Source organism: Pseudomonas sp. CJQ_9 (assembly GCF_043106615.1).
GTDB lineage: Bacteria > Pseudomonadota > Gammaproteobacteria > Pseudomonadales > Pseudomonadaceae > Aquipseudomonas > Aquipseudomonas juntendi.
Genome location: NZ_JBICMS010000092.1, coordinates 1 through 56586, shown reverse-complemented (window position 1 = coordinate 56586; position 56586 = coordinate 1). Strand labels below are relative to the sequence as shown.

The 56586-nt window shown below is 61.5% G+C and carries 50 protein-coding genes, 2 tRNA genes and 3 pseudogenes (1 of these 55 only partly in view); 26 read left to right on the top strand and 29 right to left on the bottom strand.

Annotation, left to right across the window (positions count from 1 at the left end):
- The 11 genes from ACF8SD_RS19435 to ACF8SD_RS19385 form a co-directional block, all read left to right on the top strand.
- Positions 1–128 carry the final stretch of a copper chaperone PCu(A)C gene (locus tag ACF8SD_RS19435; RefSeq protein ID WP_392484253.1) on the top strand. The gene continues 358 nt to the left of window position 1, outside the view, so only the last 128 of its 486 coding nucleotides appear in the window; the start codon falls outside the window, past its left edge; the stop codon is at positions 126–128.
- A gap of 22 nt (positions 129–150) precedes the next feature.
- Positions 151–582, top strand: coding sequence for a DUF2946 domain-containing protein (locus tag ACF8SD_RS19430; RefSeq protein ID WP_009683278.1), 432 nt, complete (start codon positions 151–153; stop codon positions 580–582).
- A gap of 66 nt (positions 583–648) precedes the next feature.
- Positions 649–2679: a TonB-dependent copper receptor gene (locus ACF8SD_RS19425; protein ID WP_173891230.1), complete on the top strand. Its 2031-nt coding sequence runs from the start codon at positions 649–651 to the stop codon at positions 2677–2679.
- A gap of 57 nt (positions 2680–2736) precedes the next feature.
- Positions 2737–4104, top strand: a complete 1368-nt coding sequence (locus ACF8SD_RS19420; protein WP_392484254.1) for a PepSY-associated TM helix domain-containing protein — start codon at positions 2737–2739, stop codon at positions 4102–4104.
- A gap of 528 nt (positions 4105–4632) precedes the next feature.
- Complete coding sequence (gene cycA / locus ACF8SD_RS19415) at positions 4633–6039, top strand: D-serine/D-alanine/glycine transporter (protein ID WP_173891232.1); 1407 nt, start codon at positions 4633–4635, stop codon at positions 6037–6039.
- Positions 6040–6223: 184 nt separating this feature from the next.
- Positions 6224–7489, top strand: a complete 1266-nt coding sequence (urtA, locus tag ACF8SD_RS19410; protein ID WP_161892017.1) for an urea ABC transporter substrate-binding protein — start codon at positions 6224–6226, stop codon at positions 7487–7489.
- 138 nt (positions 7490–7627) lie between these two features.
- Positions 7628–9115, top strand: a complete 1488-nt coding sequence (urtB, locus tag ACF8SD_RS19405) for an urea ABC transporter permease subunit UrtB (protein WP_392484255.1) — start codon at positions 7628–7630, stop codon at positions 9113–9115.
- Positions 9115–10194, top strand: coding sequence for an urea ABC transporter permease subunit UrtC (gene urtC, locus ACF8SD_RS19400; RefSeq protein WP_009683284.1), 1080 nt, complete (start codon positions 9115–9117; stop codon positions 10192–10194). Before urtB ends, urtC begins: the two co-directional genes overlap by 1 nt.
- A complete protein-coding gene (gene urtD, locus ACF8SD_RS19395) occupies positions 10191–11048 on the top strand; it encodes an urea ABC transporter ATP-binding protein UrtD (protein WP_029885711.1) in 858 nt (285 codons plus the stop codon). Before urtC ends, urtD begins: the two co-directional genes overlap by 4 nt.
- A gap of 146 nt (positions 11049–11194) precedes the next feature.
- Entirely contained in the window at positions 11195–11893 is a 699-nt protein-coding gene (urtE, locus tag ACF8SD_RS19390) for an urea ABC transporter ATP-binding subunit UrtE (protein ID WP_054904943.1), read from the top strand.
- Positions 11894–11924: 31 nt separating this feature from the next.
- Positions 11925–12440: a GNAT family N-acetyltransferase gene (locus tag ACF8SD_RS19385; protein ID WP_392484257.1), complete on the top strand. Its 516-nt coding sequence runs from the start codon at positions 11925–11927 to the stop codon at positions 12438–12440.
- A 66-nt stretch (positions 12441–12506) separates the two neighbouring features.
- Here the strand turns inward: ACF8SD_RS19385 and ACF8SD_RS19380 are convergent, their stop codons facing one another.
- On the bottom strand, positions 12507–12812 hold the full coding sequence (locus tag ACF8SD_RS19380; RefSeq protein WP_009683288.1) for a chaperone modulator CbpM: 306 nt from the start codon (positions 12810–12812) through the stop codon (positions 12507–12509).
- A gap of 2 nt (positions 12813–12814) precedes the next feature.
- On the bottom strand, positions 12815–13768 hold the full coding sequence (cbpA, locus tag ACF8SD_RS19375; protein WP_009683289.1) for a curved DNA-binding protein: 954 nt from the start codon (positions 13766–13768) through the stop codon (positions 12815–12817).
- A gap of 175 nt (positions 13769–13943) precedes the next feature.
- Here cbpA and ACF8SD_RS19370 point away from each other — a divergent pair, with 175 nt between their 5' ends.
- A complete protein-coding gene (locus tag ACF8SD_RS19370) occupies positions 13944–15209 on the top strand; it encodes an Hsp70 family protein (RefSeq protein WP_110676661.1) in 1266 nt (421 codons plus the stop codon).
- Positions 15210–15413: 204 nt separating this feature from the next.
- Here ACF8SD_RS19370 and ACF8SD_RS19365 read toward each other — a convergent pair whose 3' ends face one another.
- From ACF8SD_RS19365 to ACF8SD_RS19355, 3 genes are all read right to left on the bottom strand, one after another.
- A complete protein-coding gene (locus tag ACF8SD_RS19365) occupies positions 15414–16421 on the bottom strand; it encodes an AI-2E family transporter (RefSeq protein WP_009683291.1) in 1008 nt (335 codons plus the stop codon).
- 70 nt (positions 16422–16491) lie between these two features.
- On the bottom strand, positions 16492–16779 hold the full coding sequence (locus ACF8SD_RS19360) for a PsiF family protein (protein ID WP_173891238.1): 288 nt from the start codon (positions 16777–16779) through the stop codon (positions 16492–16494).
- A gap of 92 nt (positions 16780–16871) precedes the next feature.
- Positions 16872–17762, bottom strand: coding sequence for a triacylglycerol lipase (locus tag ACF8SD_RS19355; protein ID WP_173891239.1), 891 nt, complete (start codon positions 17760–17762; stop codon positions 16872–16874).
- 123 nt (positions 17763–17885) lie between these two features.
- Between ACF8SD_RS19355 and osmE the strand changes: the two genes are divergently transcribed.
- Together osmE and ACF8SD_RS19345 are read left to right on the top strand one after the other, a co-directional pair.
- On the top strand, positions 17886–18227 hold the full coding sequence (gene osmE / locus ACF8SD_RS19350; protein ID WP_173891240.1) for an osmotically-inducible lipoprotein OsmE: 342 nt from the start codon (positions 17886–17888) through the stop codon (positions 18225–18227).
- 47 nt (positions 18228–18274) lie between these two features.
- Positions 18275–18805, top strand: a complete 531-nt coding sequence (locus ACF8SD_RS19345; protein WP_009683295.1) for a bacterioferritin — start codon at positions 18275–18277, stop codon at positions 18803–18805.
- 336 nt (positions 18806–19141) lie between these two features.
- On the opposite strand, the gene ACF8SD_RS19340 is transcribed toward ACF8SD_RS19345, so the two are convergent.
- The gene (locus ACF8SD_RS19340) at positions 19142–21208 is read right to left on the bottom strand and encodes an AsmA family protein (protein ID WP_173891241.1); all 2067 of its coding nucleotides are present in this window, start codon (positions 21206–21208) and stop codon (positions 19142–19144) included.
- Between the two features lie 337 nt (positions 21209–21545).
- Here ACF8SD_RS19340 and ACF8SD_RS19335 point away from each other — a divergent pair, with 337 nt between their 5' ends.
- The 3 genes from ACF8SD_RS19335 to ACF8SD_RS19325 all read left to right on the top strand — a co-directional run bounded on the left by ACF8SD_RS19335 (position 21546) and on the right by ACF8SD_RS19325 (position 24003).
- Complete coding sequence (locus ACF8SD_RS19335) at positions 21546–22043, top strand: phage infection protein (protein ID WP_392484408.1); 498 nt, start codon at positions 21546–21548, stop codon at positions 22041–22043.
- Positions 22044–22164: 121 nt separating this feature from the next.
- Entirely contained in the window at positions 22165–22797 is a 633-nt protein-coding gene (locus ACF8SD_RS19330; protein WP_173891243.1) for a TetR family transcriptional regulator, read from the top strand.
- A gap of 108 nt (positions 22798–22905) precedes the next feature.
- Entirely contained in the window at positions 22906–24003 is a 1098-nt protein-coding gene (locus tag ACF8SD_RS19325; protein ID WP_173891244.1) for an AGE family epimerase/isomerase, read from the top strand.
- 35 nt (positions 24004–24038) lie between these two features.
- On the opposite strand, the gene ACF8SD_RS19320 is transcribed toward ACF8SD_RS19325, so the two are convergent.
- The 6 genes from ACF8SD_RS19320 to ACF8SD_RS19295 form a co-directional block, all read right to left on the bottom strand.
- On the bottom strand, positions 24039–24806 hold the full coding sequence (locus ACF8SD_RS19320; protein WP_173891245.1) for an SDR family oxidoreductase: 768 nt from the start codon (positions 24804–24806) through the stop codon (positions 24039–24041).
- Between the two features lie 613 nt (positions 24807–25419).
- Entirely contained in the window at positions 25420–26136 is a 717-nt protein-coding gene (locus tag ACF8SD_RS19315; protein WP_392484407.1) for an ABC transporter ATP-binding protein, read from the bottom strand.
- Positions 26133–27008, bottom strand: coding sequence for an ATP-binding cassette domain-containing protein (locus ACF8SD_RS19310; RefSeq protein ID WP_392484406.1), 876 nt, complete (start codon positions 27006–27008; stop codon positions 26133–26135). The genes ACF8SD_RS19315 and ACF8SD_RS19310 overlap by 4 nt, the downstream gene beginning before the upstream one ends.
- Positions 27005–28306, bottom strand: coding sequence for a high-affinity branched-chain amino acid ABC transporter permease LivM (livM, locus tag ACF8SD_RS19305; RefSeq protein WP_009683305.1), 1302 nt, complete (start codon positions 28304–28306; stop codon positions 27005–27007). Before livM ends, ACF8SD_RS19310 begins: the two co-directional genes overlap by 4 nt.
- Before the next feature lie 2 nt (positions 28307–28308).
- A complete protein-coding gene (locus ACF8SD_RS19300; RefSeq protein ID WP_029885723.1) occupies positions 28309–29223 on the bottom strand; it encodes a branched-chain amino acid ABC transporter permease in 915 nt (304 codons plus the stop codon).
- A gap of 158 nt (positions 29224–29381) precedes the next feature.
- Positions 29382–30518 carry a branched-chain amino acid ABC transporter substrate-binding protein gene (locus tag ACF8SD_RS19295; protein WP_173891247.1) on the bottom strand — a complete coding sequence of 379 codons (1137 nt, stop codon included), beginning with the start codon at positions 30516–30518 and terminating at the stop codon, positions 29382–29384.
- Positions 30519–30984: 466 nt separating this feature from the next.
- On the opposite strand from ACF8SD_RS19295, the gene pncB reads away from it, so the two are divergent.
- Together pncB and nadE are read left to right on the top strand one after the other, a co-directional pair.
- Positions 30985–32190 (top strand): nicotinate phosphoribosyltransferase, encoded by a 1206-nt coding sequence (gene pncB / locus ACF8SD_RS19290; RefSeq protein WP_173891248.1) that lies wholly within the window; start codon positions 30985–30987, stop codon positions 32188–32190.
- 3 nt (positions 32191–32193) lie between these two features.
- The gene (gene nadE, locus ACF8SD_RS19285; protein ID WP_392484405.1) at positions 32194–33021 is read left to right on the top strand and encodes an ammonia-dependent NAD(+) synthetase; all 828 of its coding nucleotides are present in this window, start codon (positions 32194–32196) and stop codon (positions 33019–33021) included.
- A 107-nt stretch (positions 33022–33128) separates the two neighbouring features.
- On the opposite strand, the gene azu is transcribed toward nadE, so the two are convergent.
- Positions 33129–33578 carry an azurin gene (gene azu, locus ACF8SD_RS19280; RefSeq protein WP_029885725.1) on the bottom strand — a complete coding sequence of 150 codons (450 nt, stop codon included), beginning with the start codon at positions 33576–33578 and terminating at the stop codon, positions 33129–33131.
- A 349-nt stretch (positions 33579–33927) separates the two neighbouring features.
- On the opposite strand from azu, the gene ACF8SD_RS19275 reads away from it, so the two are divergent.
- The gene (locus ACF8SD_RS19275) at positions 33928–34515 is read left to right on the top strand and encodes a TIGR00730 family Rossman fold protein (RefSeq protein ID WP_173891262.1); all 588 of its coding nucleotides are present in this window, start codon (positions 33928–33930) and stop codon (positions 34513–34515) included.
- Between the two features lie 135 nt (positions 34516–34650).
- On the opposite strand, the gene ACF8SD_RS19270 is transcribed toward ACF8SD_RS19275, so the two are convergent.
- Both ACF8SD_RS19270 and ACF8SD_RS19265 read right to left on the bottom strand, forming a co-directional pair.
- Complete coding sequence (locus ACF8SD_RS19270) at positions 34651–36951, bottom strand: YgiQ family radical SAM protein (RefSeq protein ID WP_173891263.1); 2301 nt, start codon at positions 36949–36951, stop codon at positions 34651–34653.
- 126 nt (positions 36952–37077) lie between these two features.
- Positions 37078–37245, bottom strand: a pseudogene (locus ACF8SD_RS19265) (DUF3077 domain-containing protein); the annotation flags it as partial.
- A gap of 781 nt (positions 37246–38026) precedes the next feature.
- Between ACF8SD_RS19265 and ACF8SD_RS19260 the strand changes: the two are divergent.
- Positions 38027–38887, top strand: a complete 861-nt coding sequence (locus ACF8SD_RS19260; RefSeq protein WP_392484987.1) for a YcaO-like family protein — start codon at positions 38027–38029, stop codon at positions 38885–38887.
- A 1-nt stretch (position 38888) separates the two neighbouring features.
- Positions 38889–40544: an ATP-binding cassette domain-containing protein gene (locus ACF8SD_RS19255; protein WP_392484986.1), complete on the top strand. Its 1656-nt coding sequence runs from the start codon at positions 38889–38891 to the stop codon at positions 40542–40544.
- A 114-nt stretch (positions 40545–40658) separates the two neighbouring features.
- On the opposite strand, the gene dnaB is transcribed toward ACF8SD_RS19255, so the two are convergent.
- The 7 genes from dnaB to rnr form a co-directional block, all read right to left on the bottom strand.
- The gene (gene dnaB / locus ACF8SD_RS19250) at positions 40659–42056 is read right to left on the bottom strand and encodes a replicative DNA helicase (protein ID WP_009681285.1); all 1398 of its coding nucleotides are present in this window, start codon (positions 42054–42056) and stop codon (positions 40659–40661) included.
- Positions 42057–42169: 113 nt separating this feature from the next.
- Positions 42170–42616 carry a 50S ribosomal protein L9 gene (rplI, locus tag ACF8SD_RS19245; protein ID WP_003249568.1) on the bottom strand — a complete coding sequence of 149 codons (447 nt, stop codon included), beginning with the start codon at positions 42614–42616 and terminating at the stop codon, positions 42170–42172.
- 20 nt (positions 42617–42636) lie between these two features.
- Complete coding sequence (locus ACF8SD_RS19240) at positions 42637–43500, bottom strand: hypothetical protein (protein WP_173891265.1); 864 nt, start codon at positions 43498–43500, stop codon at positions 42637–42639.
- 33 nt (positions 43501–43533) lie between these two features.
- Positions 43534–43764 (bottom strand): 30S ribosomal protein S18, encoded by a 231-nt coding sequence (gene rpsR, locus ACF8SD_RS19235; protein WP_003249563.1) that lies wholly within the window; start codon positions 43762–43764, stop codon positions 43534–43536.
- A 28-nt stretch (positions 43765–43792) separates the two neighbouring features.
- Positions 43793–44218, bottom strand: a complete 426-nt coding sequence (gene rpsF / locus ACF8SD_RS19230; RefSeq protein ID WP_003249557.1) for a 30S ribosomal protein S6 — start codon at positions 44216–44218, stop codon at positions 43793–43795.
- A 308-nt stretch (positions 44219–44526) separates the two neighbouring features.
- Positions 44527–45273 carry a 23S rRNA (guanosine(2251)-2'-O)-methyltransferase RlmB gene (rlmB, locus tag ACF8SD_RS19225; protein WP_029887883.1) on the bottom strand — a complete coding sequence of 249 codons (747 nt, stop codon included), beginning with the start codon at positions 45271–45273 and terminating at the stop codon, positions 44527–44529.
- A complete protein-coding gene (rnr, locus tag ACF8SD_RS19220) occupies positions 45270–47849 on the bottom strand; it encodes a ribonuclease R (protein ID WP_392484985.1) in 2580 nt (859 codons plus the stop codon). Before rnr ends, rlmB begins: the two co-directional genes overlap by 4 nt.
- 272 nt (positions 47850–48121) lie before the next feature.
- On the opposite strand from rnr, the gene ACF8SD_RS19215 reads away from it, so the two are divergent.
- From ACF8SD_RS19215 to ACF8SD_RS19200, 4 genes are all read left to right on the top strand, one after another.
- Positions 48122–48208 (top strand) — tRNA-Leu (locus tag ACF8SD_RS19215).
- A gap of 87 nt (positions 48209–48295) precedes the next feature.
- Positions 48296–48382: transfer RNA gene (locus ACF8SD_RS19210), tRNA-Leu, on the top strand.
- Between the two features lie 171 nt (positions 48383–48553).
- Complete coding sequence (locus tag ACF8SD_RS19205) at positions 48554–49567, top strand: extracellular solute-binding protein (RefSeq protein WP_009681291.1); 1014 nt, start codon at positions 48554–48556, stop codon at positions 49565–49567.
- Positions 49567–51132, top strand: coding sequence for an iron ABC transporter permease (locus tag ACF8SD_RS19200; protein ID WP_173891267.1), 1566 nt, complete (start codon positions 49567–49569; stop codon positions 51130–51132). Before ACF8SD_RS19205 ends, ACF8SD_RS19200 begins: the two co-directional genes overlap by 1 nt.
- Before the next feature lie 64 nt (positions 51133–51196).
- Here the strand turns inward: ACF8SD_RS19200 and ACF8SD_RS19195 are convergent, their stop codons facing one another.
- The 7 genes and pseudogenes from ACF8SD_RS19195 to ACF8SD_RS19165 form a co-directional block, all read right to left on the bottom strand.
- Positions 51197–51571: a hypothetical protein gene (locus ACF8SD_RS19195; RefSeq protein ID WP_156326626.1), complete on the bottom strand. Its 375-nt coding sequence runs from the start codon at positions 51569–51571 to the stop codon at positions 51197–51199.
- A gap of 155 nt (positions 51572–51726) precedes the next feature.
- Positions 51727–52104 carry a hypothetical protein gene (locus ACF8SD_RS19190; RefSeq protein ID WP_033690021.1) on the bottom strand — a complete coding sequence of 126 codons (378 nt, stop codon included), beginning with the start codon at positions 52102–52104 and terminating at the stop codon, positions 51727–51729.
- Positions 52101–53075 (bottom strand): annotated as a pseudogene (locus ACF8SD_RS19185) (hypothetical protein). The gene ACF8SD_RS19190 and the pseudogene ACF8SD_RS19185 overlap by 4 nt, the downstream one beginning before the upstream one ends.
- Before the next feature lie 9 nt (positions 53076–53084).
- Positions 53085–53573: a type VI secretion system tube protein Hcp gene (locus ACF8SD_RS19180; RefSeq protein ID WP_173891752.1), complete on the bottom strand. Its 489-nt coding sequence runs from the start codon at positions 53571–53573 to the stop codon at positions 53085–53087.
- Positions 53574–53822: 249 nt separating this feature from the next.
- The gene (locus ACF8SD_RS19175) at positions 53823–54275 is read right to left on the bottom strand and encodes a DUF2867 domain-containing protein (RefSeq protein WP_392484984.1); all 453 of its coding nucleotides are present in this window, start codon (positions 54273–54275) and stop codon (positions 53823–53825) included.
- Positions 54276–54461: 186 nt separating this feature from the next.
- Positions 54462–55250: a methyl-accepting chemotaxis protein gene (locus tag ACF8SD_RS19170; protein ID WP_370649526.1), complete on the bottom strand. Its 789-nt coding sequence runs from the start codon at positions 55248–55250 to the stop codon at positions 54462–54464.
- A gap of 69 nt (positions 55251–55319) precedes the next feature.
- Positions 55320–55580 (bottom strand): annotated as a pseudogene (locus ACF8SD_RS19165) (HAMP domain-containing protein); the annotation flags it as partial.
- Between the last annotated feature and the right edge of the window lie 1006 nt (positions 55581–56586).

Here is a 56586-nt window from a genome sequence, read left to right as displayed (position 1 = left end):
TGCTGGTCGATGGCAAGCGCTTCCCGTTGACCTTGCACTTCGAGAAGGCCGGCGATGTCACCGTCGAAGTGGCCGTGCAGAAGCAAGCGCCAGCGAACCAGCCGCAAACGCACGAACACGCACACTGACCGCAGCTGACAGGCGCTGGCCATGAGCCTGCCCTACCCCCGCATGCGCCGTACCACCCGCCCTGACCGCAGGCGCGCCGGTGGCGGATGGCTGAGCCTGTTCGCCATGTGGATGATCTTCATCGGCCCGCTGATTTCCCAGGCGATGCCGATGAACCACCACGCCGGCATGGCCATGCCGATGGACATGCCCATGCCGGCTGCCCATCAGCACGCTGGCGACAGCCATCACGGCCACGGCAGCGACGGCCAGCTGCATGTGATGTGGGAAAAGTGCGGCTACTGCAGCCTGTTGTTCAACTGCCCGGCCCTGCCCCAGGCCCTAAGCCCACTCAGCGCCGGCAGCGTCGTACCCACCAGCCACCTGATTGCACCCACGCACCAGGGCCATGCCCGGCAGGCTGTATTCCCCGGTGCGCGCAGCCGTGCACCGCCTTCCTCGATCAGCACCTGAACCGACATTTTGTGCACGAAGCCAGCGGGCTTCGCGCTACCTCATGACTGATCGACTGGAATCATTATGTCTGGCTGCACCCCTGTTTTTGCCTTGTCCCTGCGTGGGACCATCGCCGCACTGTGCGGCTCGCTGCTTGCGCCGGTAGCCCTGGCCGCCGAGCTGAGCCCGACGGTCGTCACCGCCGTGGCACCGAGTTCGCCGTTGACCGTGGTCACCAACCCGAAAGACCCGCGCCAGCCGGTACCGGCCAGCGATGGCGCCGACTACCTGAAAACCATTCCCGGTTTCTCGGCGATCCGCGCCGGCGGTACCAACGGCGACCCGGTCCTGCGCGGCATGTTCGGCTCGCGCCTGAACATCCTCACCAATGGCGGGCTGATGCTCGGCGCCTGCCCCAACCGCATGGACGCGCCGACCTCCTACATTTCCCCCGAAACCTATGACCGGCTGACCGTTATCAAGGGCCCGCAGAGCGTGATCTGGGGGCCAGGCGGTTCGGCGGGCACGATACTGTTCGAACGCGAACCCGAGCAGTTCGGCAGCCTCGGCAGCCGGGTCAATGCCAGCCTGCTGGCCGGCTCCAACGGCCGTTTCGACAAAGTGCTGGATGCCGCTGCCGGGAACAGCCAGGCCTATGCACGGTTCGTCGGCAACCAGTCGCGCTCGGACGACTATCACGACGGTAACAACGACACCGTGCCGTCACGCTGGGACAAGTGGAACGGCGATGTCGCCCTGGGCTGGACGCCCGACCAGGACACCCTGCTGGAGCTGACCGCCGGCAAGGGCGATGGCGAAGCCCGCTACGCCGGGCGTGGCATGGACGGCTCGCAGTTCAAGCGCGAAAGCCTGGGCCTGCGCTTTGAAAAGTCCAACCTCGGCGAGGTGCTGGACACGCTTGAAGCGCAGGTCTACTACAACTACGCCGACCACGTGATGGACAACTACAGCCTGCGCACGCCCTCGGGCAGCGGCATGATGGGCATGCCCATGGTCAGCAACGTAGACCGCCGCACCCTGGGCGCACGCATCAAGGCCACCTGGCGCTGGGCCGACGTACAACTGATCAGCGGCCTCGACGCGCAAACCAACGAGCACCGCCAGCGTGGCGGCATGGGCGTGGACGCGCACAAGGGCCAGGCCTGGACCAAGGACGCCGACTTCCACAACTACGGTGCCTTCAGCGAACTGACCTGGTACGCCACGGGTGAGGACCGCCTGGTCAGCGGTGCCCGCCTGGACCGCGCCTCGGCCCGCGACTTCCGCCAAGGCAGCGCCACCCAGGGCGACACCCGCGCGGCCACCCTGCCCAGCGGCTTCGTGCGCTACGAACATGACCTGGCAGGCCTGCCAGCCACCACTTACATTGGCCTGGGCCATGCCCAGCGCTTCCCCGACTACTGGGAGCTGTTTTCGCCCAAGCTGGCACCGCCCGGTGCGGCCAACGCTTTCGACGGCATCAAGCCCGAGAAGACCACCCAGCTGGACTTCGGCATCCAGTACCGTAGCGAACGCCTGGAAGCCTGGGCCTCGGGTTATGTCGGGCAGATCCGTGACTACATCCTGTTCGACTACCGCCCCGGCATGATGGGCATGAGCACCTCGCAGGCCCAGAATGTCGATGCGCGTATCATGGGTGGCGAACTGGGCGCGGCCTACCAGCTGACCGAGCACTGGAAGGCCGATGCCAGCCTGGCGTACGCGTGGGGCAAGAACAGCAGTGACGGCAAGGCGCTGCCGCAGATGCCCCCGCTGGAAAGCCGCCTGGGCCTGACCTACAGCCGTGATGTGTGGAGCGTCGGTGCGTTGTGGCGGCTGGTGGCGGCGCAGAACCGCATCGCCGAGAACCAGGGCAACGTGGTCGGCAAGGACTACGAAAAAAGCGCCGGCTTCGGCGTGTTCTCGCTCAACGGCGCCTACAAGGTCAACACCAACCTCAAGCTCAGCGCCGGGGTCGACAACCTGTTCGGCAAGGCGTACGCCGAGCACCTGAACCTGGCCGGCAACGCCGGGTTCGGCTACCCGGCAAGCGACCCACAGCCGGTCAACGAGCCAGGCAGGACGTTCTGGACCAAAGTCGATTTCAGCTTCTGACACTAACCACGGGCGCAGCTTCGGTTGCGCCCATCTGCGGGTCAAAAGGAGGTTCCCATGAGAGGAACACGCATCAGTTTCTATAACCTGGCCTGGCGTTGGCACTTTTATGCGGGGCTGTTCGTGGCCCCCTTCATGATCCTGCTGGCCATCACCGGGATCATCTACCTGTTCAAGCCGCAACTCGACCCAGTGCTGTACCGCGACCTGATGGTGGTCGAAGCCGGCCATCATCGCCAGGCCGCCGATACGTTGCTGGCCGAGGTGCACCAGGCCTACCCCAATGGCCACGTGGGCCAATACCTGCCGCCGTTGAATGCCGAGCGCAGCGCGCAGTTCGTGGTGCATGACGGCGGGCGGGAATTGAACGTCTTCGTTGACCCTTACAGCGGTAAGGTCCTCGGCGAACAGGACGGCAAGCTGAACCTGCAGGCCATCGCCCGTGCCCTGCATGGCGAACTGATGGTCGGCACCGTCGGTGACCGCCTGGTGGAACTGGCTGCCGGCTGGGGCATCGTGTTGGTGGTGTCGGGCCTGTACCTGTGGTGGCCACGCGGGCGCACCGGCGCCGGGGTAGTGTGGCCCCGGCTGTCGGCACGTGGCCGCCTGCTGTGGCGCGACCTGCATGCGGTAACCGGGTTCTGGGGTTCGGCCTTGCTGCTGTTGATGCTGCTCAGCGGCATGACCTGGACCGGCCTGTGGGGCAAGCAGTACGCCGAACTGTGGAACCGCTTCCCGGCGGCCATGTGGACCAACGTGCCCAAGTCCGACCAGCAGGCAGGCGAACTGAACGACGCGCACCGCCAGACCGTGCCGTGGGCCATGGAAAATACGCCCATGCCGCAGTCTGGCGCGCATGCCGAACACGCCGGGCACCACATGATGTCAGCCAAACCCGCAGCCCCGCAGGTAAGCCTGCAGCAGGTCGAAGACATTGCCACCGCGCGGCAGGTCGAGCCGGGCTACAGCATTACCCTGCCCACCACCGCCGATGGGGTGTTCACCGTCGCCGTGTTCGCCGATGACCCGCGCAATGACGCCACCCTGCATGTCGACCAGTACACCGGCAAGGTGTTGGCCGACGTGCGCTGGCAGGACTACAGCCCGGTCGCCCGCGCCACCGAACTGGGGGTGATGCTGCATGAAGGCAGGATGTTTGGCGTGGTCAACCAGGTCATCATCCTGCTGGTGTGCCTGATGATCCTGCTGGGCTCGGTGAGCGGGCTGGTGATGTGGTGGAAGCGCCGGCCCGAGGGCGGCCTGGGCGTACCGCCGCTGCGCCATGACCTGCCGCGCTGGAAGGCGGCGGTGGCGGTGATGCTGGTGCTGGGGGTGATGTTCCCGCAGGTGGGGGTGTCGATGATAGTGATGTGGGCGGTGGACAGCCTGGTGGTGAGGCGCCGCCGGGTGTTGGCCAGCGCCTAATTGTGCATGAGCGGTGAATGACAAGCTGAATGCCGTAGGTGCCTAGAGCACGAGTGGGAGCAGAAGCTGTCATTCACCGCTCCCACAATCCCCCGCAGCGAACACCCCTGTGCGGGTTTTCCTGGTGCGACTCAATGCGATGCTCAGGGCTGGCGAGCCTTGGCTGGATCTGGTGTTGCCTCAGCCGAAGAGGGTGTAGATCAACAGACAAAATGCAGGACTCGAAGATCACACGGTTCCTGTGGGAGCGGGCGTGCCCGCGAACACCGGCGCAGCCGGTGCCAGAGACCGCGTCGCCTGCTTCGCGGGCTCGCCCGCTCCCACAATGAATCGCGCAGGCTTTTCAAATTTTGGGAAAGACCGTTGCTCCTACAACGAACTGCGTTGGCTTTGTAGAGAGGGCGGGACAGGCATCACACTGCTACCCAAATGCAGAGTCGATCTGTCACGCCCCGAATTGGGACGCCCGTGTTAGCCTAGCCGGCTACCTCTGACAAGAAGACTGACCTTTACAAGGGAATGCTGCCTATGACGCAAACCTCACCCACAGCGCCAGATGAACCGCATCTGCAGCGCAACCTGACCAACCGCCATATCCAGCTCATCGCCATCGGCGGCGCGATCGGCACCGGCCTGTTCATGGGCTCGGGCAAGACCATCAGCCTGGCCGGCCCATCGATCATCTTCGTCTACATGATCATCGGCTTCATGCTGTTCTTCGTCATGCGCGCCATGGGCGAGTTGCTGCTGTCGAACCTCAACTACAAGTCGTTCATCGATTTTTCCGCCGACCTGCTCGGGCCCTGGGCTGGCTACTTCACCGGCTGGACCTACTGGTTCTGCTGGGTGGTCACCGGCATCGCCGATGTTGTCGCCATCGCCGCCTATACACAGTTCTGGTTCCCCGACCTGCCACAGTGGATACCCGCGCTGACCTGCGTGGCGCTGCTGCTGTCGCTGAACCTGGTAACGGTGAAAATGTTCGGCGAGCTGGAGTTCTGGTTCGCTCTGGTCAAGATCGTCGCCATCCTCGGCCTGGTCGCCACAGGCCTGTATATGGTCATCACCGGCTTCACCTCGCCCAGCGGGCGCACGGCGCAGCTGGCCAACCTGTGGAATGACGGCGGCATGTTCCCCAACGGGGTGATGGGCTTCTTCGCCGGCTTCCAGATCGCCGTGTTCGCCTTCGTTGGCATCGAGCTGGTCGGCACCACCGCTGCCGAAGCGAAAAACCCCGAGCGCACCCTGCCGCGGGCGATCAACTCGATCCCAGTACGCATCATCGTGTTCTATGTGCTGGCACTGATCGCGATCATGGCGGTGACCCCGTGGCGCGACGTGGTACCGGGCAAGAGCCCGTTCGTCGAGCTGTTCGTGCTGGCCGGCCTGCCGGCCGCGGCGAGCATCATCAATTTCGTGGTGCTGACGTCGGCCGCTTCGTCGGCCAACAGCGGCGTGTTCTCCACCAGCCGCATGCTGTACGGCCTGTCGCAGGAAGGTGATGCGCCCAGGGCATTCGAGAAACTGTCCAGCCGCTCGGTACCTGCCAACGGCCTGTACTTCTCCTGCACCTGCCTGCTGCTGGGGGCGGTGCTGATTTACCTGGTGCCGAACGTGGTCGAGGCATTCACCCTGGTGACCACGGTGTCGGCAGTGCTGTTCATGTTCGTCTGGACGCTGATCCTGCTGTCGTACCTGAAGTACCGCAAGCAACGGGCGGCGCTGCACCAGGCGTCGAAGTACAAGATGCCGGGCGGGCGCTTCATGTGCTACGTGTGCCTGGTGTTCTTTGCCTTCATCCTGGTGTTGCTGAGCCTGGAAGCCGACACCCGCTCGGCGCTGGTGGTAACGCCGATCTGGTTCCTGTTGCTGGCATCCACTTATCAGGGCGTGCGCAGCCGCCGTCAGCCGCGTTCCGCAGTGCGCAACGGTTAATGGCCTGGGGGCCGCACCGCGGCCCCAATCCTGTGCACGCAAAGGCCGCAGGCACCAAGCTGGCCCGCGCAAACGCCCCAACACCTCGCACCACCGCTCTATCCCGCCCGTTTCGCCGTTAGGCACACCCCTTGCAAAGCTCCTCCCCGCTTGCCCAACACATAAAAACCAGCGGAGAGAGCACATGAAGCGTCGCAGTCTGATCAAGGCCTTTACCCTCAGCGCATCGATTGCGGCAATGGGCCTGAGCTGGAGTATCCAGGCCGCCGAAACCATCAAGGTCGGCATCCTGCATTCGCTGTCGGGGACCATGGCCATTTCCGAGACGTCGCTCAAGGACATGGCGCTGATGACCATCGAGGAAATCAACGCCAAAGGCGGGGTCAACGGCAAGATGCTCGAACCGGTGGTGGTCGACCCTGCCTCCAACTGGCCGCTGTTCGCAGAAAAGAGCCGCCAACTGCTGACCCAGGACAAGGTCGCGGTGGTGTTCGGCTGCTGGACCTCGGTGTCGCGCAAGTCGGTGCTGCCGGTGTTCGAGGAACTCAACGGCCTGCTGTTCTACCCCGTGCAGTACGAGGGTGAAGAGATGTCGCCAAACGTGTTCTACACCGGCGCCGCCCCCAACCAGCAAGCCATCCCTGCGGTGCAATACCTGATGAGCGAAGACGGCGGCAGCGCCAAGCGCTTCTTCCTGCTGGGCACCGACTACGTCTACCCTCGCACCACCAACAAGATCCTGCGGGCCTTCCTGCACAGCAAGGGCGTGGCCGACAAGGACATCGAAGAGGTGTACACGCCTTTCGGCCACGCCGACTACCAGACCATCGTCGCCAACATCAAGAAGTTCTCCGCAGGCGGCAAGACGGCGGTCATCTCCACGGTCAACGGCGACTCCAACGTGCCGTTCTACAAAGAACTGGCCAACCAGGGCCTGAAAGCCACCGACGTGCCGGTGGTGGCGTTCTCGGTGGGCGAAGAAGAGCTACGCGGTATCGATACCAAGCCGCTGGTGGGCCACCTGGCGGCGTGGAACTACTTCGAGTCGGTGGATAACCCGGTCAACCAGAAGTTCGTCGCCGACTGGAAAGCCTACGCCAAGGCCAAGGGCCTGCCCGGTGCCGACAAGGCGGTAACCAACGACCCGATGGAGGCCACCTACGTAGGCATCCACATGTGGGCCCAGGCGGTCGAGAAAGCCAAGTCCACCGACGTGGACAAAGTCCGCGAAGCCCTGGCCGGCCAGACCTTCAAGGCACCGTCAGGCTTCACCCTGACCATGGACAAGACCAACCACCACCTGCACAAGCCGGTGATGATCGGCGAGATCCAGGATGACGGGCAGTTCAGCGTGGTCTGGGAAACCGAGCAGCCGCTGCGGGCGCAGCCATGGAGCCCGTTCATTCCAGGCAATGACAAGCGGCCAGATTACGCCGTGAAAGGTAACTGAGTGCAGGGGGCTGCTTTGCAGCCCATTCGCGGGCTTGCCCGCTCCCACAGGATCCCCACTGCCCTCTGGACCGGTGAAATCCCTGTAGGAGCGGGTTTACCCGCGAAGAATCCAACACCGATTTCCAGGATTGCCCGCATGCTCAGACTCCTGCTCACACTTCTCCTGCTAATGCCCTTGGCAACCCACGCCAGCGAGGGCGAATTCTTCCTCACCGCCAAGCCCGCCGAGCAGGCCCAACTGCTCGAAAACTGGGCAGCGCAACCCGATGCTGCACGCCTGCCGCTGTTGGAAAACCTGCGCCAGGGCCGCATCGCCCCCGACGACACCCGCAAGCTGCGCCTGAACAACCGCCTGCGCGGCTTGATCGACAATGCCCTGGCCAGCCACCAGTTGCTCAGCGACGACAGCGACGCCCGCCTGGCTGCCGCCCAGCAACTGCAAAAAAGCGCACAACCGGCGCAAATGGCGTTCCTCGACCGGCGCTTCGCCAGCGAGCCGGACGCTGCCGTACACGCAGCCCTGGGCCTGGCCCTGGCCAATTTGCAACTGGGCGCCAGCGACCCCGCCGTACGCCTGGCCGCCGTGCGCCTGCTGGGGGAAACCGGCGACCCGCTGGCCCGCACCCGCCTTGAAGCGCTGCTGCAACCCGACGCGGAAAGCGACCCGGGCGTGCGCACCGCTGCCGAAACCAGCCTGGCCCAGGTGCAGCGCAAGCTGCTGTTCGGCGAGCTGCTCGGCCAGGCCTTCAGCGGCCTGTCGCTGGGGTCGATCCTGCTGCTGGCGGCGCTCGGCCTGGCGATCACCTTCGGCCTGCTTGGCGTGATCAACATGGCCCATGGCGAGATGCTGATGCTCGGCGCCTACAGCACCTATATGGTCCAGGTGCTGGTGCAGCGTTATGCCCCGGGTGCCATCGAGTTCTACCCGCTGATCGCCCTGCCAGTGGCCTTCGCCATCAGCGCCGGGGTCGGCATGGCGCTGGAGCGCACGGTCATCCGCCACCTGTATGGCCGCCCACTGGAAACCCTGCTGGCCACCTGGGGGATCAGCCTGATCCTGATCCAGGCCATCCGCCTGCTGTTCGGCGCGCAGAACGTCGAAGTCAGCAACCCGGCATGGTTGTCGGGCGGCATCCAGCTGCTGCCCAACCTGGTGCTGCCCTACAACCGCCTGGTGATCATCGGCTTCGCCCTGGCGGTGGTGCTGCTGACCTGGCTGCTGCTCAACCGCACGCGGCTGGGCCTGAACGTGCGGGCGGTGACCCAGAACCGCAACATGGCGGCATGCTGCGGTGTGTCTACCGGGCGCGTCGACATGCTGGCCTTCGGCCTTGGCTCGGGCATTGCCGGGCTGGGCGGCGTAGCCCTGAGCCAGGTGGGCAACGTCGGCCCGGACCTGGGCCAGAGCTACATCATCGACTCGTTCCTGGTGGTGGTGCTCGGCGGGGTCGGGCAACTGGCCGGTAGCCTGTGGGCGGCGTTTGGCCTTGGCATTGCCAACAAGCTGCTGGAACCCCAGATCGGCGCCGTACTCGGCAAGATTCTCATCCTTGCGTTGATCATTCTGTTCATCCAGAAGCGCCCGCAAGGCCTGTTCGCCCTCAAGGGACGGGTAATCGACTGATGAACCAGCCACTGCTAGTCACTGCTACGCAAAAGGCCGGGCCGCGCCTGTCGCTGGCCATCGGCGCCGTCGTCACCCTGCTGCTGGTCGCCCTGCCGCTGTTGTCGCTGCTCCCGGCGGACCACGCCTTGCAAGTGTCGGCCTATACCCTGACCTTGGTCGGCAAGATTCTCTGCTACGCCATCGTCGCCCTGGCCCTGGACCTGGTCTGGGGCTACGCCGGCCTGCTGTCACTGGGCCACGGCCTGTTCTTCGCCCTGGGCGGGTATGCCATGGGCATGTACCTGATGCGCCAGGCGGCCGGGGACGGCCTGCCCGGGTTCATGGCTTTTCTGTCGTGGACCGAGCTGCCATGGTACTGGGCCGGAACCCAGCATTTTGCCTGGGCACTGTGCCTGGTGGTGCTGGCCCCCGGGCTGCTGGCGCTGGTGTTTGGCTGGTTCGCCTTCCGCTCGCGGATCAAGGGGGTGTACTTCTCGATCATGACCCAGGCCCTGACATTCGCCGGCATGTTGTTGTTCTTCCGCAACGAAACCGGCTTCGGCGGCAACAACGGCTTCACCAACTTCCGCACCATTCTGGGCTTCGACATCACCGCGCAAGGGACCCGCGCCGTGTTGTTCCTGCTGACGGTCGGCCTGCTGCTGGCCAGCCTGTACCTGTGCTGGCGGCTGACCCGCAGCAAGTTCGGCCGCCTGCTGACCGCAGTGCGCGACGCCGAGAACCGCCTGATGTTCTGCGGCTACGACCCGCGCGGTTTCAAGCTGCTGGTATGGGTGCTCAGCGCCGTGCTGTGCGGCCTGGCCGGGGCGCTGTACGTGCCCCAGGTGGGCATCATCAACCCCAGCGAGATGTCACCGACCAACTCCATCGAAGCCGCCGTGTGGGTAGCCCTTGGTGGCCGTGGCACGCTGATCGGGCCGTTGCTCGGCGCCGGCCTGGTCAACGGCATGAAAAGCTGGTTCACCGTGGCCTTCCCGGAGTTCTGGCTGTTTTTCCTCGGTGCGCTGTTCATTCTCGTCACCCTGTACCTGCCCAAGGGCGTGGTCGGCCTGTTGAAAAAAAGGAGCCAGCCATGAGAGGCGTGCCCCCGGTGCATCCCGAATTCATGCTCGAACCGGTATTCGACCCGCTCGGCGCCGGCCGCGACGCCATTGGCCTGGGCCACACCCGCAAGGCGGGCCTGGATACCCGCCACGGCACGGTGCTGAGCCTGGAAGACATCAGTGTCAGCTTTGACGGTTTCAAGGCGCTGAACGCGCTCAACCTGTACATCGGGGTGGGTGAGTTGCGCTGCATCATCGGCCCCAATGGCGCCGGCAAGACCACCCTGATGGACGTGATCACCGGCAAGACCCGACCAGACAGCGGCACGGCCTACTTTGGCGACACCCTCGACCTGACCCGCCTGGGCGAGTACCAGATCGCCCAGGCCGGGATTGGCCGCAAGTTCCAGAAACCCACGGTGTTTGAGGCGCTGACGGTGTACGAGAACCTGGAGCTGGCGCTGAAGACCGACAAATCGGTATGGGCCAGCCTGGCTGCACGGCTGAGCGGCGAGCAGCGCCAGCGCATCGAAGAGGTGCTGACCACCTTGCGCCTGCTGCCGCTGGCCCAGCGCCAGGCGGGCCTGCTGTCGCACGGGCAGAAGCAGTTCCTCGAAATCGGCATGCTGCTGGTACAAGAGCCGCAGTTGCTGTTGCTGGATGAACCCGTGGCGGGCATGACCGATGCCGAGACCGAGTTCACCGCCGAGCTGTTCAAGGGCTTGGCCGGCAAGCATTCGCTGATGGTGGTCGAGCACGACATGGGGTTTGTCGGCAGCATCGCTGACCACGTGACTGTACTGCACCAGGGCAGTGTGCTGGCAGAAGGGTCGCTGGAGCAGGTGCAGGCGGATGAGCGGGTGGTCGAGGTGTACCTGGGCCGCTAGACAGGGATACCTGTGCCGGCCTATTCGCGGGTAAACCCGCTCCCACAGGTAATGCACAAGTCTTGAAATCTGTGCGGTCCCTGTAGGAGCGGGTTCACCCGCAAATAGGCCGGCACAGGCACAGCAACACTTTCAGGAACACCAACATGCTCAAGATCGACACCCTGCACCAGTACTACGGCGGCAGCCACATTCTGCGCGGCCTCTCCTTCGAAGCCAAAGTCGGCGAAGTGACCTGCCTGCTGGGCCGCAACGGGGTCGGCAAGACCACCCTGCTGCGCTGCCTGATGGGCCTGGTGCCCGCCCGGGATGGCAGCATCGAATGGGAAGGCAAGCCGATTACCGCGCTCAAACCCCAGCAACGCGTACACGCCGGCATTGCCTACGTGCCCCAGGGCCGTGAGATTTTCCCGCGCCTGACCGTCGAGGAGAACCTGCTGATGGGCCTGTCGCGTTTCCCCGCGCGAGAGGCCCGCGAAGTGCCTGCCTTCATCTACGAGCTGTTCCCGGTGCTTGAGCAAATGAAGCAGCGCCGGGGCGGCGACCTGTCTGGCGGGCAGCAGCAACAGCTGGCCATTGGCCGCGCCCTGGCCAGCCGGCCGCGCCTGCTGATCCTCGACGAACCGACCGAAGGCATCCAGCCGTCGGTCATCAAGGAAATCGGCGCCGTCATCCGTCGCCTTGCCGCACGGGGGGACATGGCGATCCTGCTGGTGGAGCAGTTCTACGATTTTGCCGAAGAGCTGGCCGACCAGTACCTGGTCATGGCCCGTGGCGAGATCGTGCAGCGCGGGCGCGGCGAAAACATGCAAGCCGAGGGTGTGCGCGGCCTGGTAACCATTTAACCTGCAAGCACCGTACTTGCGAGACCCTGTCATGAGTTACCAGCTGCGCGATGCCCTGCCCGCCGACGTGCCGGGCATCCTCGATATCTACAACGACGCCGTGCGCACTACCACGGCGATCTGGAACGAAACCCCGGTAGACCTGGCCAACCGCCAGGCCTGGTTCGAAGCACGTGCGCAGCAGGGCTACCCGATACTGGTGGCTGTGGATGACACGGGCGTGCTGGGCTATGCCTCGTTTGGCGACTGGCGGCCGTTCGAGGGTTTCCGCCTGACCGTGGAGCACTCGGTGTACATCCGCGGCGACCAGCGGGGCAAGGGGCTGGGGCCGGTGTTGATGGCGGCGCTGATCGAGCGTGCACAAGGCTGCGGCAAGCATGTGATGGTCGCGGCCATCGAAAGTGGCAATGCGGCGTCGGTCCGCCTGCATGAGCGGCTGGGTTTCGTGGTGACCGGGCAGATGCCCCAGGTTGGCGTGAAGTTCGACCGCTGGCTGGATTTGACCTTCATGCAGCTGGTGCTGAACCCGGGAGCTGAACCAGGCTGAAACGGGGCCGCTTGTGGGAGGGCCCTTTCGCGACCCTGCCACTCCCACAAAACCCGGCGCGCAAGCCTACATCTGGGTAAACCTGCCCAGCCGCTGCTTCAACATGCTGTTCTCGCTGCGCAGCTGCTGCACTTCCTGCAACAGCTCCAGCGCCAGCGCCACCCCTTCCCACTCCAGCTCCAGTTCCCGGTGCAGCTTGGCCGCGCGCTTGGCCAATAACGGCGCCTGATCGTCAAACAGCCAGTCCTCTGGCGTTCGGCCAGAAGGCTCGACAATGCCGTGTTCGACAATTTCGATCACGCAGTCCGCCGTGACATCGGCTTCCTGACACAGGGTACGCATGTCCAGTTGAACGATCAGGGTGCTGCTCATGATCACTTACTCCATTGTGTCCTCGGGTTGAACGCCGCTTTCTCGGCGAGCTTCGCCCACAGTTCGCGGGCAGACTCGTCGGATGCCGGCGGCATCACCACCTTCAGCTGTGCATACAGGTTACCGCGCTCACCGTGCTTGCTCGCCAGGCCTTTGCCCGGTACACGCAGGCGCTGGCCGCTCTGGCTGTCCGGGCGGATGGTCAGGTTGATCTTGCCGTCCAGGGTGGGTACCGCAACCTTGGTGCCCAGCGCAGCCTCCCATGGCGCCAGCGGCACGGTGATGATCAGGTCATGGCCTTCAACATCGAACAGCGGGTGCGGTGCCATGCGAATGGTCAGGAACAGGTCGCCATTGGCGCCGCCGCCACTGCCCGGCGCGCCCTGGCCCTTGAGGCGGATACGCTCGCCATCGGTGACCCCGGCCGGAATCTTCACGTTCAGGGTTTTGGTGGTGAAACCGGTGCGCTGGCCCATGGCATTGGTTTGCGGCACCTGGAAGCTGATCTGCTTGGACTCCTTGCTCAGGGTTTCTTCAAGGAATACGGCCAATTCAAGTTCCACGTCCTGCCCCCGCCTGCCGGCACTGCGTTGCTGCTGCCGGCCACCACCGAAGGGGTTGCCACCACGGTTGCCGAATATCGAGCTGAAGAAGTCGGAGAAATCGCCGCCTTCGAAGCCGCCACCGCCACCGCGGTTTTCCCAGCCCGGTGGCGCCTGGAATGGCCGGCCGTGCTGGCCGCCATACTTGCGGATCTCATCGAACTCGGCACGTTTCTGCGCGTCGCCCAGAACCTCGTAGGCCTCGTTGGCCTCTTTGAATTTGTCCTCGGCGTCGCGTTCCTTGCTGACATCGGGGTGGTACTTGCGTGCCAGCTTGCGGTACGCGGCCTTGATCGCCTTCTCGTCCGCCGTGGGCTCTACGCCAAGTATCTTGTAATAGTCTTTGAAGTCCATCTGTGGATCACCAATGTGAAAGTGCGTGTTGCAACTGAAGATGCTACTGAAGATAGGGGTCAAGCATAGCCTTTCAAGACCGCCTTGGCTTTGCTCCATCGCAGACGACTGGTCTTGATTCTGTAGCCAACTGGCATAAACTGCGCGGCCGTTTTGCCTCCGGAAGCCTTTTCCCATGTCTGACGTAACCCCGGCCCGTGCCCTGGGCATCGACTTTGGCACCTCCAACTCCACGGTTGGCTGGCACCGCCCTGGGGTCGAGTCGCTGATTGCCCTGGAAGACGGCAAGATCACCTTGCCCTCGGTGGTGTTCTTCAACATTGAAGAGCGGCGCCCGGTCTATGGCCGCCTGGCCCTGCACGAGTACCTGGAAGGCTACGAAGGCCGCCTGATGCGCTCGCTGAAAAGCCTGCTGGGCTCCAAGCTGATCAAGCACGACACCAGCGTGCTGGGCAGTGCCTTGCCGTTCAAGGACCTGCTGGGCATGTTCATCGGCGAGCTGAAAAAGCGTGCCGAGGCGGCCGCGGGCCGCGAGTTCGACCAGGTCGTGCTGGGGCGCCCGGTATTTTTCGTCGACGAAGACCCGGCCGCCGACCAGGAGGCCGAAGACACTCTGGCCGAGGTGGCACGCAAGCTCGGCTTCAAGGACGTGTCGTTCCAGTACGAACCGATTGCCGCCGCGTTCGACTACGAGTCGACCATCAGCCGCGAAGAGCTGGTACTGATTGTCGACATTGGCGGTGGTACCTCGGACTTCACCCTGATCCGCCTGTCGCCAGAGCGCCACCTGCTGGCCGAGCGCCAGAGCGACATCCTGGCCACGGGCGGCGTGCACATCGGCGGTACCGACTTCGACAAGCAGCTGAGCCTGCAGGGCGTGATGCCGCTGTTCGGCTACGGTAGCCGCATGAAAAGCGGCGCCCTGATGCCGACCAGCTACCACCTCAACCTGGCCACCTGGCACACCATCAACGCGCTGTACTCGCAGAAGTCGCAGCTGGCGCTGGGCAGCATGCGCTACGACATCGAGGACAGCTTCGGTATCGACCGGCTGTTCAAGCTGATCGAGCAGCGTGCCGGGCACTGGCTGGCGATGGAAGTGGAAGCCAGCAAGATCGAACTGACCGAGCGCGACAGCCGCCGCATCGACCTGCACCGGGTCGAGCCTGAACTGTCTGCCGAACTGACCCGGGTGCTGTTCGAAGAGGCCATTGAGGGGTTGCTGGAGCGTGTGCGCGGCAGCGTGAGCGAGCTGCTGGCCAAGGCCGGGGTGAGCGAAGGCCAGGTCGACACGGTGTTCTTCACCGGTGGTTCCAGCGGTATTCCGGCATTGCGCAACAGCGTGTCGGCGATGTTGCCCAATGCGCGCCATGTGGAGGGCAATATCTTTGGCAGTATTGGTAGTGGGCTGGCGATCGAAGCGCGCAAGCGGTACGGATAAGCTACAAGCTACAAGCTACAAGCTACAAGCTACAAGCTACAAGCTACAAGCTACAAGCTACAAGCTACAAGCTACAAGCTACAAGCTGAGAGGTGTTAGTGCATCTATAGGTGCTCAGCTTGCAACTTGCAACTTGTAGCTTGCCGCTTGCAACTTGTAGCTTGCCGCTTGCCGCTTGCCGCTTGCCGCTTGCCGCTTGCCGCTTCAGACCAGCTCGGCCCGCTTCAGCTCACTTTTCAGGTAGGCATAGTAGATCGGCCCCGCCACCACCCCAGGCAGCCCGAACGCCGCCTCGAACACCAACATCGCCAGCAGCAGCTCCCACGCCTTGGCGCTGATCTGCCCACCCACGATACGGGCGTTGAGGAAGTACTCGACCTTGTGGATGACGATCAGGTAGCCCAGCGCCGCCGCCGCCACCCAGATCGACAGCGACAAGCCGACGATGGTGATCAGGGTGTTGGACATCAGGTTGCCGATCACCGGCAGCAACCCCAGCAGGAAGGTCAGTACGATCAGCGTCTTGGTCAGCGGCAGGTGCACCCCGAACAGCGGCATCACCACTGCCAGGAATATGCCGGTAAAGGCCGTGTTCAGCAGCGAAATCTTGATCTGGGCGAAGACGATGTTGCGAAACGCCTGTACCAGCAAGGCCAGGCGCTCGAACAATGCCGCCGCCAACGGTTTGCGCCGGGACACATCGGGAATGCGCTGCAAGGCAATGATGGCGCCGAGGATCATGCCGATCAACAGCGTGACGAACATGTGCGCCATGCCCTTGCCGACCAGTTGCAGGTCGCTGAGGTGGCTTTTGATCCAGTCGCCGATGGCGACCTTGAATTCGGCAGCACTGGCGGGCAGGTAGGCTTCGATGAACGGCGGCAGCTGGCTGCGGGCCTGTTCGACCAAGGCCATGAACTTGTCCAACGAGGCGCCGGGGTTTTCCGCCTCGTGCAGCAGGAAGCTGAACGCGCCGGCAATCAGCAGGCTCAGGCTGAGCACCACCAGCGTGCCAAGCAGCGCCACCGCCAGCCAGCGCGCGCGTTGCCCGGCCAGCAGGGGTTGCAGGCGCGGGGTCAGCATGTTGACCAGTTCAAATACCAGCAAGCCGGCCAGCAGGCTGGGCAATAACTTCAGCGGCAAAGCCAGCAACAGGCCGGCCATGACGATGATCAGGCTGGCCAAGGTAATCTGACGCGGGGTAAAGGTCATACAGCCTCGAAGGCAGACAGCGGGAATGCCCGCAGTCTGCCAGCCTTGGCGGCGCAGGCATAGGCGCAGGTCATTTGTTCTTCAGGCAGTCACTCATGAACGCTTTGCGCTCGTCCCCCTTCAGGGCTTTGCTGGTGGCGTCGGCGTTGCAGGTTTTCATCTTTTCCTGTTGGGTTTGCGGGGCGCTCTTCTTCAGGCAGGTGCTCATGAAGGCCTTGCGCTCATCACCCTTGAGGGCCTTGGCGGTGGCGTCGGCATTGCAGGTTTTCATTTTTTCCTGCTGCGCGGTGTTGGCAGCGAAGCCTTGGGCGCTGAACATCAACGCCAGGGCCAGTAACGGGATGTGCAGCACTTTCATGGAGTGGTCTCCTGGGCTCCGTGCCCGATGCACGGGTGTCGAGGTGAGAGTGTAGCCAAGAATTTCAGCCCCCCAGCCCCCCACATCCGCCGTTAAAGGCCTGCCGCCTTGAGCCGCGCGGCGTGTTCGGTGAACAGCCGCACCGGCTCGGCACCCCGCCCTACGGCGCCGAACTGCTGGTTGACGATATCGAGGTGGTCGAGCGGGTAATCGTCACCGATCACCTGCCCCAAGTGCGAGCTGAAGCGCCCCACCATACCGTCGCACTGGCCCTTTTCCCTGACGAAGCTGCGGGCGAACAGGCGGCAGAAACGGTTGCTGCCATCGAAGCGGTTGCGCCCCCGGTCGGTCAGCCCGGGCTGCAAGGTGCCGGACCATGAGTAATAGCGTACTCCGTTGACTTCATGGGCGCCTTCCCCGCCCCAGGTGGCCGGCAAGCCCTGTGGGTAAGCCTGGTTGAACAGCGCCACCCCGGCGCTGGTCAGCGACTGATGCGAGGCATGCACATCCACCGGCAACGGCTCGCGCCGCCAACCGGTTTCCAGCCACCCCAGCACCACGGCAAGGGCATGCAGCATCGCTCTCAGAATGCGCCCCTGGGGCGAATCCCCCGGCGCCGTGCGTTGCAGATGGTCGGCCAGCTCCGAGCCATGGTTGGGCCCGGCCACCGAGGTGACCGATGCCACCCTGGCTGGCCGCCTGGCGGCCGCGTAACGCGCGCTCAGGGCGCCTTGGCTATGGCCGATGAGGTTGACCCTGGCGGCGCCCGTGCGCCTGCAGATGTCTTCGATGATGGTTAGCAGTTGCTCGCCGCGCACCTCACTGCTGTGCAGCGGCGAAACCTGTACCGGGAACACCTGCGCGCCCCCTTTGCGCAAGGCCGGGACAATGCCGAACCAGTAAGGATAGAACCCCGCCCGCACGAACCCGAGCATCCCTGGCACCAGTACCAAGGGGTATTGCGTGGCCAAATCCTGCTGCATTGCCCCTGACCCTTTGCGTGGAGGTTTGGCCAACACTACAGTGGCTTTCGTGGGCATCGCAATCGAACTCCTGGCGCGCGCTGTTGTTCAAAACCACACAGACCCTTTGCAAGGAGCGGGACCATGTACAAGCAGACCCTGGCAATCCTTCTGGCAAGCGCCACCCTCGCCGCCTGCGGCAGCCGCCCGGAAAACCCGGTCGACTACGTCACCTACCGTGACGAACCGCTGGTCAAGCAGGTGGAGCACGGCATGACCATGCAGAAGGTCATCGCCATTGGCGGTAGCCCATCGAACGTGATCGACCTGCCGCACGGGGGCACCTGCAACGACTACATTCTTAATCACGAAGGCAAGCAACAACCGTATTACGTGCGTTTCGACGCCACCGGCCATGTTGATGCCAAAGGCTTCAAAACCTGTAAACAACGCGAAGAAGACAGCGAGGCCGTTCACGGCGCGTAAGTCTCACCCTGCATGCCACGACCACCCTGATGCTTTCGGAGATAAACATGAGTGCTACTGAACTGACCGATGTAAAAACCCTGCGCGAACGTGCCCGCCAGCATGTTGAGCAAGGGGCCGTAACCGAGGGTTACCATGCCGACCGCGAGCAGATCCTGCGCCTGCTGAACGAGTCGCTGGCGACCGAGCTGGTGTGTGTACTGCGCTACAAGCGCCACTACTTCATGGCCAGCGGTATCAAGGCAAGCGTTGCCGCGAGCGAATTCCTGGAGCATGCCAACCAGGAAGCCGAGCACGCCGACAAGCTGGCTGAGCGCATCGTGCAGTTGGGCGGCGAACCGGATTTCAACCCCGACAACCTGACCAAGAACTCGCATGCTCAGTATGTGGCCGGTAATTCCCTGAAGGAGATGGTGCTGGAAGACCTGGTCGCTGAGCGCATCGCGATCGACAGCTACCGCGAAATCATCCAGTACATCGGCGACAAAGACCCGACCACCCGCCGCATCTTCGAAGACATCCTGGCGCAGGAAGAAGAGCACGCAGACGACATGTCCGACTTGCTGCAAGGCTTGTAAGCACCAGGGGCCAGTCAGTTAAGCGTTACTGGGGCTGCTTTGCAGCCCTTCGCGGGCGCGCCCGCTCCCACACGTTCGGCGCTGAACTCAAGAAATGCGCGATCCCTGTGGGAGCGGGCGTGCCCGCGAAGGGCCGCAAAGCGGCCCCAAATTACTTAACTGAATGGCATTAGGCGCTTAGCGCCCCTCGTAAGAGCGGGTTCACCCGCGAAGAGGCCGGGCCTGCCGACGGCTATCTCCTGGCCATTTACCGTCGCATCCGCCACCGCATTCGCGGGTAAACCCGCACCTCAAACAGAGCCCGTGCGTGGTAATGGCCAGCAACACAACTACCCGCTATTTACGCCCGTTCACCGCAGCGGGTGCCTTGCCCGCCTTCATCTGCTGCAACAACGGTGTGCACTGGTTCGGATCATCGCCACTGCTGGGTGCAATCAGCGCCAGCAAACCGGCTGCAGGCCCTGCCACAACCCCCAACGCCACCATGCCCGCACCGCGCAACGCCAAGGGCACCGCCTGTACACCCGCACTGGGTTTGGCAAATGGCCCGCGTACATACAGCGGCGAACGCAGCGAGAACAGCCGTAGCCCCTTCGATTCAGGGGTGATCTTCAGGTCCAACTGCTCACTGGCAAAATTCGCCGTGCCATTGATATAGATAATCGCGTTCTCGGTGTCGAAGATGAACAGCCGGGTCGAGGCCAAGCCGTCCTTGATGCCAACATCGGCCGCCGCGCAGTTGATTTGCACGTCCTCATCGCCAAACAGCTTGCCGACCACATAGTTGCCCACGTTCAAACCCGCAATCTCCATCAGGCTGCGGCTGATGGCGCCATCGTTGACCAACATGCGCAGGTCACCATTGGCCGTGCCTAACAGGGCAGCTACAGAATTGCCACGGCCACTGATATCGGCATCGCCATTGAGCTCACCAAAGCTGGTCTGCATGGGCGCGAAACCGGGGAACAATTGCTTGAGCTTGAAGCCACGCGCAGTCAACTGCGCCCGCCCTTGCAGCGGCACGCTGCGCCCGTCCAGGCGAATGTTGGAGGCCAGGTTGCCACCGGCTACGCCAAACCGCAGCGGCTCCAGGCGTAGCAGCCCGTCATCGAGGATCACATGTGCCGCCAGGTCGTTGAACGGCAGTTGCGCACTGTGCACGATGCGCTTGCCGGCAAAGGTGACGTCGGCGTCCATGGCGCGCCAGCGATCGGTGCGGAACTCTTCCACCGGCAGCACCTTGCCGGCCGGTTGCTTGCTGGCCCCGCCACGGGCCTTCTGCTCGGCATTGGAGTCAGCGCCGATCAGCGGCGCCAGGTCCTTGAACAGCAGCTGGTTGGACACCAGCTTGCCCGTCAGCTTGGGCCGTGGCTGGCTGGCGACGAAGGCCAGGTCGCCGTGGATGTCGCTGTCGCCGATCTTGCCGTTGAAACCCTCGTACTTGAAACGCGCACCTTCGGCTGCATGCAGGTTGGCGCTGAGCCGGCCGTCTGTGGAATAGGCCGGGGTGTCGGGCAAGGTAACCCCCGTCAAGGGGTAGAGGTTGCCCAGGCTGGCGCCCGACAGGCGCAGGCGCAGGTCAAGGGCACCCAGGTTGCGTGGGTCGGTCAGGGTGCCGGCAAGTACCACGTGCGTATCGGCAATGCGCACGTCGGCCTGCAACGGGAACGGCTGGGTGGCGTCCTGCAGCGCCAGCAGGCCACCGATCTTGCCGGCGCCAGACACCGGCTGCCCCTTGTAGCGGCCCTGGGCCTTGAAAGCAAAGGCGTAATCCTGGGCTCCACCGACTTTTTCAGCGCTGGCCTTGCCCACGATTTCGCTGAAGGGGATTGGCTTGCCCAATGGGTCAACCTGCACCTTCATGCTGGTTTTCAAGGGCTGGTCGTCGAAGCTGACATTGCCTTGGTCAAAGCCGATGGCACCAATGTCCAGCTGCCATTTGGAAGGTGCCTCGTTTTCGTCCTTCGGCCCGAAGTCGAATGTCCAGTTGGCCCGGCCATCTGCCAACCGGGTCAGGCTGGCCGTGGGCTTGGTCAGGTTGATGCGCGGGATGCTGATCTTCTGCACCAATAGCGCAAGTGGCGCCAGGCGGAACTCTACGCGCTCCAGGCCCACCATCTTCGGCTCCTGCAACCACTCAGGGTTGCCCAGGGTGAGGTCTTCGGCGGTGAAGTGCGGCCATGGCACCCAGGCACGCCAACCGCCTTCTTCTGGCTCGGTACGCCAATGCACGGCGAGGTTGCCATTGATTGCGAACGGCCGATGCAAGGCCTCGGACACCTTCTCGTTGAGCAACGGCTTGACGCGGTTCCAGTCGAAGGTGGCGATCACCACTACCAGTATTGCCAGCAGCGTCAGCAGGGTGGCGAGGGTCCAGACGAGGATTCTGGCGGGTCGCGTCATTGCGTGATTCTCCTTGCGGGGCTCGAAACAGGCGCGGCGGTGGCACTTAGTATCTGGGACTGATGAAAACCCGTGGGGTTTTATCGGTAGCGTCATCTTAGCGAAGTTTTTCCTGGCCATTCGCTCAGCAAATCGTGGCGCGGCCGCGCGCATGTTACCCCACGACAACCTCGGCATTTTGCCATCAACCAGCCTGGAAGGTGCTTAATAGACTGGTCGCCGAGCTCTATCAATATGGTCGATTGTTACCATTATCCGTATGAACTTCTCTCTGGCGTTACCCGGCGTAGCATTGGCTTCGTACCCACTTTCCAGCCCCCGAAAGGAGCACCGAATCATGAAACGCCAACTGCTGACCCTGACCCTGTCCATTCTGGCCGCCAACGCCTTTGCCCTGCCAGCCGCTGAACAACACCTCACTGCGGAATCGCGTTCGAGCGCTGTCGAGATTGCGCAACCGCTGAAAACAGTCGCCGAAGGTGGTTCGGACCGCCTCATCGAACAATCCGGCCGCGTGGCCGAAGGTGGCTCGGACCGACTGATCGAACAGTCCGGCCGCGTTGCCGAAGGTGGCTCGGATCGCCTCATCGAACAATCCGGCCGCGTTGCCGAAGGTGGCTCGGACCGACTGATCGAACAACCCGGCCGCGTTGCCGAGGGTGGTTCGGACCGACTGATCGAACAGTCCGGCCGCGTTGCCGAAGGTGGCTCGGACCGACTGATCGAACAATCCGGCCGCGTTGCCGAGGGTGGTTCGGACCGACTGATCGAACAGTCCGGCCGCGTTGCCGAGGGTGGTTCGGATCGCCTGGTTGCAATCAGCCACGTGAGCTGATTGCCATGGCTGAAAAGAACAACCTGTGTCACAGCGCTTGCTCCCCTCCCAGCCCGGTCATTGACCGGGCTTCGTTTTTTTAACTAGAGTGCCCAGCCTCACCGTCACAGAAGCCCGCACCATGCTGCCGCGCGCCGAACAGAAGCTACAGACTCGCCAGGCCCTTCTCGATGCGGCCTGCCAGCTCATGGAAAGTGGCCGTGGCTTTGGCAGCATCAGCCTGCGCGAAGTGGCGAAGACAGCCGGCATCGTGCCAACCGGCTTTTACCGGCATTTCCCGGATATGGACGCCCTGGGCCTGGCCCTGGTGGCCGAGATCGATACCACCTTCCGCCAGACCATTCGCCTGGTCCGCCACAACGAATTCGAGCTGGGCGGCATCACCGACGCCTCGGTGCGCATCTTTCTCGATGTAGTCGCCGCCCACCGCGCGCTGTTTCTGTTCCTGGCGCGGGAACAGTATGGTGGGTCACAGCCGGTGCGCCAGGCCATTGCCCGCCTGCGTCAGAACATCAGCGACGACTTGGCCACCGACCTTGCGCGCATGAAACGCTGGCAGCACCTGGACAGCGCGGCGCTGGCAGTAATGGCCGACCTGGTGGTGAAGACCGTGTTCGCCACCCTGCCCGAGCTGATCGACAGCCCAGAAGCGGGTTACCCACAGGCGCTTTCGCCGCAGGAAAAGATTACCCAGCAGTTGCGCTTCATCTTCGTCGGAGCGCGGCATTGGCAAGGGTTAGGCAACCCGGGCTGAGCGCCCTGCGCTCAACGCCGCCCCGACAGCCGGGCAAGCGCACCACCGGCTACCGAAAACCCCACATCTGCTACCATGGCGCCCTGCCCGACAGCCACGAGCGCCGACATGTCCGACCCCCGCCCTACCCTGCCCGCACTGGCCCGTTTCAACCAGCACTTCGCCGAGCGCATCGTGCCAATGTGGCAAGGCCCTGGCTGGAATGCCGACATGGCACTGCCCTACGAAGCCCTGGACGCCCAGCACCGGCCGTTACCGGTACAGCGCTACCGGGCCATGGCCTGCGCCCGCCAGCTGTACCTGTTCAGCAGCCGCATCGAACAACCGGGCGCCGCCGAGCGTGCAGCCGCGCTGTTCCGCTCGCTGCAGAAGCACTTTCATGATGCGGAGCACGGGGGCTGGTTCTACAGCATCGATGCCCAGGGCAACCCGCAGGACCGGCGCAAGGACCTGTATACCCACGCCTTCATCGTCTTTGCCTGCGCGCACTACTGGGGCAAGGTGGGCGAAAGCCTAGTGGAGTCCACACTCAATGCCGGCCTCGACATCATCGACCAGCAGTTCGCCAGGGACGATGGCCTGTACGAAGCAAGCCTGGGCGAGGACTGGGCAGACCTGGGCAGCGGCCCCCTGCAGAATCCACAGATGCACCTGGCCGAGGCCTTCCTGCAGGTACTGGCTGTTCGCGACGACGAACATACCCGGCAGTCACTGCTGCAACTGTGTGCAGCGCTCCAGGCGCATTTCGTCGAACCGGCCCATGGGCTGATGCTGGAGAAACCACGCGCGGCTGTGGATAACTGGTACGAGCCTGGCCACCAGTTCGAATGGTTCTACCTGTTGCACACCTCCCCGCTGCTGCGTGATACGCCGCTGCATGCCTCGATCGACCGGGGGTTCAGCTGCGCCGAACAGCAAGGGGTGCAGGGTGGCGCAGTGCTTGCCATGCTGGGCGTGGATGGCCAGGTGCTGGACGCCACCCAGCGCATCTGGGCACAGGCGGAGTACCTGCGCGCGTTGGTGCTGCGCGCTGGCGGTGAAGCCAGGTTGCCTGAACAGTTGCAGGTGCTGGAAGCGCGGTTCCTGCGCGAGGCTGGCTGGTACGAATGCCGGGATGGCGAGGGTGCCGTCAGCCGGCACGACATGCCTTCGACCACACCCTATCACCTGGCAACTTGCCTGGAAGGCTTGCAGCGCCTGAGCTGAAGCCTTCGCGGTTGTTGCCGCCGAGCGGCCCTGGCTCAGCCCTTGACCGACCGGTCGATCGAAAACCCAGCCCAGTCCTGGCTCACCGGCATCAGCTCAAGGCTGTTGATGTTGATGTGCGCGGGCTGGTTGAGGATCCAGAAGATGGTCTCGGCAATGTCCTGCGGCTGGATAGGCTCGGCGCCTGCGTAGGTGGCGTCATACTTGGCTTGGTCACCACCGAACCGTACCAGCGAGAATTCACTTTCGCACAGGCCCGGCTCGATATTGCTCACACGCACACCTGTGCCACGCAGGTCGCAGCGCAGGCTCAGCGAGAACTGCCCGACAAAGGCCTTGGTGCCGCCATACACGTTGCTGCCCGGGTACGGATAGTTGCCGGCCACCGAACCGACGTTGAGAATCGACGCCCCACGGCCATGGGCAATCAGCCGTGGCAGCAGCAGGCGGGTGGTGTACATCAGGCCCTTGATGTTGGTGTCGACCATGGTTTCCCAGTCGTCCAGGCTGCAGTTCTGCGCCGCATCCACGCCCAGGGCCAGGCCGGCGTTGTTGACCAGGCCCTGCAGTTTGTCGAAGCCGGCTGGCAGGTTGGCAATGGCCTGCTCCATGGCTTTGCGGTCACGCACATCGAGTACCAGGCCATGCACTTCGGTCTTGGCAGCAAGCTCGGCGCACAAGGCGTCCAGGCGCTCCTTGCGACGACCGGTTAGCACCAGCTTCCAGCCGGCTTCGGCGAAGCGGCGGGCAGTGGCCTCGCCGAAACCCGAGGTGGCGCCAGTGATGAATACAGTGGATGACATGCTCTGTTCCTCGCAGTGGGTGGTCATGGCAGTTTTGCAGCATGCCCGCGGCCGACGCTGGCGGCAAGCTGAAAGACGGCTGGTCATTTTTTGTTCATGTGCGGCAAACCCTTGTGGCAGAGGCCTCGGCGCCAGCTATGCGCATGTTATCCACAGGGCTTTCCCCACGGATTGGGGGCAACTTCGCTGTCCGGCGGAACCCTTGGCGCCTGTCGTGGTCGGCGACGTTCCTTTAGGTGGCGGCGCAAGGCTTTCAAGCATGCCGCCTGTAGCAGGATGTCCAAGGTTTTTACACAGAGTTATACACAGGCTCTGCGCAGTGCTGGGAGTGGTTGGTATCACGTGATTTGGCTGGGGAAACAATCCACAGGGGTGCACTGATCAAAAAATGATCATGACGCTGTAGGGCCTAGTGGTGTTGGGCTGGACGGGGATACCACCATGTTTTCCACAGGCGGTTCCACATTATCGGTGGAAAAGATTTGGCTTGTGGAAAGCGGGGTCTGGTGGCTGTGGGTAAACGGGTTGGAGGTCCGGCTAGATTGAGTTGTCCACATAGGAAGGGGGCTGCGTTGCAGCCCATCGCGACACAAGGCCGCTCCTACAGGGATAACTAATGCCCACCCAGGTAAGCGCTGCGTACTTCTTCGTTGACCAACAACTCTTGCCCGGTCCCGGTCATGCGAATTTGCCCGTTGACCATCACATAGGCACGGTCCGACAGTTTCAGGGCGTGGTTGGCGTTCTGTTCCACAAGGAATATGGTCATGCCGGTCTTCGCCAGTTCCCGCAGGGTCGAGAAGATCTGCTTGACCACGATGGGTGCCAACCCCAGCGAGGGCTCGTCCAGCAACAGCAATTTTGGCCGGCTCATCAGCGCCCGGGCAATCGCCAGCATCTGCTGCTCGCCACCGGACATGGTCATGGCCCGCTGGTTACGCCGCTCTTTGAGGCGCGGGAACAGTTCGTACATGCGCTGCATGTCTTCGTCTGCATGCTTGTCCCCAATGGGGATGGTCCCCATCATCAGGTTTTCCTCGACGCTCATGTCGGGGAATACCCGGCGCCCTTCCGGCGACTGGGCGATGCCGTTGGAAGCAATGTAGTGCGATGACTTGCGGGTAATGTCGGTGCTACGGTAGATGATCTGCCCAGAAGCCGCCCGCGGCTGCCCGAATATCGACATCAGCAGGGTCGACTTGCCGGCCCCGTTGGCGCCGATAAGGCTGACCGTCTCACCTTCGTTGATGTGCATCGATACCTTTTTCAGCGCCTGGATCGGCCCATAGAACACGTCCAGGTCCTTCAGCTCGAGAATGGGTGCACTCATACCAGTTCCTCTTCGTCTGCACCCAGGTAGGCAGCGATCACCGTCGGGTTGTTGCGGATGTCCTGTGGCGCACCCTCGGCAATCACGTTGCCGTGGTCCAGTACCACGATATGGTCGGAAATGCTCATGACCATGCCCATGTCGTGTTCGATCAGCACCACGGTGATATCGTGCTCGTCACGCAGCACGCGAATCATCTGGCTAAGCGCCTCGGTCTCCTGCGGGTTCAAGCCCGCCGCCGGTTCGTCCAGGCATATGATTTTCGGTCGCGTGCACATGGCGCGGGCGATTTCCAGGCGGCGCTGCTGCCCATACGACAGCTCACCGGCCAGGCGGTTGGCGCAGTCGACCAGGTCGACCACCTCCAGCCAGTAGAAGGCGTGGTCCAGCGCATCGCTTTCGGCCTTGCGGTAGGCCTTGGTATTGAATACCCCCGCCAGCAGGTTGCGGTTGACCCACATGTGCTGGGCCACCAGCAGGTTCTCCACCACCGACATTTCCTTGAAAAGCCGGATGTTCTGGAAGGTGCGCGCCAGGCCCGCGCGGTTGACCAGGTGGGTGCCGCCGAACATCTTGTAGTACAGGCGGCGGGCAAAGCGTGCCGGCGAAACGAAGTCGGCCGCCTGGAAACGCTCGCCCAGCAGCTGGATCACATTGGTGTGGCTACCGCGCACATTCAGTTCGATGCGCCCGCCACTGGCCTTGTAGAAGCCGGTCAGGCAGTTGAACACCGTGGTCTTGCCGGCGCCGTTGGGGCCGATCAGGGCGAAGATCTGGTTGCGCCTGACCTTCAGGCTCACGTCGCTGAGCGCCTTGATGCCGCCGAACTGCATCATCAGGTTGTCGACCGACAGAATGATTTCGTCGCTCATGGCGCCACTCCTTTACGCGGGGTCACACCGGTACGGCTGATGCGGATCAGCCCCCGCGGTCGCCAGATCATCATCAACACCATCAGTACGCCGAACAGCAGCACCCGGTACTCGGAGAAGCTGCGCAGCAACTCGGGTGCCACGGTCAGCACGAATGCGGCAATGACGACGCCTACGGTGGAGCCCATGCCACCCAGCACGACGATGGCGAGAATCAAGGCCGACTCGAAGAAGGTGAACGACGAGGGGTTCACGAAACCTTGGTAAGTGGCGAAGAACACGCCGGCCAAACCCGCGGTGGAAGCACCCAGGGTGAAGGCCGAGAGCTTGACCAGCACGTGGTTCAGGCCCATCGAACGGCAGGCGATCTCGTCTTCGCGCAGCGCTTCCCAGGCCCGGCCGACCGGCATGCGGGTCAAGCGGTGCTTGATGTAGAGCACGGCCAGCACGACCATGAACAGCACCGCATAAATGAACACGAACTTGAGGTTGGGGTTGTAGGCAAAGCCGAAGAACTCATGGATGGGCACCCCACCGTCCTTGGCCCGGCGGCCGAACTCCAGGCCAAGGAAGGTCGGCGACGGCGCCGGCATGCCGTTGGGGCCGCCGGTGAACGACAGCCAGTTGTTCAGCACCAGGCGAATGATCTCGCCAAAGCCCAGCGTCACGATTGCCAGGTAGTCACCGTGCATGCGCAGCACCGGGAAGCCCAGGATGCAACCGGCAAGGGCCGCCGCAATGGCTGCCAGCGGCAGCACACTCCAGAAGCCCAGGCCAAGGTACTGGTAACCCAGAGCGAGGCCGTAGGCGCCAATGGCGTAGAAGGCCACGTACCCCAGGTCGAGCAGGCCGGCCAGGCCGACCACGATGTTCAGGCCCAGGCCCAGCAGCACATAGATCAGGCCGAGGATGACCACGGTCAGCAGGTACTTGTTGGCGAAGATCGGGAAGACGATGGCAATCACGATCAGCGCCGGGATGATGTAGCGCAGCCGCGACACATAGTTCGGCGCCCGCACATGCACGCCCGAGCCACCGCTGTCGAAGCCTTCGAGCATGCGCCGGCCGGCAGCGGTCTGCACATACAGGCTGAGCAGGAAACGCCCGAGCATCACGCCACCTACCAGCCAGGCCACGCGGCGCGGTTCAGCGTTGAAGGTATAACCGTCGAGCACCACGCCGACGATCGGGCCAAACACGATCAGCGCCAGCAGGCCGGCGACGAGGGTTTCGAGCAGGCTGCGTTTGATATCGAAACCTTTGGTTTCAGAGGCAGAAGCAATTTTGGCAATCGACATGTTCACACCTTAGCCACGAGCGGGCGACCCAGCAGGCCTTGTGGGCGGAAGATAAGGATCATCACCAGCAGCGAGAAGCTGAACACGTCCTTGTAGTCGGAGTTGATCAGGCCGGAGAACAGCGATTCGGAGATCCCCAGGATGATTCCGCCGAGCATGGCGCCAGGCAGGGAGCCAATGCCACCGAGCACTGCAGCGGTGAATGCCTTGATACCGATGATGAAGCCGGCATAGAAGTCGAAGGTGCCGTAGTTCATGGTGATCAGCACCCCTGCCAGGGCGGCCATCACTGCACCAATGACGAATACGTAGGAAATGACCCGGTCGGTGTTGATGCCCAAGATCGAGGCCATCTTGCGGTCTTGCTGGGTAGCGCGGCACATGCGGCCGAGCTTGGTGTACTTGATGACGTAGGTCAGCAGGCCCATGCCGACAAATGCCGCCACCAGGATGAAGATCTTGGTGTAGGTCAGTTGCACGAAGCCGGTGCCGACGTCGATGCGCATGGCGCCTTCGAGCAGGGTTGGCACGCCTTGCTGGCGAGCGCCCTGGCTGATCTGTGCGTAGTTCTGCAGGATCAGCGAAATGCCGATGGCGCTGATCAGCGGTGCCAGGCGGGTAGAGTTACGCAGCGGCTTGTAGGCGATGCGCTCGATGGTGAAGCCGTACACACCCGTGACGACGATGGTGAACAACAGCGTGCCCAGCATCAGCAGGGGAAACGACTCGACGCCAAAATAGGCCAGCAATGCCAGGCTGATCGCCGCCAGGTAGGCGGAAATCATATACACCTCGCCGTGCGCGAAGTTGATCATGCCGATAATGCCATAGACCATTGTGTAGCCGATGGCGATCAGGCCATAGACCGACCCGAGGGTCAGGCCGTTGACCAGTTGCTGCAGGAAAATACCATCCATAACGCAATCTCACTGAGCGAGACTGCACGCATGCCGACCACGCAAGGCCACGGACAATGCGGCCCCAGCAGTGCACGACCGTGCAGGTCTCCGAATAAGGACAGGTACCGCGGGGGCTCAGGCCCGGGCGCATGCGCAACCCGGGCGGGAGGCCGTTATTATTTTTGTTTGTCCAGCTGGTGGTACTTGCCGCTCTTGTCCCACTGGTAGACCACGTAGTCGGACACGGTCAGGTCGCCCTTGCTGTCCCACTTCTTTTCGCCCATGACGGTCTGCACCGGGTTGGCCTTGAGCCACTTGGCAGCGTCTTCGCCCTTGTTCGACTTGGCGCCGTTGAAGGCGGCGGCAAGGGCCTGCAGCGAGGCGTAGGCGTACAGGGTATAGCCTTCCGGTTCAGTGCCTGCCTTGCGGAACTCCTCGACCACGGCCTTGCTGTCTGGCAGCAGGCGCGGGTCGGCGCCGAAGGTCATGTACACGCCATCGACATACTGCGCGCCGCCGGCGGTAGACACCAGCTCGTCGGTGACAATGCCATCATCCGACATGAACTTGACGTCCTTCAGGCCCTGTTCGCGCAGTTGGCGCACCAGCGGGCCGGCTTCCGGGTGCAGGCCGCCGAAGTAGACCACATCGGCACCGGCAGCACGGATCTTGGTGACCACGGCGCTGAAGTCTTTCTCGCCCCGGGTCAGGCCTTCGTACAACACAGGCTTGACGCCACGTTTTTCCAGCTGTGCCTTGGTGGCATCAGCCAGGCCTTGCCCGTAGGTGTCCTTGTCGTGGAGCACCGCGACTTTCTTGCCCTTGAGCACGTCGACAATGTAGTCGCCGGCGACCACGCCCTGCTGGTCGTCACGGCCACACATGCGGAACATGGCACTCAGGCCGCGCTCGGTGACCTGTGGGTTGGTCGAACCGGGCGTGATGGCGATCACGCCAGCCTCGTCATACACCTCGGAGGCCGGGATGGTATTGGACGAACAGAAGTGGCCGACCACCCCGATCACCTTGTCCTGGTCAACCAGGCGGTTGGCCACGGCAACGGCCTGTTTCGGTTCGCAGGCGTCATCGCCTTTGACCAGTACGATTTTCTCGCCATTCACGCCACCCGCGGCGTTGATCTTGTCGGCCGCAGCTTGCGCACCTTTCATGTACTGCTCGCCAAACGCTGCGTTGGCCCCGGTCATCGGCCCCGCTACACCGATCTTGACGTCGGCCTGGACATACGAAGAAACACCCAGTGCCGTGGCTACGGCAAGCGCCAGGAAACCTTTCTTGTAAAACGTCTGCGACATGAGGTGGTGCTCCTAGAGTTTTTTTGGTTGGCACTACAACTTCTCAGCCCAATGCTCAGAGCAAGGGCCGTGCCATCGGTTTTGTCTTACGGAAAATCACACCACCACCGGCGCGCACAGGCGACCGACGGCCTTTTCTTTATTGAGCGTGCAACCGTCTGCCACGCGCCGGGCGCCACCACCCGCACAGACAAGGAGCAACCACCGCGTGCCATCATTGCAACCCTGCCATGTGTTTACGTGCAACCGGCCTGTAACAGCAGACGTCACCGAACTGCACACCCGTGGTGCGCGACTGCTACAGGCAGCACCGTTTCAAGGCCGGCGGGTGCACCGAAAAACACGCGGATTTGGCAGATACGCGGCCCTGTAGGACGGGTTCACCCGCGAAGAGGCCAGCGCACACACAACAAGGCCGAAAAGGCTGGCACAATGTTCCCCATTCGCCGCCTCCGGAGCCCCTTTGATGAGCGAGAGCGCATTCGCCCAGCGCATCGTGCACAACCTGCTCGACACCGATTTCTACAAACTCACCATGATGCAGGGTGTGCTGCACAACTACCCGGACGCCGATGTCGAATGGGAATTCCGCTGCCGCAACGGCGAGGACTTGCGCCCGTATCTAAGCGAAATCCGCCACCAGCTGGAGGTGCTCAACGACCTCACGCTCGATGATGGCCAATTGGGCTTCCTGGAGCGCATCAGTTTCCTCAAGCCCGACTTCCTGCGGTTTTTGCGGCTGTTCCGCTTCAACCTGCGCTATGTGCACCTTGGCATTGAGCACGATCAGCTGTTCCTGCGCCTGAAAGGCCCTTGGCTGCATGTGATCCTGTTCGAAGTGCCTTTGCTGGCGATCATCAGCGAGGTGCGCAACCGCCACCTGCACCCGCATATGCGCCTGGCCGAGGCACGCGACCAGCTGTACCGCAAGTTCGACTGGCTGCGCGCCCACGCCAGCGACGACGAACTGGCCGAACTGCAGGTAGCCGACTTTGGCACCCGCCGGCGCTTTTCCAGCCGCGTGCAGGAGGAAGTGGTCCGGGTACTACGCGACGACTTTCCGGGCCGTTTCGTCGGCACCAGCAACGTCGACCTGGCATGGAAACTGGATATCAAGCCGCTGGGCACCATGGCCCATGAGTGGATCATGGCGCACCAGCAGTTGGGCCCACGGCTGATCGACAGCCAGATCGCCGCGCTGGACTGCTGGGTGCGCGAGTACCGCGGCCTGCTCGGTATCGCCCTGACCGACTGCATCACCATGGATGCCTTCCTCGGCGATTTCGACCTGTACTTCGCCAAGCTGTTCGATGGTTTGCGCCACGACTCCGGCGAGCCGGTGGCCTGGGCCGAGAAAGCGATCGCCCATTACCAGAAACTGGGTATCGACCCGATGACCAAGACCCTGGTGTTTTCCGACAGCCTCAACCTTACCCGCTCGTTGGAAATCTTCCGGGCCCTGCGCGGGCGCATCAACGTCAGCTTTGGCATCGGTACCAACCTGACCTGCGACATACCGGGTGTGGTCCCCATGAGCATCGTGCTTAAAATGACCGACTGCAACGGCGCACCGGTGGCCAAGATTTCCGACGAAGCGGCCAAGACCCAGTGCCGCGACGCCAACTTCGTTGCTTACATGCGTCACGTTTTCAAAGTCCCCAGCAAGGAGTAACCCATGCAAGCGGTTCAGCAAGAAATTGCCCAGGCGCTGAAGGTCCAGCCGCCGTTCGCCGACGCGGCTGCGCTCGAGGCAGAAGTTGCCCGGCGCGTGGCGTTCATCAAGGACTGCCTGACCAACGCCCGGCTCAAGACCCTGGTACTGGGCATCAGCGGCGGGGTCGACTCGCTGACCGCGGCCCTGCTCGCCCAGCGCGCCATCAACGAACTGCGCGCCGATACCGGTGACCAGGCTTATACCTTCATCGCCGTTCGCCTGCCGTACCAGGTGCAGCATGATGAACATGACGCCCAGGCCTGCCTGGACGTGATCAAGGCCGATGAAGTGCACACCGTGGACATCGCCCCTGCAGTGCGCGCCCTGGCGGCTGAAGTGGTGGAGTTGAAAAACGGCTCGCCAACGCTGGTGGACTTCGTGGTCGGCAACGTCAAGGCACGCACGCGCATGGTCGCCCAATACACCATCGCCGGCGCGCGCGCAGGGCTGGTGATCGGTACTGACCACGCCGCCGAAGCGGTGATGGGGTTCTTTACCAAGTTTGGTGATGGTGCCTGCGATCTGGCGCCGCTGAGCGGCTTGGTGAAAAACCAGGTGCGGGCCATTGCACGCAGCTTTGGCGCGCCGGAGTCACTGGTGGAGAAGGTGCCGACTGCAGACCTGGAAGACCTGGCACCGGGCAAACCGGACGAAGCCTCGCATGGGGTGACCTACCAGCAGATCGACGCGTTCCTGCATGGGCAGCCGGTCGACCAGGCAGCGTTTGACATCATCGTGGCCACCTACCGCAAGACCCAGCACAAGCGCGAATTGCCGTTCGCCCCTTGATCAGGCTGTAGCACTACCTGTAGGAAGGGTTTACCCGCGAATGCGATGGTGGATCTGGCACCGCATTCGCGGGTAAACCCGCTCCTACAGGGCTAGGCGTCAGCTAATTACTTGACGACAACCTTGCCTTTCATCATCGAGATGTGGCCCGGGAAGGTGCAGAAGAAGCTGTAGTCACCACCGGCTTCAAGCTTGGAAGGGTCGAACTTCACTTCGGTTTCTTTTTCCGGCGCGCCTATCATTTTGGTATGGGCAATGATCGCGGCGTTGTCAGCCTTGATGTAGTCCTTTTCCAGGCCCTGGCTCATGCCTTCGGTCGCAATGCCCTGCATGTCGGCAGTCTTGCTGATCACCAGGTTATGGCCCATGACGTTCTTCGGCAGGTTGCCGGAGTGGGTCAGTTTGACCGTGAATTCCTTGCAGCTTTTGTCGACGGTGATTTCCTTGGTGTTGAAGGACATCTGGTCGGTGGAGTCGACAGTTACCGAGCACTCGGCGGCGAAGACAGAGGCGCTGGCGAGGGTCAGCAGGGATACCGCTACAGCTTTCGCAAACATCATGAATCTCCTTGGCAGGGTTTTATCAATTGCGAGACTGCCTGAAACCGTTCAGCACCCTGCTGATATGGGTCAAGGGGGTGTCAAGTGGCCAGTCAGTTGAATTGTTCAATGGATTGTATACAACCAATCTAAGAGCACATCATGCCCTTTTATTGGACGATGGGACAACCTCTCATTTAGGAGCAATACCAAATGCCCATCTCCCAGTTTCTGAACAGCCTGCTCGCCGCGTACGCCCACGGCGCTACCGGCGCCATCTGCGAATTTTCCCGCCCGGAATGAACACGGCCTTGGAGGCGACGGTCAGCCACCGTACCCTGTCACCCTGAGTGACTGGAGGTGAGTAATGCCCGTACGTTCCGTTTGTGTATTTTGTGGTGCCAGCATTGGCAGCAACCCCGCCTACCGTGAGGCGGCGGTCGCGCTGGGCGAGGCGATTGCCCGCCGAGGCTGGACGCTGGTGTATGGCGGTGGTGCAGTTGGCTTGATGGGTGTGGTAGCCGACGCCGCGATGGCAGCAGGTGGCGACGTGGTAGGGATCATTCCGCAGAGCCTGCTGGACGCCGAGGTCGGCCACAAAGGCCTGACGCGGCTGGAAGTGGTCGATGGCATGCATGCGCGCAAGGCTCGCATGGCCGAGCTGAGCGACGCGTTCATCGCCTTGCCGGGTGGCCTGGGTACGCTGGAAGAGCTGTTCGAGGTCTGGACCTGGGGGCAACTGGGCTACCACGCCAAGCCGCTGGGGCTGCTGGATGTGAACGGCTTCTATGACAAGCTTGGCGGGTTCCTCGACCATATCGTCGAGGAAGGATTCGTGCGCCCGCAGCACCGGGATATGTTGCTGCTGGGGCAGCAGCCGGATGAACTGCTGAGCGGGATGGACCGCTTTGTCGCGCCGGTGGCGCCGAAGTGGGTCGACAAGAAGCCTGACTAAACCAGATTCAGGGGCTGCTTTGCAGCCCAATCGCCGGCAAGCCAGCTCCCACAGGGACAATGCTCACTTTGGGATGTATGCAATCCCTGTGGGAGCTGGCTTGCCGGCGATTGGGCCGCAAGGCGGCCCCCGAAATCAGCGCGGAATGACAGGCTGACGCGGCTTCTTGTTGCCCTTGCCACCCTTGCCCGCTTCCTTGCGCTCCTTGGCCGCCTGCTGGTTACGCGCAAACGCCTCGGCCTTGGCTTTCTCGCGCTTGTCCCACGGCTTGCTGCCATCGCTGCCACGCGGTGGCAAGCCCGTGTGCTGGGTCAGGATTTTCTGGTCCTTGCCCACTTTGTGGCTGCCCGCCGGGGTCGAGTTCTTGCGGCGCGCGCTCTGGTAGCTGTCGGTCTGCGGCTGGTGCGCCGGAATCAACTGGTGCTTGCCAGGCCCGATCAGGTCGGCGCGGCCCATGCGCTGTAGCGCTTCACGCAGCATTGGCCAGCCTTTCGGGTCGTGGTAGCGCAAGAAGGCCTTGTGCAGACGGCGCTGCTCGTCACTCTTGACGATTTCCACACCTTCGCTCTTGTAGGTCACCTTGCGCAGCGGGTTCTTGCCCGAGTGGTACATGGCGGTGGCCGAGGCCATCGGCGACGGGTAGAACGCCTGTACCTGGTCGGCACGGAAGCCGTTGCCCTTGAGCCATAGCGCCAGGTTCATCATGTCTTCGTCGGTGGTACCCGGGTGCGCGGCGATGAAGTACGGGATCAGGTACTGCTCTTTACCCGCTTCTTTCGAGAACTTCTCGAACATGCGCTTGAAGCGGTCGTAGGTACCAATGCCGGGCTTCATCATCTTGTCCAGCGGGCCACGCTCGGTGTGCTCCGGGGCAATCTTCAGGTAGCCACCTACGTGGTGGGTGACCAGCTCCTTGACGTATTCCGGCGACTCCACGGCCAGGTCGTAGCGCAGGCCCGAGGCAATCAGGATCTTCTTCACCCCTGGCAGAGCGCGAGCCTTGCGGTACAGCTCGATCAGCGAACTGTGGTCGGTGTTGAGGTTCTCGCAGATGCCAGGGAACACGCACGAGGGCTTGCGGCAGTGCTTTTCGATATCGTGGCTTTTGCACGCGATGCGATACATGTTCGCAGTCGGCCCGCCAAGGTCGGACACCACGCCAGTGAAACCTGGCACCTTGTCACGCATCTCTTCGATTTCGTGCAGGATCGACTCGTGCGAGCGGTTCTGGATGATGCGGCCTTCGTGCTCGGTGATCGAGCAGAAGGTGCAGCCGCCGAAGCAGCCACGCATGATGTTGACCGAGAAACGGATCATTTCGTAGGCCGGGATACGCGCCTTGCCGTACGCAGGGTGCGGTACACGGGCGTAAGGCATGCCGAACACGTAGTCCATTTCCTCAGTGCTCATCGGAATGGGTGGCGGGTTGAACCACACGTCCACGTCACCGTGTTTCTGCACCAGTGCACGGGCGTTGCCCGGGTTGGTCTCCAGGTGCAGCACGCGGTTGGCGTGAGCATAGAGCACCGGGTCGTTACGCACCTTCTCGAACGATGGCAGGCGGATGACCGACTTTTCCCGCGTGACCGCCGGGCTGTCGAGAATCTGTACCACCTTGGCTTCGTTCGGGTCTTCCTGGTCGCCCTTGGCCTGCTCGATGGCGCAGGCCTGGGTGTCCTGGGTGTTCACGTAGGGGTTGATGATCTTGTCGACACGGCCTGGGCGGTCGATGCGGGTCGAGTCGATTTCGTACCAGCCCTGCGGCGTATCACGGCGCACGAAGGCGGTGCCGCGCACGTCGGTGATGCTTTCGATGCTTTCGCCATTGGACAGGCGCTGGGCCACCTCGACCACCGCGCGCTCGGCGTTGCCGAACAGCAGGATGTCGGCGCTGGCGTCGATCAGGATCGAATGGCGAACCTTGTCCTGCCAGTAGTCGTAGTGGGCAATGCGACGCAACGATGCCTCGATGCCGCCGAGTACGATCGGCACATGCTTGTAGGCTTCCTTGCAGCGCTGGCTGTACACCAGGCTGGCGCGGTCTGGTCGGCTACCGGCGAGGCCCCCCGGGGTGTAGGCGTCGTCGGAACGGATTTTCTTGTCCGCGGTGTAGCGGTTGATCATCGAGTCCATGTTGCCGGCGGCCACGCCGAAGAACAGGTTGGGCTCGCCGAGCTTCATGAAGTCGTCTTTGGACTGCCAGTTCGGCTGGGCAATGATGCCCACGCGGAAACCCTGGGCTTCCAGTAGCCGGCCGATGATGGCCATGCCGAACGAGGGGTGATCGACGTAGGCATCCCCGGTCACGATGATGATGTCGCAGGAATCCCAGCCGAGCAGATCCATCTCCTCCCTGCTCATTGGCAGGAAAGGTGCTGGCCCGAAGCATTCGGCCCAGTACTTGGGATAGTCGTAGAGTGGTTTGGCTGCTTGCATGTCAGTGACCGGTTCTGGTGTGCAGGAAAATCGCGGGCGCGAAATATAGCACAAATTTTGACCAAATCCGACTGTCTTCGTGGGGGATTGGTGGGTGGGGTGACGGCGGGCTGGCTTGGGGGTTGTTTCATCCATCAACCCGGTCATGGTCAATTGGCGCTCATACCCCATCAACGCCGAAGACTGGTCGCGAGCGTCCTGGCATGGGATTCCAGGCTCGATGCGGAACGACGGGTAGGTGCCATTTTCGCCTTGATAGAACGTGGTCTTGCCGACGGTGAACTGAGTGTTCATTCCCAAGATAATTCTCTACTGCCTGGACGGGCCTCTTCGCGGGCACGCCCGCTCCCACAACGTCACCACAAACCTCGCGACTTGCACCGTACCTGTGGGAGCGGGCATGCCCGCGAAAGGGCCCGCCCAGGCGACATCAAAACAAGCCTTACAAAGGCATCTGCCCTCGCAGCGGGTTGCCTTGAACAATCCGAATAGCGGTATTAATCGTCTGCGGGCTTACAGGCCCGATCACTGCTTTGGCCACGACAGACCTAGACCAGGCCGCCCGGAAAACCACCGCAATGGCACCAAGGCGGTAGGTTGGTATTGCAGAAACGGCCTACACGAAAGGGCACGCAATTGATTATTGGCCGGCTAACCGATCTACAACAATGGCGCTTCCCTCGACGTTCTCGGCTTTAGATCCGCGACGGCAGATGGTGAGCGCCCCCTTTTTCCCTGCTAAGTGATCTCAACCCCTCAATTTTTACTGAATGTTTTGCTTCCTCAACCCTACGCAAACTCTAACCTGCTAATTATTAGATGATTTTCTAAATATTCCGAAATAATGTAGGACTTAAACCTCAAGCACCGGTAACCATTCTTACGAGAACTTTCCGCTATAAGCCCGGCGCTGATCTTGAACCCAGAAAAAAACAAGTGATACAACAGTGACGCGCTGAAAGGCGTTCTCAAATCAACTTCATAGGAGTACCAACCATGGGACGTCGTCGTTCTGAAATCCACATTCCTTGACAGCGATCAGATCCTGGAATCGATCGCCCCGTATGATGACTGGTTGCTCAAGTCCATACCACCTGGTTGCCGAACACCTTCCCTCAGCTTTCAGGCACTGAATACGTACGACGATATAACCATTCCCGCTATATTGGTTGCACCGTGCTCCAAAAACATTGATGAAATAGAGAAAACTGCAGGGGGCTTCCTCGCCAAATATGCCACCAATTCTGGCACAGCACTTGGTTGCACCGAGAACGAAGCTTTACTGCACGCGATAAATGAAGCTCTCGAACGCCACGCACTCTCCATGTACTATCTGTCACTTTGCGGCCTGACTTCCCCACCAAAACTCTACAAACCCTCGAGTTCTTTTCTGGAAGAAACATTTGGCCATGACAGCAAGTTGATCCGCCAGATACATAAACTGGAAATATACCTGACCCACGATTTCTATGATGTTCCATTTTGCATCGCTGTTTCTCGCTGCAAAAAAGAAGGTTCACTCAGTAGCGTAGGTTCCGGTAGCTCTATCAATCCCGGCATTGCACTGTACCGTGCCGTGACGGAGCAAATTCAGTGCGCGGAACTTTCTGGGCCAGAAGAAAAACAAGAAGACCAAGCCGTCGCAAAAATTCTGGCGCACTCAACCCGACTTTCGGCACTTCTACACCCATGCCCCAGGTACGCGGTACCCGCTTTTCACCCTCCCCGAACTGACCTCAGCGTGCGCGGACAAGTCAAGCGAACGCTGATCAATCTGGAAAAACAAAATACGGCCGCATTCTATCGCACTCTTTATGAGCACCCGAACTTCGCTACCGTTGTCCAGGTGTTCATACCCGGACTCGAACGATTCCACCTTATCAGGTCAGGTATCCCAGTCGCGCCGCAGAGCGCGCTCAAAGGCATAAGGCAATGACATGCATCTCTATAAAGGCATTCTCGCCGCCCTAGGTGCGACGCTACTCCTGAAAATCGCGACCGTCGTACCGGCCCTAGTCTTGGCCGACATCATTGACAACCTGGCCGCTTCAGCGGCGTCTTCCCAGCTTTTGCTCGGAGCCTTCATATGCCTGGTAGCATTACAAGCGTCAATGACCCCTTTGCAGGCTTGGTGCCTGGCGCGACTTTGCCAAGAACGCGTGAAGCAACTTTCCATCCGCTGGTGCCGCGAATTGCTGGACAAACGCTTCGAGGCCTATGGACAACTCCATGGCGGAACACTGGTGAAAGTGCTGGATAGGGGGATTACCGCACAGGAGCGGTGGCTAGGCTTTTTGATTGGCTCGGCATGGCCGGTGTTGGCCGAGGCTGCAGTGCTGATAACCCTATTCGCTTACTTGGGGGCAACTTCGGTGTTGATCGGCCTCATCCCTTTGAGCCTTGTCTACCTATGGGCCAACGATCGCCTGGTGCGCTGGCGCCGACCACATATTGAGGCAGTGAACGCGCGCGAGGATGAGCTGGCGGAACAATGGGTAGATACTTTCGCCAGCGCGACAACGGTCAAACTGGAAAAGGCCGAGGATGCCGCAATGCTCCCGGTCAATCAGACGCTTTCGCACTATGCCGAATCAGCAGTGCAGGTAGCTTACAGTGGGGGTTGGATACAGAGCCTGCGCACCCTATTCATAGGCCTGGGCAGTGGCGGTTTACTCATGTGGGGTATCCATGATCAGGGTCTGGCAACACCGCAGCTGAGCTTGGGCGAGTTAGTTGCTCTCTTTACCTTGGTGAGCGGATTGCTGGCAGGGGTTGCGCAACTCGCTGAGGCTTGGCGATTGGTAGATCAGTTTCGGCTAGACAAGCGCAAGCTCGAGCACTGGCTCCAGCTCCCCTCATTTGGCCCGGCACGCACTATTGAGGCGACGTCCCACGGAAAGGGCGCCGGCCTGAGCATCGCCCCGTGCCAGTTGCGCGCTCGAGATGCTGTACAACTTCACATCGAAGAACCCTTGGTACTGCACAAAGGAGAACGGGTCGCGCTGATAGGGCCCAGCGGATGTGGCAAATCGACACTTTTGCATACGTTAGCGGGAACGATTTTCCCGTTACGTAAAGAGGTTTATCTGCAAGGCAGGTGCCTGGCGTCGCTCGACGCGAGAGAACAGTTCAGTCGCTTACGACTCTGTCCTCAGGATACGCATTTCATACCCGGCTCCCTGCCCCGCGCGGTGCTGTTCGAGCAAACTCATGATCGCGCTCAAATCGAGCGATGGCTTGAACGGTTGGGCCTGAGCAAAGACTGGTACGAACTTGATCTGGATGCACGCGCAGAATCGATTTCCGGCGGCGAAGCACGCAGGCTGACGCTGCTACGCCTTCTCAATCAGCCTGGGGAATTCAATTTCTTTGATGAACCTACAGCTGGGCTCGATGCCGGGTCGGCAGAGCGCACTTGGGATCTGTTGTTTGAGGCATTCAACGGAAGAGGGCTGGTTTGTGTGACGCATGATCAGAGCGTGCTGTCGCGGTTTGACCGGGTTATCACCATGAGCGAGGGTCGGATCATCGGCCAAATGCAAACGAACATCGCTCAGAATCCCCCGCTAGCCGGCGTTCCTTACAGCTTGTAGGAGCGGCCTTGCGTCGCGGTGGGCTGCGCAGCAGCCCCAGGATTCAGTGCAAATGCAAACAGTGTGGGGGCTGCTGCGCAGCCCATCGCGACGCAAGGCCGCTCCTACAGTGAGTTATTCATCATCATCGAAGTTGTACATGCCCGGCGCGAGGTTTTCGAAGCGGGTGTACTTGCCGATAAACGCCAAACGGACAAAGCCGATCGGGCCGTTACGCTGCTTACCGATGATGATTTCCGCCACGCCCTTGTGCTCGGTCTCGGGGTGGTACACCTCGTCGCGGTACACGAACATGATCACGTCGGCGTCCTGCTCGATTGCACCGGACTCACGCAAGTCGGAGTTCACCGGGCGCTTGTTCGGGCGTTGTTCCAGCGAGCGGTTCAGCTGCGACAGGGCGATGACCGGGCAGTTGAATTCCTTTGCCAAAGCTTTGAGCGAGCGGGAAATCTCGGAAATTTCGTTGGTGCGGTTATCACCGGCCGAACCCGGAATCTGCATCAGTTGCAGGTAATCGACCATGATCATGGCGATTTCGCCGTGTTCACGGGCCAGGCGGCGGGTGCGCGCGCGCATTTCCGAGGGGCTGATGCCCGCGGTGTCGTCGATGAACAACTTGCGGTCGTTGAGCAGGTTCACCGCCGAGGTCAACCGCGGCCAGTCATCGTCGTCCAGCTGGCCGGAACGGACCTTGGTCTGGTCGATGCGGCCCAGCGAAGACAGCATACGCATGATCAGCGACTCACCTGGCATTTCCAGCGAGAACACCAGCACGGCCTTGTCGGTACGCAGTACGGCGTTTTCCACCAGGTTCATGGCAAAGGTGGTCTTGCCCATCGACGGGCGGCCAGCAACGATGATCAAGTCGGCCGCCTGCAGGCCGCTGGTCTTCTCGTCCAAGTCGGTAAAGCCGGTGGATACACCGGTAATGTCGCTGTCGGAGTTGAACAAGGTGTCGATACGGTCGATGGCCATGGTCAACAGCTCGTTGACCCCCACTGGGCCACCGGTTTTCGGCCGGGCCTCGGCAATCTGGAAAATCTGCCGCTCGGCATCGTCGAGGATTTCTTCGGCGTTGCGCCCTTGCGGGTTGAAGGCGTTGTCGGCGATGTCGGTACTGATGCTGATCAGCTGGCGCAACGTGGCGCGCTCGCGAATGATCGCGGCATAGGCCTTGATGTTCGCCACCGACGGCGTGTTCTTGGCCAGTTCGGCCAGGTACGCCAGGCCGCCGACTTGCGAAGACAGGCCTTCCTTGTCCAGTTGCTCGTGCAGGGTAACCACGTCGAATGGCTGGTTGGCGTCGGCCAACTTGTGCACGGCACGGAAGATCAGGCGGTGGTCATGCCGATAGAAATCGCCGTCCGATACCTGATCCAGCACCCGCTCCCAGGCGTTGTTGTCCAGCATCAGGCCACCGAGCACGGCCTGTTCGGCCTCGATGGAATGCGGCGGCACCTTGAGGGCTGCGGTTTGCAGGTCTAGCTGTTCGGAAGTGGTGATCTCGTTCATGGCCACGAAAGAATTCTGGAGGACGAAAAAGACAAAGGGCACGGCCTGTAGGAAACAGGACCGTGCCCGATGTTAACTGCCTGGCTCGCAGGGAGCCAGTCAGTCAGCGCAGCTTAGGCAGCTACGACAACCACACGTACAGTGGCTTCAACGTCGCTGTGCAGGTGCACAGCTACGTCGTATTCGCCAACCTGACGGATAGTGCCGTTCGGCAGACGAACTTCAGCTTTAGCCACTTCAACGCCAGAGGCGGTCAGGGCGTCAGCGATGTCGTGGGTGCCGATCGAACCGAACAGCTTGCCTTCGTCGCCAGCGGTGGCAGTGATGGTCACTTCCAGCTCGGCCAGTTGGGCAGCGCGGCTTTCAGCCGAAGCTTTCTTGTCAGCGGCTGCTTTTTCCAGCTCGGCACGACGCTCTTCGAACGCAGCCAGGTTGGCGGCGTTGGCAACGGTGGCCTTGCCGAATGGCAGCAGGAAGTTACGGCCGTAACCAGCCTTAACTTTTACTTTGTCGCCCAGGTTGCCCAGGTTAGCGACTTTTTCCAGCAGGATCAGTTCCATTTGGTAAAACCTCTTAACTTTTAACCTTCACCGTTCGCGGAGTCATTCCCCTTGGGGGACTTGCGACCGCGAAAATCAATCAGGCTGTCGACAATGGCCAAAACCACCAGCAACGGATAAATCAGCTGCATGATCAGCGGCAACGTCACGTACATGCCCACCAGCCAGAAACCGGCGAGTCGCCCCTGTGCCACCAGCCCGTGCATCAACGCGATGCCGGCCAGCACCAGTACCAGGCTGGAAGCCGATGCCAGAATGATGAACTGCGGACCGATAAACGGCGCCACCACCATCACTGCCACCAAGACCGACATGGTCTGTTTCGGCAACTTCAGTTCGCGAAACTCGCGACCGAAGCCTCCAGGGTTGTACAACGCTGCTTGCCAATAGCGCGCCAGCATCAACGCCAGCACACTGAACAATTGCACCGTCACTGCTGTGGAGGCGACCAGCACAGGGCGGATCAGCTCACCGGAAAGCACGGGCTCCCCTTCGATTTTCGGCATGGCTTCGGCAAACGCCTTGGCCAGCATATCGAAGGTCTGCGCCAGTGCCAGATCAAGCACGAGGCTGAAAGCCACGGCGAACACGGCACTGGCGAGCAACACCCGGCTCCAGGGATGCTCGGCACGCAACATGGCGGCCAAGGCCAGGGCACCCGCAATCACCAGAAAGGTGATGGGATCGCCCATGACCCACACAGCCAGCCCGGCGAGCAAGCCGCCGACGATGACCGATGTAGCATCCCTGAAGCCACGCCGCAGCAGCACAAGGCTGCCGGCAGCGGCACTCAACCAGAACAGCAGCGGCAGTACCGCGCTGATGACCACCACCAGGGTGGCCTGCATACGACCGCGCATGATGAAACTTGCTAACGCTCGCATGCTAATCCCTTACTGCTTGTCGACGGCCCGGTCTCAGCGGCCGTGGCTGTCGGTGTAGGGCAGCAGGGCCAGGAAGCGGGCGCGCTTGATAGCGGTAGCCAGCTGACGCTGATAACGAGCTTTGGTACCGGTGATACGGCTTGGAACGATCTTGCCGGTTTCGGATACGTAAGCTTTCAGGGTGTTGAGATCTTTGAAGTCGATCTCTTTCACGTCTTCAGCAGTGAAGCGGCAGAATTTACGACGACGGAAGAAACGTGCCATTTAATAGGCTCCTCTAAAGGTCCGTGGATTACTCGTCAGCGTTATCGCTGGAGTCGCTGTCATTGCTGTCGTCGCCTTCGGCGGAGTCAGCATGCTCAGGACGCTCGCGACGCTCACGGCGCTCGCTGCGGTTCTCTTCAGCCTTCAGCATCTCGGACTGGCCGGTAACGGCTTCGTCACGACGGATGACCAGGTTACGGATCACGGCATCGTTGTAGCGGAAGTTGTCTTCCAGCTCGGCCAGGGCCTTGCCGGTGCACTCAACGTTCAGCATCACGTAGTGAGCCTTGTGAACATTGTTGATTGCGTAGGCCAGTTGACGACGGCCCCAGTCTTCCAGGCGGTGGATTTTGCCACCATCTTCTTCGATCAGCTTGGTGTAACGCTCAACCATGCCGCCGACTTGTTCGCTCTGGTCCGGGTGAACCAGGAAGATGATTTCGTAATGACGCATGAATGCTCCTTACGGGTTAGTAGTCTGCCAGTGAATCTGGTCAGACAAGGAGTGAATGACACTGTATGTCTTGCACGGAGGGGAGGCACATGAGCGCCTGCCAGCTCGGCAAGGGGCGCAATTGTAGAGAAGGCGTTGCGCACAAGCAAGGCAATTGGCGAATATTTGAACAGCCTGAAACATATTCACATGGCGTCAAAGCCCCATTCGCGGGTAACCCCGCTCCCACAGGAAATCTGCAATGCCAGAGGCAGCAGCGAACCTGTGGGAGCGGGCATGCCCGCGAAAGGGCCGGTACAGGCTGAAGATCAGCGCTTGGCCTGGCGCTGACGCACGGCCTCAAACAGGCACACGCCCGTGGCGACCGACACGTTAAGGCTGCTGACGCTGCCGCTCATCGGCAATTTCACCAGGAAGTCGCAATGTTCGCGGGTGAGGCGGCGCATGCCCTTGCCTTCAGCGCCCATGATCATCACCAGCGGCCCGGTCAGGTCTTGCTGGTAGATCTCCTGCTCGGCCTCACCCGCGGTACCGACCACCCACAGGCCACGTTGCTGCAGTTTCTCCAGCGTGCGCGCCAGGTTGGTGACAGCCACCAGCGGAATGACCTCGGCAGCGCCGCAGGCCACCTTGCGCACCACCGGGGTCAGGGTAGCCGACTTGTCCTTGGGCACGATCACTGCCGTGGCGCCGGCCGCATCGGCAGTACGCAGGCAGGCGCCAAGGTTGTGCGGGTCGGTCACGCCGTCCAGCACCAGGATCAGCGGCGGGGTTTCCGTGCGCTCGAGCAACTCTTCGAGCATCAGTTCGCCCCACACCTGGCTAGGGCTGACCTCGGCGACAACGCCCTGGTGCACACCCTCGACCCAGGCATCCATTTCGCGGCGCTCGGCCTGGCCAACCGCCACGCGGTTCTCCGCGGCCAGTGCCAACAATGCCTGCAGGCGTGGCTCGCTGCGCCCTTCCGACAGCCAGATCTGCTTGACCCGCTTCGGATGGTGCTGCAGCAATGCCTGCACGGCGTGCACGCCGTAGATCTTTTCCAGCTGACTCATGACTTGCTCTTGCTCTTGCGTGGCGCACCGGACTTCGGTGGGCCTTTACGGTGCTTGGTCGGTTTGCCGGTGGCCTTGCCACCTTTGTCCGACTTACTGCTGGCGTGGCCGCCCGTGCGCGCCTCGCTCATCAGCGCCTTTTTCATCTCGCGGCTCTTGCGCACTTCGGCATTACGCTGCACGGCGTCTTTCGGGAAGTAGGCTTCGGCGGCCTCGCTTTTACGGCTGCGCGGCTTGGGCGTGGCCTTCGCCTCGCTCAGCGGCGGCTGCTCGGCCTGGTCAACTGCTGGCGCGGCGCCGCGCTGCTTGCGACCGATAGGTGCCGCCAGGGTCGACTGGGCCACTTCGAAGTCGATCTTGCGCTCGTCCAGGTCTACCCGCATGACCTTCACTTCGATGGTGTCGCCCAAGCGGAAACTGCGGCCGGTGCGCTCGCCGGACAGGCGGTGGTGCACCGGGTCGAAGTGGTAGTAGTCGCCCGGCAGCGCACTGACATGCACCAGGCCTTCCACGTAGATATCGGTCAACTCGACGAACAGGCCGAAGCCGGTCACGGCGGTGATCACACCCGGGAAGGTCTCGCCCACGCGGTCTTTCATGAACTCGCACTTGAGCCAGTTGACCACGTCGCGGGTGGCTTCGTCGGCCCGGCGCTCGGTCATCGAGCACTGCTCACCCAGTTGCTCGAGGGTGTTCTCGTCGTACGGGTAAATGCGCGCCTTGGGAATGCTCATGGCACCGGCCCGCTTGACGTGCGGGGTGTCGACCTTGGAGCGGATGATGCTGCGAATGGCGCGGTGCACCAGCAGGTCCGGGTAACGGCGGATCGGCGAGGTGAAGTGGGTGTAAGCCTCGTAGTTGAGGCCGAAGTGGCCATTGTTCTCGGTGCTGTACACGGCCTGGCTCAGCGAGCGCAGCATCACCGTCTGGATCAGGTGGAAGTCCGGGCGCCCGGCGATGCTCGCCAGCAGGGCCTGGTAATCCTTCGGCGACGGGTCCTTGCCTTTGTGCAGGCTGAGGCCCAGTTCGCCAAGGAAGGCGCGCAGTTTTTCCAGACGCTCCGGCGGCGGGCCGTCGTGCACACGGTACAGGGCTGGCACGCCGTGCTTCTGCAGGAACTCGGCAGTGGCCACGTTGGCAGCCAGCATGCACTCTTCGATCAGCTTGTGGGCATCGTTGCGCACGGTCGGGCGGATTTCCGCGATCTTGCGCTCGTCACCGAAGATGATGCGGGTTTCCTGGGTCTCGAAGTCGATGGCGCCACGGGTGTGACGCGCTTCCACCAGCACCTTGTACAGGTTGTACAGGTTCTTCAGGTCTGGCACGACCGCCTTGTACTCTTCGCGCAGCGCCTTGCCTTCACGGGTGCGCGAGTGCTCGAGCATGCTGCTGACCTTGTTGTAGGTCAGGCGGGCGTGGGAGTGGATAACGCCTTCGTAGAACTGATAGTCGACCATCTGGCCGGCCTTGTTCATGGTCATTTCGCAGACCATGGCCAGGCGATCGACGTGCGGGTTCAGCGAGCACAGGCCGTTGGACAGCTCCTCGGGGAGCATCGGCACCACGCGCTCGGGGAAGTACACCGAGTTGCCGCGCTGCTGCGCTTCGACGTCCAGGGCCGAACCCAGGCGTACATAGCTGGACACGTCGGCAATGGCCACATACAAGCGCCAGCCACCGGAGAACAGGCGCAGCTTGCCCAACGGCTCGCAGTACACGGCGTCGTCGAAGTCGCGGGCATCTTCACCGTCGATGGTGACGAACGGCAGGTGACGCAGGTCGATGCGCTTCTCTTTGTCCTTGTCTTCGACTTCAGAGCGGAACTTGCGCGCTTCCTTGATCACGTCCTTGGGCCACACATGGGGGATATCGTAGCTGCGCAGGGCAACGTCGATTTCCATGCCGGGGGCCATGTAGTTGCCAATGACCTCCACCACGTCGCCTTGCGGCTGGAAGCGCGGGGTTGGCCAATGGGTGATCTTGATCTCGACGAACTGGCCGATCTTGGCACCACCGTTGCGCCCCGCAGTCACCAGCACTTCTTGCTGGATCTTGGGGTTGTCGGGAGTCACGTAGCCGATGCCGCCTTCTTCGAAGTAGCGGCCGACCACGCTTTCGTGGGCGCGGGAGATGACCTCGACCAGCACGCCTTCGCGACGGCCGCGGCGGTCCACGCCGGACACGCGCGCCAGGCCGCGGTCACCGTCGAACACCAGGCGCATCTGCGACGGGCTGAGGAACAGGTCTTCGCTGCCGTCATCTGGAATAAGGAACCCGAAGCCGTCGCGGTGGCCAGAGACCCGGCCGCAGATCAGGTCCAGCTTGTCTACCGGGGCATAAGTGCCGCGCCGGGTATAGATAAGCTGGCCATCGCGCTCCATGGCACGCAGACGGCGGCGCAAGGCTTCGATCTGGTCTTCTTCATACAGACCAAATTCTTTCGCCAGCTCCTCGCGTGCGGCGGGCTCGCCACGGTCGGCAAGGCGTTGCAGGATCAGCTCACGGCTGGGAATGGGGTTATCGTATTTTTCCGCTTCGCGAGCGGCCTCGGGATCGAGGGATTGCCAATCGGCCATCAGAAGGGGTTCACCTTGGGGTATATAGATAGGAATTCTGGCATAGGCGTATTGAAACCGGAAATGTCGGCCTTGGACAGCCCCCGCTGCAGTGCGTAAACAGCAGGAATAGGCCAGTGGAATCAACAAGTTGAAATTTTTGAATTTTTTTTTGCCAAGGGGGTTTACAGCCCCCCAAGCCGTCCGTATAGTGCGCACCACAACGACGGACTAGCCCGAAGTTGTAATAGAGATTAGCGGCGCTGTAAAGCACCAAATAATCTCGAATGTGTGCCCAGGTGGCGGAATTGGTAGACGCGCTGGTTTCAGGTATCAGTGACCGCAAGGTCGTGGAAGTTCGAGTCTTCTCCTGGGCACCAAGTATTTCAAGTAACAGATGACCAAGGATCTGTTACTACTGTGTGAAAGCGAACGATTGTCGCCTTCTCCAGATGATGTAAAGCTTTGCCCAGGTGGCGGAATTGGTAGACGCGCTGGTTTCAGGTATCAGTGACTTAACGGTCGTGGAAGTTCGAGTCTTCTCCTGGGCACCATACAAAAACCCACTAGCTTGCTAGTGGGTTTTTTCTTGCCTGCGATTTTTGTACCCTCCCCCCCCCTTGCACCATGGTCTGACGATGAATTTATCGTCACCCGGCCACATGAGAAACGATTTCGTTTACCATTGTTTCCAAATATGTTGCCGTAAGCGAGGAAGTACCCGCATGACGATCCGCCCGCAACCGCTGATGCGTACCTTGGCCGCCGCCGTGCTGAGCCTGGTCATCGGCGCTCCGGCCGCCATGGCTGACGCACCGGTCACCCTGACCATGTACAACGGCCAGCACAAGGAAATCGGCGAAGCCATCGCCAAGGCCTACGAGGCCAAGACCGGTATCCACATCAATATCCGTAAAGGCAGCAGCAACCAGCTGGCCAGCCAGATCATCGAGGAAGGCGATCGCTCGCCGGCCGACATCATCTACACCGAAGAATCGCCACCGCTGAACAACCTGGGCGAGCTGGGCCTGCTGGCGAAAATCGACGACGCCACGCTGAACATGCTGCCCAAGGAATATGTGGCTGCCAACGGCACCTGGATGGGCGTTACCGCGCGCACCCGCGTGGTGGTCTACAACCCGAAGAAGATCGACGAGAAAGACCTGCCGACCACCGTCATGGACTTCGCCAACCCTGACTGGGAAGGCCGCGTAGGCTATGTACCGACCAGCGGTGCGTTCCAGGAGCAGGCCGTTGCCATCCTGAAGATGCACGGGCGTGAAGCCACCGAAGAATGGCTGACCGGCCTGAAGGCCTTCGGCAAGACCTACACCAACAACATGGTCGCGCTGAAGGCCGTGGAAAAAGGCGAAGTGGCTGCCGTACTGGTGAACAACTATTACTGGTATGCCCTGGAGCGTGAGCGCGGCAAGCTCGATTCGAAACTGTACTACCTGGCCGACGGCGACGCCGGCAATCTGGTGACCATCTCGGGCGCCGCGGCCGTGAAGGCCAGCAAGCACCCGAAAGAGGCCCAGGCCCTGCTCAACTGGATGGCCAGCGAAGAAGGCCAGCGCGTGATCACCCAGACCACCGCCGAGTACCCATTGCACAAGGGCATGGTCTCGGACCGCGGCCTGAAACCGTTCGATGAACTGCGCCCGCCGAAGATTTCGCCAGCTGACCTGGGTAATGCCGAAGAAGCCATCGAGCTGGAACGCGAGGTCGGCCTGCTCTGATGACCGCCGCCCTGTCCACCCCGCTGCCGGTACGCTTCGTACCGCGCCGCAAGCGCCCTTCGATCTGGGTCGTGCTGCCTGTGCTGTTCCTGGTGGCGATGAGCTTGCTGCCCCTGGCTTATGTGGCGATCAAAGCCTGGGAAGCCGGCTGGCACGAAGCCCTGTACTTGCTGTGGCGGCCCTTTGTCTGGGGGCTGATGCGCAATACCCTGCTGCTGATGGTCGGGGTAACGCTGACCTGCATGGTGGTCGGCCTGGCGCTGGCCTGGCTGCTGGAGCGCAGCAACCTGGCCGGTCGCCGGCTGTGGGGGGTGCTGCTGTGCCTGCCGTTTGCCGTACCGTCGTTCGTCAGCAGCTTCACCTGGGTATCGCTTAGCTCGGACTTCGAAGGGTTGGGCGGGGCGATCATGGTCATGGCCCTGTCCAAGTACCCGCTGGTGTTCCTGCCGGTGGCCGCGACCCTGCGCAATCTCGACACCTCCCTGGAGGAGTCGGCGCGCACCCTGGGTTGTAGCCGCTGGGGCGTATTCACCAAGGTGACCCTACCCCTGCTGTGGCCATCAATGCTCGGCGGTGCCCTGCTGATTGCCCTGCACATGCTGGTGGAGTTCGGTGCGCTGTCGATTCTCGGCCTGCAAACCTTCACCACGGCGATTTACCAGCAGTTCGAACTGGAGTTCAGCAACGCCAACGCGGCCATGTTGTCTGCCGTCCTGTTGGCGATGTGCCTGGTGATGCTGTGGCTGGAGCTGCGCGTGCGCGGCAAGGCCCGCCATGTACGCATCGGCCAGGGCGTGGCACGCCGTGCACAACCGGTGCGGCTGCGTGGTTGGGCAGTGCCGGCGCAGCTGTTCTGCCTGGGCCTGGCAGTGCTGGGCAGCGGCATTCCCCTGGCCATGCTCGGCTACTGGCTTAGCGTAGGTTCGTCAGCGGCATTCCCGGTGGCGGCCATTTCCAAGGCGCTGTTCACCTCACTGTCGGTGTCACTTGGCGGTGCCGGCTTCTGCGTGCTGTTGGCGCTGCCGATCAGCTTCCTGGTGGTGCGCTACAAAGGCCGCCTGGCGATCTGGGCCGAGCGCCTGCCGTACCTGCTGCACGCCCTGCCCGGCCTGGTGATCGCCCTGACCCTGGTGTTCTTCGCCTTGCACTATGTGCCGGCGCTGTACCAGACCACGGCACTGTTGCTGCTGGCCTATGCACTGCTGTTCCTGCCGCTGGCGCAATCGCCGGTGCGCACCGCGCTGAACAAGGCTTCGCCAACGCTGGAAGAAGCTGCGCGTACGCTGGGTGCGAGCAGTTTTGCCGCGTTCTGCCGGGTGACCCTACCGATTATCTTCCCGGCCATGGCGGCAGCGTTTGCCCTGGTGTTCCTGGATGCCATGAAAGAGCTTACGGCAACGCTGCTGCTCAGCCCGACCGGCATGACCACCCTGGCGACCGAGGTGTGGGCGCATACGGCAAACGTCGAGTTCGCGGCGGCGGCGCCTTATGCGGCATTGCTGATTGTGGTGTCGGGGTTGCCGGTGTATTTGCTGACTACGCGGATGTACCTGAACAAGGCTTGAAAGCTTGCCCAGGCTGCCATGTGGCCTGGGCACAAGCCTGAGTACTTGAGACTTCATCACAAGTTCACTTTAAAACTCCCACCAGCCAGTTGAAAGCAAAGAACAAGGTCGTCGACACTACAAGCCCCATCCAAGACGGCAACAAAACTCTTTTAATAGGCCTTGGAAAATTCTCGAGATCTGAAACATCTGCCACACCTTTTCGAACAAACAACCCTGGAATCATCAGCATATTTGCCGCCAGGCAAGTACGCATTAATTTTCCAACAAGACCAGCCGCTGAAAAGTTTTCCCTGTTACTCTGAATATACTTGCATTTCGCTAAAGCTTTTTCGATAGCCTCTATAGATCGACAAGCTAAGTAAACCATCACACACACGCTGATTGCCATACAAGCGAGCAGGATAGACGCGATTATCGTCAAAGCTTCGGCACTCATTCTCGCACTCTTCCTTCAGGCCCGGCTGACACTATACCCCGGTGCCTGGCACTGCACTAGTAGGTAACTAACCAAGACTATTGTGCGAAATTCCTTACAAATTTAACGATGAAGACAGCTCGCTTCCGCTCACCGCAGGCTCCAGCCGAAAACTACTAATAGCCTACCAATTTCAACCACACCCAAAGACCAATGAGCGATAAAAAAACAGCCACATGAACAAACCACAAGCCAACTAGCATACGCCGCAAACCACCAGGAAACCTCTTTACATCCTGACGATCCAGAAGGCCTTTACGAATACAAATCGCCCTCATCGACAACATGACGGACGCCGAACCGGTACGCATCACTTTACCTAGCAAGCCGGCGGAGCTAAAAATCCTTTTGTTACCCGAAACCATTGAACTATTAGAAAGTAACGATTCTATGTAATTTACATAACGAACTGAAATATAAATCCACACAAATATGACTATAAACATAGCTACCATCAAAGGAAGACCTAACCACCTCGTGTCGAAGCTAGTCATTGCGGCACCTCATATAACAACTCACCAACCATCTCACCGATATCACCTACGGCCGTACCGCCTATAGCACCACCAACAGCACCGCCAATCACAGTACACGCGAGAGCCCCCGGACCTCCAGCAGTCACACCGAGGAAAAGCACGCATCCAGCACCACCTATAAATCCACCAATCGATCCGCCAGCGATTGATCCACCTGTACTGCCAACCAGAGAGCCTCCTTCTACATACTTGGCCCTTCTGCAGTCTTCAGGACGCCCAAAGGTACACGCATGATGGATACTCAGTCCCGTTGACGCCACATCGAGCCCCAAACCGATGTAAGTACCCTTCTTTATCAAATTCGCTGCTTTCTATACACCCGCGACCTTCTCGGCATATCCAGCAATCTCACCTGTATGTAGATAGCTCTTGGTGGATATCTCAAGCGTTCTTTTCATCGAGCCTTTTTTTCGTAAGCCTGAACCATGCGCAGCCACTTTGTTCAGTTGCTCCTCCAACTTAACAAACAACGCCATTCGCTTGGTATAAAATTCTTCACGCGCTTTCAGTGTTCCACCTTTCAAATACTCCCGATGTAACATCTCGATTTCTTCCAAAGTCTTCTTGATCGCTTCAAGGTATCTGCTCCAGCCGTCGCTCACAGCGCCAGCTCCCATGGAAGCATGGGCGAGCAGGCTTTTCAAAAACTCGTAGTTATCCAGAAGAAAGTCATCTACCCCTGCGCCGTTAATCTCAAGCTGATGATGTATTCCCGCCGCCTTAGCCATCAAGAGTGCTTCATGACCTGTGCACATGGGCGTGCTGGGATCACCAACAATCACAAGCTACCCGCCGACAACCACACCATTGGCGATATGTGCATTCAGCACATCAAACTTGGCCCGCTGATTGGCCGACATGGGCGTGCCAGCCTTCAGCGACTCATACGATTGCGCCTGAGGATTGATAAAGCTGCGTGCCTCGGACATGGTCGCACCTCACGCGTACTTCTTGTTGTTGATGCGGTCCCAACCCCCAGTGACATTACCGCCGGCGCTGCCATCGAGACGTTTCTGCCGGGTGTAGGTTGTCTTGATGCGCCCGTAGTTCAGCTGCACCACTTCAATTGGCACGCCGGCGCTGGCGCTCTGGACATAATCGGCAATGATCACTTCCTCCAGCACCACTTCGTAGTACTTGAGCTTTTCGGTACCGGCACGGCACACCACCAGCTTCACTTCCTTCAGGTGCTGCCCGGCACAGCTAGCCTCCAGCAGCTTGCAGCTAGCACTGTCCAGGTATTTGGTGAAGGTAAAGTTGGTGAGTGTGGTGCGGCCTGATGATGCGCCACCCGCTGAGCTTGCGGTGGCAGAGGTGCTCTGATTGGCACCGAACTTGTAGCCGATGATTTCGATCCAGTTGGCGTACTGCTCGTCCAGTGCTTCGCCAGTGATTCCCGCGATTTGAATATAAGCGTCGAAAGCCATGCTTACCACTCCTTGGTAAAAATTGGGCTGATAACGACGATGTTCCGCCATCGCCGTCCTGAGGTTGTTCCTGAAGAAAGCGGCGAAGTTTGCCGAGTGCCTTCAGGCAAGATCGACACTAGCTCCCTGCGTCTAGCGCTGCAACAGCAAACACTCTAACGAGACCTATTCGGGAAATATCCTACAATTTTGAGGAAGATGCAGACTTGATCACGTAAATGAATGTTTCACCTTCATATTCAGCGCTGTCTACAAATTCGCCAACATCCGACGCACAATCAGGCCATGTACCTGGCCAACCGGCAGCATGTACAGCCGGCCAAAGGCATTGAAACACCGCACCGACGTGGTCACTTTCAAGCGCTGCCCATTCACATCCATGCAGACCATCACCGCCAAGTGCGTATCGCGCGACGTCAGCACCAGTTGCTGGTCGCTGATGGCCTCGACAGTGAAGAAGTCCAGATGCTCGCCGTCGGCTGGCACATGCCCAGGATTCTGGGGAGTGAGGCCATGGATATCGGCGACATTGAATCGACGCGAGATGAAGTCACGAATGCGGAAGGCCTTGGCCAGCCAGGCGGGAACATCCGAGGTCATGGCGCAGTAGGCTTGCAGGGCGGTCATCGGGGCAGTGAGCTGTATGCTGGCACTGTGGAGAAAATCGAGGTCTGCCTGGGCGGCGACCAATTGGGCGGACATGAGCAACTCCCTTTGTCATGTGTCGCTGACAGCATAGCAACATGACTCGCTGTAGGAGCGGCCTTGTGTCGCGAAAGGGCCGCGAAGCGGCCCCAGCAATAGATGTGTTTACGCGAATATCCTGGGACCGCTTTGCGGTCCTTTCGCGACGCAAGGCCGCTCCCACAAGAAGAGACTGCGCAGGATTCAGGCCCGGAACTGGCCCAGGCTGGCGCGTAGCTGAGCCGCCAAGTCATCCAGCACCTTGCTGCTGGCCGTGGTCTGCATCACCACCTCAGCCGAGCGTTCGGCCTGGGCATGGATGTTCTCCACCCGCCCCCGCACCGCCTGTGCGCCATGGGCCTGTTGTTCGGCAGCGCGAGTCGCCAAACCAATGGCCGCGTGAACTTGCTCCACCGCAGCCTGCACCGACTGCTGGCGACGTTCGTTGTCGCGCAGCACCAACAGGCCTTCACTGGCCTTGAGCCCGGCCTGGCTGATAGTAGCCACGGCCTCCTTGGCGCCCTTCTGTAACGCGGCGATGTGCGACTGTATATCGCCAGTGGAGCTTTGTGTCTTGCTCGCCAGCGCCCGCACCTCATCGGCCACCACGGCAAACCCGCGCCCGGTCTCACCTGCCCGGGCCGCCTCGATGGCGGCGTTCAAGGCCAGCAGGTTGGTCTGCTCGGCGATGCCGTGAATAACCGTCAGCACCACTTCGATCTGCTCACTCTGCTTGGCCAGGCGCTCGATCACCTGGGAGCCCGTCTCCACTTGGCCGGCCAGGTTCTCGATCAAGCTCGCCAGCTGGGTCGAGCTGCGGCTGTTCTCGTCGGTGGCCTGGCGAATATCCACCACCTGCTGCAGAGCCGCCTGCATCGCATGGCTTTCGGCCTGCGCCTCATCGGCCATGCTCGACAGGTCACGCAGGCTGGCTGCCACTTCATCACGCTGCAGCGCGGCAGCAGCATCGGCGCCGGCATTGCGCTGGGCCATCGCGCCTATCTCCACGCCGGTACGCTGCGCCACTTCGCCCGCCTCTCGCACGATTGGCTGCAGCTTGTCGACAAAACGGTTCACCGCCGAGGCCATGTCGCCAATTTCATCGCGGCTGTCGAGCGGCACGCGCTTGGTCAGGTCGCCCTCGCCCGCCGCAAGGTCATTCAGGGCAGTTATCAACAGGCGCAACTTGCTCAGCACCCGGCGCCCCAGCACCACGGCCACGACCAGCAATACACCTAGCCCCACCACCGCTAGGCCCAGGCCGATGCGCCAGCGCAGCTCGGCAGCGGCATCGCGTACGGTCTGCGCAGTGTTGACCTGCATTGCCGCTGCACTGCCCTGTGCTTTCTCCAGGCGTTCGCGCAAGGTGTTGCCGCTGTCGGCGGCAGCACCGTTCAGGCTGTCGCCAACCAACTGTTCACCACTGGCAATCAGCGCCGAAAAGCGCTGGTCAAGGGCCTTGAGTTCCTGGTCGATGCCTGCGGTGGAAACCCCCATGACCACTTTGCCGATTTCCGCACCATTGGGGTTGATCGGCGCTTCCACGAAGTACACCGCCGGGTCGCGCCGGGCGGCGTCGATCACCTTGTCCAGCGCGCGCTCGCCTTGGCCTTTCTCCATCAACGCCTGGTTGATCGGGTTTTGCCGGTTCAGGTAGCGGGTCAAGTGCTGGCCCTGGGCGTCGTCGTAGATCACAAACAGCACATTGGGATTGCGCTGGGCGCGGCGGGCGAAGTCGGAGAGTACCGGCACGTCGTTATCCCAGATCGCCCGCGGGGCGACCGAGGCCAGTAACTCGGCCATGTCGCTGGCCGAATCCTTGAGGTTCTTCTCCAGGGTGCTGCGCAGTTGCTGCTGCTCGCTTTGCAGGCGCGTCGCCAACCCCGCGCTGAGGCGCTGGCGAGTGCTGCTGGACAGGCCGTCGAGGCCCGAACGTACATCTTGCCCGGCTTGCTCCAGCTCGCTGGCGAGTTGGCGGCTGTCATTACCCAGGCGCTCGCCAAGGTCGGCCTCCAGGGCAGTCACCGTGCTGCGGGTGAGGGCAACGGCAACCAGCACCTGCACCAAAAGCGCGATACCAAGGGCAACAAACACAGGCCGCAGAAGGCGGCTTCGTAACAGTGAGAGGATGGCAGACACGTTGTAACCCTCGTGTTTTCTGGCGCCACTATTTTGATGGCATCGTCAGATGTTTCTTACAGCAAGGGTTGTGCCGGGGGGAGCAGGGATATGCGCCAAGGTTGAGCAACGGGGTTGCCTGGGCTGGTCCTATCGCCGGCAAGCCAGCTTCCACAGCAAGCCCACAGCGCTCAAGGCAGGCATACGCCAC

Bases quoted from the DNA above. Each gene is read 5' to 3' on its own strand.
- ACF8SD_RS19430 (WP_009683278.1), top strand. From the start codon at position 151: ATGAGCCTGCCCTACCCCCGCATGCGCCGTACCACCCGCCCTGACCGC.
- ACF8SD_RS19425 (WP_173891230.1), top strand. From the start codon at position 649: ATGTCTGGCTGCACCCCTGTTTTTGCCTTGTCCCTGCGTGGGACCATC.
- ACF8SD_RS19420 (WP_392484254.1), top strand. From the start codon at position 2,737: ATGAGAGGAACACGCATCAGTTTCTATAACCTGGCCTGGCGTTGGCAC.
- cycA (WP_173891232.1), top strand. From the start codon at position 4,633: ATGACGCAAACCTCACCCACAGCGCCAGATGAACCGCATCTGCAGCGC.
- urtA (WP_161892017.1), top strand. From the start codon at position 6,224: ATGAAGCGTCGCAGTCTGATCAAGGCCTTTACCCTCAGCGCATCGATT.
- urtB (WP_392484255.1), top strand. From the start codon at position 7,628: ATGCTCAGACTCCTGCTCACACTTCTCCTGCTAATGCCCTTGGCAACC.
- urtC (WP_009683284.1), top strand. From the start codon at position 9,115: ATGAACCAGCCACTGCTAGTCACTGCTACGCAAAAGGCCGGGCCGCGC.
- urtD (WP_029885711.1), top strand. From the start codon at position 10,191: ATGAGAGGCGTGCCCCCGGTGCATCCCGAATTCATGCTCGAACCGGTA.
- urtE (WP_054904943.1), top strand. From the start codon at position 11,195: ATGCTCAAGATCGACACCCTGCACCAGTACTACGGCGGCAGCCACATT.
- ACF8SD_RS19385 (WP_392484257.1), top strand. From the start codon at position 11,925: ATGAGTTACCAGCTGCGCGATGCCCTGCCCGCCGACGTGCCGGGCATC.
- ACF8SD_RS19380 (WP_009683288.1), bottom strand. From the start codon at position 12,812: ATGAGCAGCACCCTGATCGTTCAACTGGACATGCGTACCCTGTGTCAG.
- cbpA (WP_009683289.1), bottom strand. From the start codon at position 13,768: ATGGACTTCAAAGACTATTACAAGATACTTGGCGTAGAGCCCACGGCG.
- ACF8SD_RS19370 (WP_110676661.1), top strand. From the start codon at position 13,944: ATGTCTGACGTAACCCCGGCCCGTGCCCTGGGCATCGACTTTGGCACC.
- ACF8SD_RS19365 (WP_009683291.1), bottom strand. From the start codon at position 16,421: ATGACCTTTACCCCGCGTCAGATTACCTTGGCCAGCCTGATCATCGTC.
- ACF8SD_RS19360 (WP_173891238.1), bottom strand. From the start codon at position 16,779: ATGAAAGTGCTGCACATCCCGTTACTGGCCCTGGCGTTGATGTTCAGC.
- ACF8SD_RS19355 (WP_173891239.1), bottom strand. From the start codon at position 17,762: ATGCAGCAGGATTTGGCCACGCAATACCCCTTGGTACTGGTGCCAGGG.
- osmE (WP_173891240.1), top strand. From the start codon at position 17,886: ATGTACAAGCAGACCCTGGCAATCCTTCTGGCAAGCGCCACCCTCGCC.
- ACF8SD_RS19345 (WP_009683295.1), top strand. From the start codon at position 18,275: ATGAGTGCTACTGAACTGACCGATGTAAAAACCCTGCGCGAACGTGCC.
- ACF8SD_RS19340 (WP_173891241.1), bottom strand. From the start codon at position 21,208: ATGACGCGACCCGCCAGAATCCTCGTCTGGACCCTCGCCACCCTGCTG.
- ACF8SD_RS19335 (WP_392484408.1), top strand. From the start codon at position 21,546: ATGAAACGCCAACTGCTGACCCTGACCCTGTCCATTCTGGCCGCCAAC.
- ACF8SD_RS19330 (WP_173891243.1), top strand. From the start codon at position 22,165: ATGCTGCCGCGCGCCGAACAGAAGCTACAGACTCGCCAGGCCCTTCTC.
- ACF8SD_RS19325 (WP_173891244.1), top strand. From the start codon at position 22,906: ATGTCCGACCCCCGCCCTACCCTGCCCGCACTGGCCCGTTTCAACCAG.
- ACF8SD_RS19320 (WP_173891245.1), bottom strand. From the start codon at position 24,806: ATGTCATCCACTGTATTCATCACTGGCGCCACCTCGGGTTTCGGCGAG.
- ACF8SD_RS19315 (WP_392484407.1), bottom strand. From the start codon at position 26,136: ATGAGTGCACCCATTCTCGAGCTGAAGGACCTGGACGTGTTCTATGGG.
- ACF8SD_RS19310 (WP_392484406.1), bottom strand. From the start codon at position 27,008: ATGAGCGACGAAATCATTCTGTCGGTCGACAACCTGATGATGCAGTTC.
- livM (WP_009683305.1), bottom strand. From the start codon at position 28,306: ATGTCGATTGCCAAAATTGCTTCTGCCTCTGAAACCAAAGGTTTCGAT.
- ACF8SD_RS19300 (WP_029885723.1), bottom strand. From the start codon at position 29,223: ATGGATGGTATTTTCCTGCAGCAACTGGTCAACGGCCTGACCCTCGGG.
- ACF8SD_RS19295 (WP_173891247.1), bottom strand. From the start codon at position 30,518: ATGTCGCAGACGTTTTACAAGAAAGGTTTCCTGGCGCTTGCCGTAGCC.
- pncB (WP_173891248.1), top strand. From the start codon at position 30,985: ATGAGCGAGAGCGCATTCGCCCAGCGCATCGTGCACAACCTGCTCGAC.
- nadE (WP_392484405.1), top strand. From the start codon at position 32,194: ATGCAAGCGGTTCAGCAAGAAATTGCCCAGGCGCTGAAGGTCCAGCCG.
- azu (WP_029885725.1), bottom strand. From the start codon at position 33,578: ATGTTTGCGAAAGCTGTAGCGGTATCCCTGCTGACCCTCGCCAGCGCC.
- ACF8SD_RS19275 (WP_173891262.1), top strand. From the start codon at position 33,928: ATGCCCGTACGTTCCGTTTGTGTATTTTGTGGTGCCAGCATTGGCAGC.
- ACF8SD_RS19270 (WP_173891263.1), bottom strand. From the start codon at position 36,951: ATGCAAGCAGCCAAACCACTCTACGACTATCCCAAGTACTGGGCCGAA.
- ACF8SD_RS19255 (WP_392484986.1), top strand. From the start codon at position 38,889: ATGCATCTCTATAAAGGCATTCTCGCCGCCCTAGGTGCGACGCTACTC.
- dnaB (WP_009681285.1), bottom strand. From the start codon at position 42,056: ATGAACGAGATCACCACTTCCGAACAGCTAGACCTGCAAACCGCAGCC.
- rplI (WP_003249568.1), bottom strand. From the start codon at position 42,616: ATGGAACTGATCCTGCTGGAAAAAGTCGCTAACCTGGGCAACCTGGGC.
- ACF8SD_RS19240 (WP_173891265.1), bottom strand. From the start codon at position 43,500: ATGCGAGCGTTAGCAAGTTTCATCATGCGCGGTCGTATGCAGGCCACC.
- rpsR (WP_003249563.1), bottom strand. From the start codon at position 43,764: ATGGCACGTTTCTTCCGTCGTCGTAAATTCTGCCGCTTCACTGCTGAA.
- rpsF (WP_003249557.1), bottom strand. From the start codon at position 44,218: ATGCGTCATTACGAAATCATCTTCCTGGTTCACCCGGACCAGAGCGAA.
- rlmB (WP_029887883.1), bottom strand. From the start codon at position 45,273: ATGAGTCAGCTGGAAAAGATCTACGGCGTGCACGCCGTGCAGGCATTG.
- rnr (WP_392484985.1), bottom strand. From the start codon at position 47,849: ATGGCCGATTGGCAATCCCTCGATCCCGAGGCCGCTCGCGAAGCGGAA.
- ACF8SD_RS19205 (WP_009681291.1), top strand. From the start codon at position 48,554: ATGACGATCCGCCCGCAACCGCTGATGCGTACCTTGGCCGCCGCCGTG.
- ACF8SD_RS19200 (WP_173891267.1), top strand. From the start codon at position 49,567: ATGACCGCCGCCCTGTCCACCCCGCTGCCGGTACGCTTCGTACCGCGC.
- ACF8SD_RS19195 (WP_156326626.1), bottom strand. From the start codon at position 51,571: ATGAGTGCCGAAGCTTTGACGATAATCGCGTCTATCCTGCTCGCTTGT.
- ACF8SD_RS19190 (WP_033690021.1), bottom strand. From the start codon at position 52,104: ATGACTAGCTTCGACACGAGGTGGTTAGGTCTTCCTTTGATGGTAGCT.
- ACF8SD_RS19180 (WP_173891752.1), bottom strand. From the start codon at position 53,573: ATGGCTTTCGACGCTTATATTCAAATCGCGGGAATCACTGGCGAAGCA.
- ACF8SD_RS19175 (WP_392484984.1), bottom strand. From the start codon at position 54,275: ATGTCCGCCCAATTGGTCGCCGCCCAGGCAGACCTCGATTTTCTCCAC.
- ACF8SD_RS19170 (WP_370649526.1), bottom strand. From the start codon at position 55,250: ATGGCCCAGCGCAATGCCGGCGCCGATGCTGCTGCCGCGCTGCAGCGT.